Raw genomic sequence first — 55,587 nt, forward strand, 5'->3', positions numbered from 1 at the left:
GGACAGGCGGCGCGACGGGGACAGGCGGCGCGACGGGGGGAGGGACCGGTGGCGCGGGGCCTGTGCAGCTCACGGGAGCCGTCGAGAAGGGGCCGTTCGTGGTCGGCTCATCGGTGGTGATCTCGGTCCTCGGTCATGACCTGTCCCCGACGGGACGGACGTTCATCACGGCGACGGACAACGATCTTGGACATTTCGAAGTGGCTATCGCCCACCCCGGTCCGGTCTCGATCGTGAGCGAAGGGTTCTATTACAACGAGGTCACCGGCCGCCTCTCGGGCGCGCCGCTGACGCTGCGCGCCCTGTTCGACGTTGCCGGCGATGCGCCGGAGCAGACCGCGTACGTCAACCTGATCACGCACCTCGGCTACGAGCGGGCCAGGCGGCTCGCCGAGGGCAGCGGCGATCTCACGGCTGCGGTCGAGCAGGCAGAGGGCGAGCTCCGCGCCGCGCTGGGCATCGGCCCGGCAGGTTTCGACCCCCACGCGGACGGCGTCGAGATGAACGCTCTCGGGGGCGATGGCGACGCCAATGCGTACCTCCTCGCCGTCGGCGCCGTGGTGCTCAAGGCAGCCAGCCGCGAGGCGGGTGAGCACGGCTCCGTCGACGCGACGATGCAGGAGCTCGTGAACCAGCTCTCGCTCGACCTGGCGAGCGACGGCGCGCTCGACCCCGCGCTCGTCGCGGAGCTCGCCGGCGCGGCCTCGGCGCTGGATCGCTACGAAGTGAAGGATCTCCTCGGCGAGCGGCTCGAGGAGCTGGGCTCGACCGCCGAGGTGCCGGATATCGACAGGTTCTTCGACGAGGACGGGGACGGTATCTACGACGCCGAGGATACCTGTCGTCTCGCCCCCAACCCGAGCCAATCGCCGCTGAACGCGATCTGCTCGGTCAAGGAGGTCCGCGTCTCCGAGCCCCTCATGGGCGGCAGCCTGACCGAGATCTTCGTGCGCGACGCCGATCAGGACGGCCGCGCCGACGTCATCCTCGGCAATGTCGGCGGTGGTTCGGGCGAGGGGCTGGGCGTGCTGCGCGGCAAGGGGACGGGGCGGCTGGAAGAGCCCGTATGGGCTCTGCCGCCCAGGGATTACTACGCCGCGGCGGTCGTCGCCGACTTCAACGAGGACGGCGATCCCGACGTTGCGGCGGAGGTGTGGGGGCTGTCGCTCGCCGAAGGGGGGCCGGGAGCGACGTTTCTGCCCGTGGTCGAGATCGATCCGGCGAGCGCGCTCTGTCTGGCGACCGCGGATTTCGACGGGGATGGGCATCAAGATCTCGCCTCCGGCGGCGCTTCCGACGTGACCATTTTCCTGGGGGACGGCGCGGGCGGGTTCGTGGCGGCAGCGACGGTGCCCGCCGACGCTCCGGTCGCGCTCGCCGTGGGGGACTTCGACGCCGACGGCAACGAGGATCTGGCGGCGGCCCACTGGGACCAGGGGAAGGTCAGCGTCTGGCTCGGCGACGGGGCGGGGGGCCTCGGTTCACCGACCTTCTTCGCGATGCCTTCCAAGGCGTCGTCGGTGTCCGTCGGGGACTTCGACGGCAATGGCGACCAGGACCTGGTCGTGGCCATGCTCGACGGGAGGCTGCGCGTGCTCGTCGGCGACGGCGCGGGTGGCTTCACCCAGGGGCCCGAGCACCAGGTGTCGGCGAATCACCATGCCAGGACCGCGATGGCCGACTTCACCGGCGACGGGAGAGACGATGTCGTCGCGAACTGGGCCATGGACGGCGTGATCCACCTCGTCATCAGCGAGGGGACGGCGTTCGGCGAAGATCACACCTTCGACGAGGCGAACAGCCGGGAGGGCCTGTCTCTCGGTGTCGGCGACCTCAACGGGGACGCCAGGCCCGACATCGTGTACGACGACGGCGAAGCCGTGACCACGCTGGTCATCAATCTCTGAGCCCGCAGGCTGGCTGCTTCCATCCGCGAGGCCGGCGAGCTCGTGCTCTCAGCGGGCCGTGTAAGACGCGAAGGCAACGGGGAGCGTCGACCTTGCGCTCGGCGGTGAGCTCGATCCGGCGCCGCGTCACCGGTCGCCCTTGCGATCCGTCCACACTCCGAAAAGCGTGTCCGGTTTGATCGTTCCTTCATCGCCGGGTCGACGGGGCTGTCTTCACGCCGCCGCCGGCGGGGCGTAGCATGTGCCAGGGCGCGTCGACTCCAGGGCAGCCTGCCCTCGAGCGCTGCGCCGCGACGTCACCCAACCCGCATCGAGAGGTCTCATGAGTTCTCCGACCGCCCAGCCCGCCGAGAGCTACAACCCCTACGAAGCACCCAAGGCAGACGCACCCGCGGCGCTGCAACCGGAGGCGCGCTCGCGGTTGCGGCTCGCGAGCGGCGGCCGGCGGTTCGTGAACCTCATCGTCGATTACATGGGATTGATGCTGTTCACGTTCCTCGTGGGCGTGATCTTCGGGCTCCTCGGGGGCGCCGAGGTGTTCGAGCAGGCCAACGATACGTTGCTCGGTCTCGTGATGATGTTCGCGTACTATGTCTCGATGGAGGCGCTCTTCGGCGCCACGCTGGGCAAGCTCGTCACTGGCACGCGGGTCGTGATGGAGGACGGCAGCCGTGCCGGCATCGGTCGGATCGCGATCCGCACCCTGTGCCGGTTCATCCCCTTCGAGGCGTTCACGTTCCTGAAGCGGGGCGACGCGCCCGTGGGCCTGCACGACGGGCTGTCGAAGACCCGCGTCATCCTCGTGCGCGGCGCTGACGACGCACGTTGAGAGGGGGTGCGCCGAGCTCCTGTGGGGACGGACCGTGTCTCCGGGGGGCGGCGGCGTGCATGGTGCCCATCGTAAAAATTCAATCGTCTCGCCATGGCATCATGGCGTTCGCGGCGCGTGCTTTCGTCGCCTCGCGACGGGGCAGGTCAGGGGACGGCCTGCTTGCGAATGCGAGCGAGAGAGCGAGAGCACTGGAGGGCCATGGCGCCGAACCCGAGAAAACAGACACCAACGTCAGACCAGCTCCGGAGGTCGAGGGCTTCGACGCGCACGAGCAAGAGATACGCGAAGGCGAGGTTGGCCAGCGCCCAGGCAACGTTCACCGCCGGCGGCGACAACCCCTTGAATGGCGGTGATGCAAACGGGGTCTGCAACGGTTGGCCGGACACGCCGGCGATCAAGTGGGGGAGCGCATTGGCGAGGAACGCCCCGCCGAAGAAGTACGCGAAATAGACATACCAGGGCATGGTGATCTCCTCGAGCTGTTCGAGCGGAGGCTGCTCTCGTGCCAAGGAAGTGCGTTGTGGTAGGAATCGTTCAATAGTCCGGTCGAGCCCGTCAGGACCAGTTCCGGCTAGCGCGCGAAGCAGGGCCCCGTCGAACCCATTCGCCCGAGCCCTGCCGAGTCCCCCAAGGATAGCCCCGGCGAGCACCGCCGTCCCTGGTGCGCCCGCCCGCCTGTAGCGACGACGCGGCCCGAGCTGCTCGCATGTGGACGATACTACAGGAGCTGCGGCTTCTGTGAGGCCGATCTTCGCGTCTGCCGAACGCGGTCGAGACAGGTGCGCCTCGCGCCGGTGGAGCCTCCTGCCTTGGAGACCGCGCCGCCCTCCCCAGAGCTCCGTCCAAGGGACAAGCAAGTGCTCTCGCGTCCGAAGCTGCTCGCGCTGCGCGACCTCGCGCGGAGGGTGGACGCCGGCGAGATCCCCACGCTCGCCGAGGTCCGCGCACGGACGACGAGGAGCGCATCGAGCGGCCGAGCGGAGCCGCTTGCGGCCGCGCACCTCACGCACGCGGGTCGTGACCCCCCAACCTGGGTCGGATTGCGGCGTGCCCCTGGAAAGCGGGGTAAGAGGAGAGATGCGCGGGGCTGGCGCCCGGACCGGATGGCTTCCGGCGGCCCCGAGGCGTCACCATGGAGCGACGGCGCCGCGGGGGGGACACCGCCTCAGGCGCCGGGCAGGCCGCCTGATGCTGCGGGTGTTGCTAGCTCCTGGAGATCCAGTTGGCGATGGCAAAGCTCACCGGGTGGAGAAAGGTGGCGTCGGTCCTATGGCGCGCGCCGGAGAACCCGCAGATCTTCGGCGCCTTCGAGTGCGACGCGCGTCCGCTCTCGGCGTTCATCGAGGCAGCGCGGGCCGCGGGCCACCATGTCACGCCGACCCACCTCGTCGGGCGCGCCGTGGCGCACGCGCTCCACGAGATGCCCGATCTGAACACCCGCTTCGTCGCGGGCCGCGCGGTGCCACGGAGAACGGTCGACATCTTCTTTATCACGGCAGTCGAGGCCGACAGAGATCTGTCCGGCGTCAAGGTGGAGCGCGCCGACCGCAAGAGCGCTGTCGCGCTTGCGCACGAGCTCGCTGACAGGGCTCGCGGCCTCAAGGAGGGGCGCGATCCGATCTTCACCCGGACGAAGCGGACGGGCAATGCGCTCCCCCGGCCCATCCTCCGCCAGCTGCTCCGGTTCTCGTCGTGGTGGACGGGGAATCTCGACCGGGATTTCCCGGCGCTCGGCCTCGAGCGAAGCCCGTTTGGGAGCGCGATGGTCACGAGCGTCGGGATGTTCGGCATTCCCATGGGCTTCGCCCCGCTCGCCTCGTTCTTCAAGGTGCCCTTGATGGTCCTCGCCGGAGAGATCGCCGACAAGCCGGTTGCGGTCGACGGCCGCGTCGAGGTGCGGCCGTCGATCTCGATCACAGCGACCATCGATCACCGGGTTGCGGACGGCTGGCACATCAGCCAGGTGCTCCGGCATTTCCGGGCCTACATGGCCGATCCGCAGGCGTTCGAGCTCGAGATGCCAGCTCCGGCCGCCGGCGCGGCCGGGCGCGCTGGTCTCGAGAGCTCTGCGCCGGCGCCTGGGTCACCAGACGGCGGCGGCACATCAGGCACATGACGATCGCGTGATGCGCCGCCCGCAGGGTCTTCAGCGGCTTCTCCCGGCCTCTTACCCGACCACGAACAGCCGCTGCGGTCTGCGCGCGTCGAAGCGGTGGAGCCCGGCTTCGCGGCCGAGGCGTCGCGCGGCTAGGGCGTGAGATCGATCATCGATTCGGTGCCCTTCAGGGTCACGGAGATCTCCGCGCCCAGGCCGGCCCCGCCGGCGAACGCCGGCGCATCGACGCGCACAGCGCACGTCCCGTCGGCGATGACCTCCGCGGAGCGGGTCAGCAGATCTCCGCGGGGGATCTCGGTGCTCTCGCAGAACCGGCCATCGACGGCGCAGGCCTCCGGCGTGGAGGACGTCACCTCGAAATCCTCGGTCCTCGCCTCGCTGCACAGCGGAACACCGCCGGACGCGAGCCCGGAGATCACGGCGACCACCCGGTTCCCCGTGCGGTGGAACCCATCGAGCGTCTCGCCATCCACGAGGGCCCTTTCGCCCCCCGCGACGCCCGGAAGCGCGAACGCCACGTCCATGGCGTCGATGCGGGCGGCAGGGATCACCGAGACCTCGCGCGATGCGCCGCCGTCGGCCGCGGTGATCACGACGCTGCCGTCCCCGGTCGCGACGATATCGGAGGGCGCGCCCCCCTCGCGCACCCGGAGGCCCACGCCGGTCCCCACCACGTCGACCGCCGGGTGCTCGACGTTCTGGGGAGAGAAGCGCAGGCCCGCCGCGTCGAACGCCGCCGTGGTGATCGGGAGAGGCCGGTTCGACTGGATGACGGCGCTCGCGCCGCACTCGACCGGTATCTCGATCTGCCAGCGCGGGCGCGCCGCCTGGACGGTCATCAACAGCGTGACGGGGAGCTCGCGGGTGTCGTCGTACGCGGAGCACGCGTCGAGGCCGCCCTCCGGCACCGCGAGCACGCCCGAGACCTCGAAGGTCGATGTCCCCTCCTCGCTCACGCGGACAGAGAACGTCGTGGGCCCCGTCTGCTCGACGGCGATCGCGCCCTGGATGGCGCCTATCTGGTCAATGGTGATCGCGCCCGGGATCGGATTGCAGCAGCAGCGCGGGTCGACGACCGAATCCAGCGCCATCGTCACGGAGCTCGGATAGTCGGGCCCGAGCGCCAGCGCGGCCTGGCCCTCCACGACCATGCGCGTCCGCGTCGAGCGCTGGTCGCTCGCGATGTAAGCGCCGGTCAGCGTCGATATCGTTCGCGCCGGGAGCGAGAGCGCCGCGACCTCGCTGGTCTCCGGTTCGACTGGGTCGGGGCAGAGCGGGTTGGCGTTGTCGCCGTCGTCAGGGAGCGGCTCCTCGACGCCCGTGTCCGACGCGGAGGGGGCTGGCTGGCACGCGAGGCCAGCGCTCATGAACAAGAGAAACTGGAGTAAACCTCTTCGCATGTCGTAGAAGTAACAGACGTAACCTGCGGAGAGAGGCAGTGGCAAGGTTGCGACCGGGCGATCTGTGAACGGAATTCATGAATCTTCGTCGCCACGCGTGGATTGTCCGTCCCGCCGGCGAGGGGCACCTTGCGGCGCGTGACGGGGCCTCTTGCCGGTCCCGCAGAGGAGCAACGCCATGCACGCCGTAGGAGTCCACCGCTACCTTCCCATCGAGCACCCCGAGAGCCTGCTCGACATCCAGCTGCCGGAGCCGGCGCCGAGGCCGCGCGATCTGCGCGTGCGGGTGTGCGCGGTGGCCGTGAACCCGGTCGACGTGAAGGTCCGCGCGCCGAAGCCCCGGGTCGAGAACCCGCCGCGTATCCTCGGCTGGGACGCCGCCGGAATCGTCGAGTCGGTGGGCGCGGACGTCGCCGTGTTTGGGCCGGGAGACAGGGTCTATTATGCCGGCAGCATCGCGCGGCCGGGCAGCAACGCGGAGGTGCACCTCGTCGATGAGCGCCTCGCCGCGCCGATGCCGAGGTCGCTCGGGTTCGCCGACGCGGCCGCGCTGCCGCTCACCTCGCTGACCGCGTGGGAGGGGCTCTTCGAGCGCCTCGGCGTCGACCCCGAGGGGCGCGACGCGGGGAGCACCGTGCTCGTCCTCGGCGGCGCCGGCGGTGTGGGCTCGATGGTGGTGCAGCTCGCCAAGGCCGCGGGGCTGCGGGTCGTCGCCACCGCGTCGCGCGAGGAGAGCCGGGCGTGGGCGCGCTCCCTCGGCGCGGACGTCCTCGTCGACCACCGCGCGCCGCTCCGGCCGCAGCTCGAGGCCGCGGGGATACAGCACGTGGAGCTCATCTTCGATACGCAGAGCACCGAGGCGTGGTGGGACACGATGGCGGACCTCGTGGCGCCGCGCGGGCGCATCGTGGGGATCGTCGAGGCGAAGGCGCCGCTCGATCTCGGGAAGCTCATGTCGAAGAGCGCGACCTTCGCGTGGGAGCTGATGTTCACGCGGTCCCTCTACGAGACCGCGGACATGGCCGCGCAGCGGGCGATCCTCACGCGCGTGGCGGCGTGGGTCGACGAGGGGCGGGTCCGCACGACGCGCCGCGAGCACTTCGGCCGGATCAGCGCGGCGAACCTGCGCGCCGCGCACGCCCGCATCGAGTCGGGGCAGGCGGTGGGCAAGCTGGTGCTGGAGGGGTGGGGCTGACCGCGAGGCGCGCGGGGCACGTCAGCGGGCGAGGAGCGCGATCGCGTCCTGGATCCCGGCGTGGGTCAGCCGTACGCGGACGTCGACGCGGGCCGCGCCGGAGCCGAGCACCTCGGAGGTGACGGCGAGCGGGGTCGCGACCCCGCCCCGCGCCGGCAGCGCCGCGAGCGCGGCGAGGTCCTTGGCGGCCTCGTCCAGCGCCTCCGGCGTGTCGCCGTTCGCCGCGAGCAGCGCCAGGCCAGCCAGCGAGAAGAGCCCGCCGGCCAGCGTCCCGCGCCTCCGCAGCACGTCCATGTCCGGCGCCGCGCCGAGCGTGCCCTCGTCGCGCCCCGGATCCACCGCGACGCGCAGCCGAGCCACCAAGGCGGCGTCGTCCTCGCTGATCCCGAGCCACGTCCGCTGGCCGGCGGGGACGACATAGAGGTGGGTCGTGTGCGCGGGCGGGGCGCCTTTCGTGAGCGGCCTGGAGCGGAGCTCGACGTGGAGCGTCCCCGCAGGCAGCGAGGCGGGCGCGCGGACGATCGCGTGCGTCGTGTGCTGATTGTCCTCGTCGTCCTTGCGAGCGCCGTCCTTCGGCGCGCTCCGCTTGAACTTGTCGAGCTCATCGCCGCGCTGGAGGAGCTCCTTCACCCCGGAGATCCAGGTCTGCGCCGGCTCCTCGACCGAGGCCAGCACCCACCCCTGGAGCGCGAGGCGCGCCGCCTTTCGCGCGCGCGGCGCGCCCTTGTCGCGCTGGTAGGCCGCGAGCGCCTTCTCCGCCGCCGCGCCGTTCGCGCCCGCGCCGACGACGAGGGGGCCGCCCGTGAAGGCCAGCGTACCGAGGCGATCGAGGACCTGATCGAGCCGCGCCTCGTCGTAGCCGTCGTCGATCATGTCGTCGCGCAGCGCCTTGAAGACGGCCTCCCGCAGCGGGGCGAGCTCGGCGCGCGACGCGCCCTGCGTGTGGAACGCGACCGCCGTGTCGGCCGGGAGGCGGAAGAACGCCGGCGGCGGCGCGGCGTCCTGCGCGGCGGCCGGCACGAAGGCCAGCGTGAGGGGCGAGCGCCGGCTCGCGAAGCGCAGCGTGAGGCCGACCTCGACGTCCGCGCGGCCCCACGTGAGGTCGACGTTCAACCGCTCGATGTCGCGCAGGAACCCCGCGGCGAGCTCCTCGCCCAGCGCCCCGGCGCGGCCGTCGTCCTCGTCCGCGTCGCCCGCGGCGCTCGCCTCCTCCACGGCCTGGCGGAGGGTCCGCTCCGAGAGCTCGATCCGGGCGTCCGCGTCGAGCGGCTCCCGGGCCACGACCTGGACGAGGTAGGCCGCGGCGGCCTCGATGTCCTCCATGTCCGTGCCGCAGAGCAGGCGCGCGCCGTCCCGCCGCTCGCCGGGATCGAACGCGCAGGCCCAGGGCGGCGCCTCCTCGTCGGGCTCGGCGTCACGCGCGCGCTCGACGCGCAACAGGCCCGGGTGCTCCTCGATCTCCTTGAGCACGAAGCGATCGGCCAGCCGCGGCACCTCCTGCTCCGCGACCGACAGGGAGGCAACGGCGTGATCGCCCGTGGTGCCCAGGAAGGCGACGTCGATCGGCCTGTCCAGATCGACGATCCCGGCGAGGTCCGGGCCCACCGCTGGCTCGAGCATCTTCGTGGGGTCCGTCGAGCCCATGGTGAACACGAGCGCGCTGCTCGGCAGGAGCTGCGCGGCGTTGGCCCAGGTCCGCTTCGGATGGGCGATCCTCAGCACGAAGGCGAGCTCCGCCGGCGCGCTCGCGGGCTGCGCCGCCGCGACCGCGGGCGCGGCGACGGCGGGGCGCGGCGCCGCGAGCAGCGGCGCGACAGGAGCACGCTGGGGAGCCGGGGCGCCGGCGCACGCGGTGAGGAGGGCGATCGGGAGGAGGGCGGCGCGCTTCATGGAGGCGCCGATCGTCGCGCTCGAGCCGGGCCCCTGGCAAGCGGGGTGTCACTTCGGGAGCTTCATGACCGTGCCTGCGGCGCTGTTCGTCCAGTAGACGCTGGTCGCGTCCACGGTGATGCCCAGGGGATGATCTTGCCCCGTCGCGAGCGTCTCGGGATCGCCGCCTCCGATGGGCACCTTCTTCACGCTGCCGTCGTCGTTCGTCCAGTACACGCTCTCGGCGTCGATCGCGAGCTTCCGCGGGTTGCGCTGCCCCTCCGCGAGCGCGAAGGGGGGGCCGCCCTCGAGCGGAGCCTTCATCACGGTGCCTCCGTCGTTGGTCCAGTAGACGGCGGCGGCGTCCACGGCGATGTCCTGCGGCTTGAGCTGCCCGTCCGCGATCGCGCTGGGGGCGCCGCCCGCGACAGGCGCCTTCATCACCGTGCCTCCTTCGTTCACCCAGTAGACGTGGGTCGCGTCGACGGCGATGCCGAGCGGGGAGTCTTGCCCCTCCGCGAGCGCGACCGGGGCGCCGCCCGCGATGGGCACCTTCATGACGGTGCCCTGGTCGGCGCTCGTCCAGTAGACGTTCGCGGCGTCGACCGCGATGCCCATGGCGTATGTCTGCCCGTCCGCGAGGATCGTGGAATCGCCCTCGTACGACGCCATCATGATGATCTCGAGGCCGGAGTCGGTGAAATAGATCTGGCCGGAGGGGTCGAGCGTGATGCTCTGGGGGGCGAAGGGCGGGTCTCCCTCGAAGAGGAACGCCGCATTGCCGCCGCGGACAGGCACCGTCATCACCTGTCGAGCGACAGGATCGACCCAGTACGCCGTGGTGTCGTCGACCGCGATGTCCGTCGGCTCGACGCCGCCCGACGCCAGGACGAGGGGCTGGCAGCGCGACGCCACGCACGGCGCTCCCAGGCAATAATGGCCGCAAGCGCCGCAGTGATCCGGATCGGACGTCCTGTCGACGCAGGAGCCGTCGCAGAAGGACAGGCCATCCTGGCAGCCGGGCGTGTCGCCCCCGGCCCCCGCCGCGGCCACGGCCACGGCGTCGCCTCCGCCCCCGCCGGAGGTCGCCGAGCTCGTGGCATCGGAGCTCCCAGGAGCGAAGTCCCGAGCTTCGGGGCTACACGCGGACAAAGCAAGCACACTCATCAGCAGGAAGCGGTTCATGGCGCGTAGTGTACACGGAACGCGGGAGCACGTCGGCAAGCCTGCCTCGGAGCGCTCGTGCTGTTCGCTGCTGTCGGGCGCTGTCGTATCAGCGGGCCAGCGCGACGAGCGACTCGGGCATTCCGAGGTCGACAAGGGCCGGCCGCACGAGGGAGAAGAGCTCGATCCAGACGCGATCGAACGCCGCCTCGAGCGGCGTCGCGGCCGTCCTCGATACCGACCGGCGACGTTCGATGAGCCCATCTCCGGTGCGGCACCGGATGTGCCGGACAGGAGCGTCGTCGAGCGCCCACCGCTGGAGCTCCTCGGGGAGCTCGCGGAGCGCGCCACTGAGCCTCTCGAAGGCTTGCGGGGTCAACAAGAGATCGTGGCGGCGCGTCCCGGTCCGCTCCTCGGGGCCCGACGGCCCTATCCAGTGGCACCTCACCGCACCACGGCCGGCCACGCCGAGCGTGGCCTCCCAGCCGGCGAGCGACGCGGAAAAGCCGGGGACGAACGCGAGGTCGATCTTCATGATTTAGCGGGCGGATGCCGCGGGGCGCGCGCCTCAGCGCGCCGGAAGCATGCTCGTGCCGTCGGACGCCGGCCAGGCTGGCCGGAGCGGGAGGACAAGCGCATCGAACGGAGCGGGCAGCGATACAGGGGTCGCCGCGTGCAAGCAGAACTCCCGGCCGGGCCCGAGCACCATCTGGCGCATCCACAGGCCGGCGCTCGCTTGCTCCAGGATCGGCGTGAGCCGGGTGAACAGCTCACCGTAGGACACACCGTCGGGCTTGCCGAACCAGTGGGCGTAGCCGGGCGCGTTCAGCGCAACCCCGCCCCGCAGGCGATACAGGCCCCCGGCCCCGCCGCCGGCGACCGCGGCCGCCGCGTCGTGCGGCGCCGAGCGGCTGGCGGAGACCGCGGCCTCGTTCAAGGCGCCGAGCGCACCGAAATCCTGCACGAGGTACCAGTCCTCGTAGACGTCGCCGCCGCCGGCCGCCCACGGGGCCCCGGAGAGCCCGACGCTGAACGACCGGAGAAAGCCCGGCGCGGGCGCTCGGGCGAGCGCCGCGTGGAAGGCGCGCTGCCGGCGCTCGTACTCGCCCGCGGCGGCCTGCGGTTGCCTCCAGTGCCAGAACACGTAGGCCAGCATCTCAGGCCTTCTCCGACGCCGGGTGCTTCATGTTCATGTAAACACCGCCTGCCTCGAGCTCGTCCAGCATCTGGCGGAGCCGCTTCTCCCTGGTCTCCTGGCGCTTTGCCTGGTTGATCCACCCGATGTAATCGTTCTGCTGGTAGGCAGGGCGCTGCTTGTAAGCGTCCATCAAGCCACGCTCGTTCAGCGCGCTCTCGATGAAATCCGGCATCGGGTACCTGGGCCGCCTCAGGGCTGACGAATCGGCGCTCATGGCCTCCTCGTTATACCGACGCCCGGCGTGGAGGTGAAGCGAATCGGGGGCGCCCGCCGGGCTGGTCGCGCGAGGGGCCGGCCGCGCAGGTCGCGGCCGGGCCCTCCAGGGCGCGGGCTCGAGGGCCGCAGCCCCCGACGCTCACGGCGTGCCGACGTTGATGCTCGTGAGGATCTGATTCTTCGGGAGCGAGCAGGTGACCAGGTACGATACGTACGAGCCCTTCATGGAGTCGGGGACCGTCACGGATTTCCAGTTCGCGCCCTGCGCGATGGTGAAGTTGAGGTTGCCGAGCTCCGTGCCATCCCAGTTGGTGGCCGTCACGGAGCACAGGGTGGCGGGCCGGGTGGTGTCCCTGACGTTGACCTCGACATCATTGATCTTGTTCCCGGTGGTGACGAGCGGGCAGGCCACGTTGACGCCTTGCAGCGCCTCGATGCCCATGGCCGGATAGTACACCCGATTGGCGTGCTCTGGGGCCTGGGCACGGCAGATCCCGCCGTGGTGGTTCTGGACCGCCGCGTCGGCGACGGCGGAAACGCTGATGAGAGCTCCCATGAGTGCGATGCTGGTGATGGTCTTCATGCGGTCTGTCCTTTTCTGTGTGCCGCGCTGGCGTGCGATGCACGGCTCCACGAGCGCTATCGGTCTGCTCGCGCCGTTCCGGGCTCGCCCCGGGCACCTCGCCGTTGTCGATGGAGGTCTATGCGCGGCCACCGCGGTGGCTGACATCCCGCGGAGAACATGGATGCAACTTTCGCCGACCTGGCGCGTCTCAGCTCCCCGGAGGTTCCGCCCGATGCCCAGACGTCGTGGTCTCTTCCTTGCGTTCTCCCTTCTTTGTCCGGCGCTGCTCTCCGCCGGGTGTGCCCAGCCGATCGACGCTCCGGACGCGACCGCGTACGTGCTGCTCGATCCCGCGGCGCGCGCTCGCTGGACCGTGGCCAGCGACGGCTGGCAAGGGGCGCCGATCCTGCCGGTCGCCCTCGACGTGGAAGAGACGGCCGCGCTGCGCGGCCCGGAGGGCGCGGAGCGGATCGCGCTGCGCGGGGGCATGCTCGCGCACGTCCGCGGCGTCGAGGGCGAGATCCGCTGGCTCGCCCGCGGGGCCGCGGACGCTCCTCCTGGACGCGTCCGGGGGCTTCACGCTCGGGGACCGCTGCTCCGGGGAGGTGGTCGCGACCGGCGAGTACTCGGCCGCGGGCGATCGCGTGATGCTGCGATCCGCGGGGGCGGCGCCGATCGTGCTGGGCCGGCATCAGGATGGGCTGGTGCGGCCGGGCTGGGAGGCCTTCGCGCCGCTCACGATCGAGCCCTCGGGGCGCGGCGAGGCGGAGAGCGAGCTGCTCGGGAACGGCGGTGAGGAGTGACCATGAAGCGCAGGCATTTGCTGGGAGCGACTGCAGCAGGGCTCGCGGCCACCGCGTGGCCCGCGTTCATCCGCGACGCGTTCGGCGATGGCGCCGCGTGCGACGAGACGGGCAAGCCGGCGGCCGCCGCGGGGTCGCTGGTCCAGGTCTCGGCCGCGTTCCGCCGCGCCCGGCAGGCGAGCAGGGCGCTGCTCGTCTTCGTCATCCCTGCCGACGACAGCGCCAAGTGGGAGCGCGGCCACGCGTTCGGCGAGCTGCTCAACTTCGGCGCGGACGGGGATCTCGCCCCGCTCGCGGGCGTCGAGGTCGTCTGCGCGACCATGGCCGATCTGAAGAAGCTCGTGCCCGGCGCCGGCAACGGGGAGCCGCTCATGGTGGCTGTCAGGACCGACAAGGTGCCTGTCGTCGCGACGCAGCTCGACGTCGCGCTCCCGAGCTACGACGGAATGCGCCGCATGGCGGGCGGCGGCCGGGAGGAGCAGCTGAAGCACGACGACACGATCGCCGCGCAGCGGATCGGCGCGCTCGGGGCGCTGCTCCGGAAGGGCCTTGGCGCCGACGCGCGCAACGTGGAGGCCCGGGCCGCGAGCGTGCGCGCGCGGCTCGTGAAGGCGCCGCCCGCGGGCGCGCACTGGGCGATCGCCAGCGGCTGCGGGATCGACGTCGAGGGGGCCAAGGACAGCGGGCTCATGGCCTGTGGCATGGGGCACGTGCCCTCCAAGTCACGGCGCTTCCTGTACTTCTTCTCGGTCGACGGGCGCGGGGCATCCACGCGTTGATCCCGGTCGGCCTCACGCTCCAGCCCGACGCGGCGTTCCTCGACCTGCTGGCCGAGGTGATCCTGCGCGACGCCGACTACTACGAGGTGGCGCCCGAGACGCTCTGGCGCGTGCCGGACGCCGCCGAGGCCGATCTCCAGGAGAACGGCTTTCACCGCCGCTTCGCCGAGCTCGCGCGCCGGTCGGACCGGCCGTTCGTCGCCCATGGCGTCGGCTGGTCGCTCGGCGGCGCCTCGGCCGCCGACGCGGGCCGGCGCGCCCGCTGGCTCGCGGCCCTGCGGCGCGACCACGCGATCTTCCGGTTCCGCTGGTACACCGATCACCTCGGGATCAGCGCGCCCGCCGGGCTCTCGACCGGGCTGCCGCTCCCGATGCCCATGAGCGCGCACGGCGCCGCGGTCGCCCGCCGCGCGCTCCGGGCGATGCAGGCCGTCGTGGACGACGTCGGCGTCGAGAACAGCGTCAGCTACTTCGTGCTCGGCGATCCGCTGGACGAGCCGCGCTTCCTCGAGCGCATCCTGAGGGCGCCGCGGACGCACCTGCTGCTCGACCTGCACAACGTCCACACCATGGCGGAGAACTTCGGCTTCGATCCGGCCGAGTACGTGGCGCGGCTCGATCTCGCCCGGGTGATCGAGATCCACCTCTCCGGCGGCGGCCCGAGCGATCCGGGCTGGCTGCCTTCCGGCCGGGTGTTGCGGCTCGACGGCCACGACGACGCCGTGCCGGAGCCGGTGTGGCGCCTCCTGGACGAGGTCGCGCCGCGCTGCCCGAACCTGCGCGGGGTGACGCTGGAGCGCATGGAGGGCACGGTGCACGGCGCGGACGACGCAGCCGCCGTGCGGGAGGAGCTCCGCCGCGCGCGGCGCGCGCTCGGCCGGCGCGGGAGGAGCAGGTGACGCGCGCGGCCGGCGGCAGGTCAGCGGGGCGCGCGGCGCGTGGCAGGGCAGGGGAGGGCCGCGGCGGGGCAGGGGAGGCCCCTGGCGGGGCAGCGGAGGCCCGCGGCGGGGCAGCGGAGGGCGCGGCGGGGCAGCGGAGGGCGCGGCGGCGCGGCCGGCGCGGCTGAGCGGGGCGCAGGCGCACGCGCGTTACGAAGCGCTCGTGGCCCGCGCGATGACCGCCCAGGATCCCGTGGCCGCGCTGCGCGCCGCGGCCGAGGATCCGGCGCTGCCGCCCGCGCTCCGGAAGGCGCTGCTCGGCGCGGACGAGGACGGCGTGAGGATGTCGGCGCTGCTCGTGGCGCGGCTCCGCTTCGAACGGCTCCTGCGCGGCTCGCCCGAGGCGGAGGCGTGGTTCGACCGCGATCCTGCGGAGTTCAGCGCCGCGTTCCGGCGCTACCACGGCGAGGTGCCGCCCACCGCCTTCTTCCCGCCGGGCGAGGCTCGCCTGTTCCGCCGCTGGATGGAGGCGCCCTCCGCGCCTGCGCGCGCCCGATGACCTGTGGGCGTCAGCAGTGCTTCCCCTCACCCCTGCCGGGCGTCAGCAGCGCTTCTTGGCCTCGTCGGCGATGGTGGTGAAGTTGACCCGGTGGATGCCGACGGGGTCAGCCGCCTCGTCGGCGCAGCTCGGCCTCGAGCTCGGCGATGCGCCGCTCCGCCGTCGCGCGGGCGGCCTGCTCGGCCTCGGCGCGGCGTCGCTCCGCCTCCTCAGGGGTCGGGACGAGCTCCGCCCCGTCGGGGGTGTGGGCGAGACGAAGCGCCGCCGGCTGGCCTGCGGCAGGGACGATGACCCAGTGCAGATCGAGCACGGTGCACGGGCTGCGTTCCCCTTCGACGACGCGCTCGATCAGATCGTCGTCGATGCGATCCCAGACCCGCAGCCGCTCTCCTGACGCGGCGTCAGGATCGAACGCGACGAGCTCCAGCACGCCGAGCTCGTGGTACTTGCGGAGCTTGTCGGCCCACGTCTGCGGATCCGAGTCGTGCTCGCTCACGATCTCGACGGCGAGCTCAGGGGCACCACGCTCCCACGTCTTCCAGGAGCCGAACGGTGTGTCAGGGGTGTCGAGCCGGACAAAGGCGTCCGGCGCCAGACCGGCTCGGATCCGACGCGGACCAGTAGACGAACTGGTCGGATCCGATCGCCGCGCGATCCGCGAAGGTCTTGAGCACGACATAGAGCAGGGTCCTGAGCTCGAGGTGGCGCTTGGTCTCCGGCACGAGGGCCGCTTCCGGGAAGTGGAGCGGGGAAGGCGCGCGAACGTGGCGGAGCCGGCGCGCGAGCGCGGCGTGCTGCATGGGGACAGTATCCACACGCCGTGTGGGTACGTCGACCGCGACGCGGCTAGGTTTGCTCGCTTCGTCAAGAACGCTTCGAGATCGTCGCGGCGCGCGCCGGTGTAGCCTGGCAGCGTGCGCCCCCGCCGCCTCCGTCACGCCCTCGCCGCGCTGGTGGCCAGCGCCGGCATCGCCGGGTGCTCGTGGTGGCCATCCGAAGGGCCCTCCGCGGCGCGCCAGGATGTCGGGAGGGCAGGGGGGCAGCCGTCCGCCGCGCCGCCCTCTCCGGCCGCTTCCGGCGGCTTCGCCGCGGGAGCGCCGCAGCCCGCCGCCGCGCCGCAGGGAACCCCGCCGCAAGCGCGGCCTCTCCTGCTCCTCACGGACCCTGCCGTGCTCGCCGAGCTCGAGGCCGCGGGCCTCGACTTCGGCTCGGTGCTCACGGGCGCGCCGCGCGCGCCGGCCTCGCTCTCCGCGCTCTCCCGCACCGCCGAGCTCGCCTCGATCGCGCGCGTGCTCGCCGACGACCTGCGGCTGGTCCAGCGCGCCGATCCGAGGAGCGGGACGAGCATCGCGCGCCACGCGCACCGCCTCTTCGACGAGCGGTGGCTCTCGGCCGAGGGCGCCCGCTTCGAGCTCATCGGCGTGGTGAACCGGATGGATCGCCGCCCGTTCGACGCCTCCGCCTGTGGAGAGACCCGCCTCGTGTACCGGCTGGCCTACGCCGCGAAGACCCCGGGCGGCGCGGCAGGCGCCACGTCCGCTGCGGGCGCCTCCGTCGCCACGCCGGCCCCCGCCGCCGCCTCCCGCCTCCCGATGACCGCATCGTTCGAGCTGCTCGCGCCCGCCGGCGACGCGCGCTCGTGCCGCCGGCTCGCGCAGGCCTGGTCGCGCGCCGGCGCGCTCTCCGGGCCGGACCTCGTCCGCTTTCTCACCTCGCCCGAGGGCCCGCTCGCCCCGGGCGCCGCCGATCGCGCGCACCTCGCGCGGCTCGTCGTGAACCTGCAGAGCGTCCGCTGGCCCTCCACCGTGCGCCCGGACCTCGGCGGGCACGCGGAGTACGTGCTCCGCGCCTTCCGCTGGGACGCCCGCGCCGGGCGCTACGCGCCGCTCGCCCTCGAGAACACCCCCGACGTCGCCCGGCTCTCGCGCGACCCGGCGCGGCGCGAGCGGCTGCGCGCGTGGCTATCGGCCCCCGAGAACCTCGCGCGCCTCGACGAGGGGACCGCGCTCCTGCCCGAGGAGTTCCTCGCCACGAAGGCGCTGTCGGCGACGCCCCACGGGCTCGCGCGCCGCGCCAACAGGCCCTTTCGTGTCCTGTTCGAGCCGCGCGACTTCGCCGGCGTCGACTTCGGCGGCCTCTCGCGCGTCCGCTCGCCGGAGGGGCTGCTCCGGCGGCTCGACCAGATGACCTGCCCCGGGTGCCACCAGAGCGGGTCCGTCGCCGGCTTCCACCTGCTCGGGCAGGAGCCCTCCGGCCGTGTCCACGACGCGCTGTTCACCGTCGAGTCAGCGCACCTCGGGGGCGATCTCCCGCGCCGGCGGGCGGTGGTCGAGGCCATCGCTCGGGGCGCCGCCCCGGACGACGAGGTGCCGTATCCCGAGCGAGGCGACGGCGCGCGCGGCGGGTACGGCGCGCGCTGCGGGCTGGGCGACCCGAGCTTCGCCGGCTGGGCCTGCGCGGAAGGGCTCGTGTGCTCCGCGTACGACGCGCCCCAGGAGGACCGCGCGACCGTCGGCGTCTGCTTGCCGGCGGCGCCGGAGGTCGGCGACCCGTGCCAGGTCGGCGCCGTCGTGCCCCACGCCGACCCGCACCGCGATCGCGCCGCGGCGGCGCAGCCCGGGGCGTGCCCGCTCGCGACGGTGTGCAACACGAGCCCCGTCGGGTTCCCCGGCGGCATGTGCACGAGCAGCTGCGTCGCGCTCCCGGAGGAGGGCGTCTGCGGCGCCATCGCCGTGCTCGACCCGTTCAACCGCTGCCTCGCCCGCGGGACGGTGTTCACCGAGTGCCTGAGCCGCCACGTCACGCCCGCGGGCCTGCGGCGCTGCTCGAGCGAGGCGCCCTGCCGCGAGGACTACGTGTGCGCCCGGACGAGCTCGGGCGAGGGCGCCTGCATCCCGCCGTACTTCCTGTTCCAGCTCCGGGTCGACGGCCACGCGGTGCCGTGACCCGCCCGGCGCCCCGCGGCGTCGGGGTGCGGCAGCATGTATTCGCCGGCCTCTGGATCCCCCTCTGAGCGGCCTTTCGGGTGCCAATCCGCGGTGAGCTGACCCTGACGTGCGGGTGCAGCACGCGATGTGAGGGAGCACGTCAGGGGCAAAACACGATGTCGTAGTCTTCCCCGGCGCAGGCGGCCATCGACTCCTGATCATCGCCCGACCACGAATACGCGTCCTTGCATGCCTCTTCGAAGTACGTGGCCACGGGGCTCGTGGGATCGTCCCGATCGGGGCTCACGCAGGAGATCGTCGCGCCGCTTTCGTCCTTGTAGCGACCCACCTCCGGGCACCCCGCGAGCAGGCTCGTCGGGCACGCCAGCGTCCGGCAGTCTGGCAGGCCGACGGGCACGATCGCCATCGGGAGGTTGTGCGCGTCCACGTGGCTGATGTTGTACCAATCGAAGTCGTTGAAATCGGTGTTGAGGGTCATCTCGGCCAGCGTGTGCCGGCCGCCGCCGGGGTCCGACCCGGCGTATGCCCAGTAGCGCAGCGACGACAGCGGCTCCTCGCTGGTGCCCACGTCGCGGCACGCGAACTGCCCCGGGCCGAGCTCCCCGCCGTCGATGAGGCTCCCCAGGAACTGGAGCGGCTGGTCGCACTTGTTGACGAAGGCCAGGGTAGACTTCCCGTCACCGGGCGTGCGGCAGTCGACCTCGCCCGGATTGACGGGCGGCTGGCCTGTCGACGCGCTGCTGGCGTCGCTCGACGAGGCTCCGCCGGTCGCGCTGGACGCGGAGCTGACCGAGGTGGATCCGCCGCCCGTCGCGCCGGAGGATGTGTCCTGCTCGGGGGACGCGCAGCCGGCATCGAGCAGCGCCATGGCGAGCAGCGCGGCCGCAGCCTTCCTGTGTTGCGACATGATGGTCCTCCTTGCGGACTCGGTGGTGGAAGGAGGATGAGGATACCGAAAGCCTTGTACACCGAGAAGCCGTGTCTCATCGGGCCGAGAGCAACGACCCGCGCGGACTCGGGACCTCGGGCGCCATTCAGGGCGCCTGGCAGGACACGCGGTGGATCGGCTCCTCTTTCCCTTCACCGACCGTCACGTAGTCCCATCCACCGGGCACCCACGCGATCGCCTCGGCCTGCTCCTCGTCGGGCGACGGCAGCACGCAGGGCGGTTCGGCCAGCGCCTGCGCCACCGTCTGATCCGGTGTCATGGGGTAGTAGAGCACGTGGGATGAGGTGCGCAGCAGCACGCCCGTGCCGTCCGGGTGGACGTCGCCGCTGGTGAAGCGCGCGCTCCCGGCGGGCGGCTCGATGGATCCCGTCCGGACGAGCATCGCCGGCGCGCCCGCGGCGGGCAGCGCTGGCAGCTCGTAGACGCTCGAGGTGCCCTTGTTGACCTTCGTCACGACGGTGAGCGCTCCGGTGGCGGGGTGGATGAGCAGCGTCTCCGCGTCGTGGCCTCCGTCGGGGTACGAGAGCACGAACACCTCGGCGGTCGAGGCGAGCGGCCCTCCTCCGAGCGTGTCCGGCTCCGGCACGCCGTAGATCGTGTAGCTGTCGCGCTCGCCGTCGTTGTCGCCGATGTCCGCGAGGAAGAGGCAGCTGCCCCCGCCCGAACGGCAAGGCCCGCGCGCGATGTCCTCCCAGTCGACCGCGGCCGCGCCGGCCACGGTCACCTCGGCCCGCAGCGCGCCGCCGAACCCGATCGCGAAGAACCGGGGGTCATCGCCGTGGTCGTTGTGAACATAGAGCGTGTCCGGGTGCAGCCCGCTGGTGACGACACCGGAGCACTCGTCGATGTCACCCGGCGGGAGCGCGCCGATTCGCGCGGCCCCGGTGCAACGAGGGCAGCCCGTCTCCCGCACCTGCGGCGGATCCGAAGCCCCGCAAGCCGACAGGAGCAGCGAGAGCGCGAGCGCCGGCGCCGCAGAGCGCCGTGCAGAGGCGCCTGGCGCAGGCCCTCCCTCCGGACGGGGCGCCCGGAGGCGGCGCGGTGGCAGCAGCGGAGCGCGAAGGATCTCGAGTGCAGACGTCGGTGACATGAGCATCGCGGTTCGGTGACGTTTTCGCACGCTTCGCTCTGCTCGGCACGGCCGCTCGGCATGGCGCGATAGCCATCGACGGCCAACGGGGCCCGGGAGGAGCCGCGGCCCGGCCGGAGCGCCAGGGCGGCGCGGCTCGGCCGGAGCGCCAGGGCGGCGCGGCTCGGCCGGAGCGCCAGGGCGCCGCGGCTCCGCTGGGCGTCAGGGCGCCGCGTTCTCCGCCCCGGGGGTCGGCGCCGTGGCGGCGCCTTCGCCGGTCAGGTCGGGCAGCCTGCCCCACGTCTGCCCATCTGCTGCCGCCTCGATCGGGTACTCGAGCCGGGCGAGCACCTCGTCGCTCTCGGAGATGAGGTAGACGGTCTCGCCCCTGGAGGCGCTCACCTTCCAGGTCGCATAGAAGCAGCTGCTCGGTCCGCCGTCCGGCAGGCACGCGGTGTGGGGCCCAGCGCCGTCCTCGGGCAGCTGGTCGCCGAGGATGAGCAGGTACGCGCCCGGGGCGAGCTGCGTGCCTTCGGGGAACCGGAGCGCGTCGACCGTGTTGCACTCCCCGCTCTCGTCGGAGTCGCACAGACCGAGCCCGCCGAGGTCGGCCGAGCCCGGGCCCGGGTTGCCGAGCTCGATCCAGTCGCCGCCCTTGGCCGAGATCTCGTTCACCACGACGGTCGTCGTCGCGGTCCCGCCGCCCGTCCCCCCTTGGCCGTCGCCGCCTGCGCCGCTCGAGCTCGAGCTCTGGGAGGTGGTGGTCGCGCCCGTGCCGCCCGTGCCCGGCGTGCCCGTGTCCCCGGGCTCGTCGCTCGAACCGCAGCCGCCCGCGCAGAGCGCAGCGAGGCAGAGCGCGGCATATCGAAATTGTGCCATCACGATGTTCTCCTCGGCCCCAGCACACGGCGATCCCGGCGGTGTGTCAACGGTGTGTCGACGGGCGGCGCGCGCGGGCTCCCGTTCGCGACCGCCCCCGCCGTGGACGCGCGCGTCTGCAAAGCGCGCGGCCGCGTCCCTCAGCGCGCCCGCGCCGCGTGGTCCGCGATCACGCTCGCCACGCAGCAGGTCAGCTTCTTCCCCATGCCGAGGTGCAGGAACTCGTTCGGACCGTGCGCGTTCGATTGCGGCCCGAGCACGCCGGTGATCAGGAACTGCGCCTCCGGGAACTTCTCTCCCAGCATCGCCATGAACGGGATCGTCCCGCCCTCGCCGATCCCCATCGCCGGCCGGTCGAAGAACGTCTTCGACGCCTTGCGCACAGCCGCCTCGAGCCAGGGCGCCGTCGCCGGCGCGTCCCATCCGGACGACGGCTCGCTCACGTGGAACCGGACCTCCGCGCCGTACGGCGGGTCCTTCTCCAGGGCCTCCTTCAGGGCCGCCGCCGCCTTCCTCGGGTCGAGGCGCGGCGGCAGGCGCATCGAGAGCTTCGCCCTCGTGAACGGGCGCAGCACGTTGCCCGCGCCCGCGATGGGCGGCAGGCCGTCGGCGCCCGTCACGGAGAGCGCGGGGCGCCAGGTGCGGTTCAGGAGGAGCTCCGCCGTGTCGCCGGTCACCGGGCACGCGCCCTTCACCCACGGCAGCTCGCACACGACCGACGCGCCCAGCACGTCGGCCGCGGCCCGCGCCTGCGCCGCGCGCTCCTCCGGGATCTGCACGTGCAGCGCGTCCACGAGGACGCGCCCGGTCCGCTCGTCCTCGATGCGCGACAGGAGCTGCCGCAGGATCCGGAAGCTCGAGGGCACCACGCCGCTGCCCACGCCCGAGTGGACGCCCTCGCGCAGGATGTTCACGTCGAGCGTGCCCTGGAGCAGCCCGCGGAGCGACGTCGTGGTCCAGAGCTGGTCGTAGTTGCCGCAGCCGGAGTCGAGGCACACGACGAGGCTCGGCTTGCCGATGCGCCCCGCGAGCGCGTCGATGTAGGCCGGCAGGTCCGGGCTGCCGCTCTCCTCGCAGCCCTCGATGAGCACCACGCAGCGCGCGTACGGGATCCCCTGCTCGTGCAGCAGGCGCAGCGCCGCGAGCGACGCGAAGGCCGAGTAGCCGTCGTCGGCGCCGCCGCGGCCATAGAGCTTGTCGCCCTCGCGCACCGGCTCCCAGGGGCCGAGCCCCTCGCGCCACCCCGTCATCTCGGGCTGCTTGTCGAGGTGCCCGTAGAGGAGCACCGTGTCGTCGCGCGTGCCCGGCACCTCCATCAGGATCACCGGCGTGCGGTTCCCGATGCGCACCACCTCCACCGTGAGCCCGGGGATCGGCTGCGCCTCGCACCAGGCCGCGATGAGCGACGCCGCCCTGTCCATGTGGCCGTTCTCGCGCCAGGCAGGGTCGAAGGCGGGCGACTTGTTGGGGATGCGGATGTAGTCGTGCAGCGCGGGGACGATCTCCTGCTCCCAGCAGCGCTCGCAGGACGCGACGGCTTCACGCTCGTTGAGCTTCGTCAGCATGAACCTCTCCAGGGGCTTGAGGACGGCGGCGATCTCCGGGGACCGACTCTACAGCGCCCACGACGTGGGTGTACCGCGGACATGGGGGGTTGACATCTTCGACGTTCCAGAGCGCCGAGGCGAGGAGCGCGGGGCTGGCGGGCGGGCGCGGCGCTTGGGCGGGCGGGCGCGGCGCTTGGGCGGGCGGGCTCATCGGGCCCTCCCGGCGTCAGGGCCGCTTCTCGAAGGTCACTTCCGGGTACTCCGGCGAGGGGCCGTCGAGCAGCGGCGCCGCTTCGCCGCGCACGTGCGCCTGGACGAAGGCGCGTGTGTACGCGTTCGTGATCTCGACCGCGCGGGTCGGATCGAGCGTGCCGAGCAGCTCCGGGAGGACGCCCTCGCCAAGGAAGTGCTCGACGACGATCGGCAGGTCCGAGAACGTGAGGTGGGCGGTGTCTTCGACCCGCGCCCGGTAGCCCTGGCCGTTCAGCGCGCCGTAGGTCTCGTCGATGCTCGGATCGTCGGGGTGGTCCGCCGCGAGCAGGATGAAGAAGGGCTGCGCGAGGCCCCTGCCGCCGGCGCCGTCCTGCGGACCGAAGAGCCTGCCGTCGATGTCGAGGCCGGCGTCGAAGCGGTCGTCGCGGGCGCACGCCTCGGCGGCCATCGCGCCGCCGTAGGAGTGGCCGAGCACGCCGACCCGCTCGAGGTCGAGCCGGCCCGTGAGCAGGCCGCCCGGGTCGTCCTGCGCGGCGGCCGTGAGCTCGTCGAGCACGAAGCGCGCGTCGTCGACCCAGACCGCGACGTGCTCGCCCATTGCCTGAGAAAAGGCCTCGATCTCCTCCTCCGACGCGTCCATCGCCGGCGTCAGGACGACCGAGCCGAAGGGCACGGCGCGGCCGTCGGGGAACACCGCGAGCTCGGTGTCGTAGGTGTGGCTGATGGCGGCCACCACGAAGCCGTGGCTCGCCAGGTCCTCGAGGAGGCTCGTGTAGTCGGCGCGGAGCATCCCGAACCCGTGCGAGAAGAGGAGCACCGGGTGGGGCGCGCCGTCTTCAGCGTCAGCGAGCGGCACGCCCACGCGCGCGTGCGTGAGGATGCTCGCCTCGAAGCCGTCCTCGGCCGGGAGGCCGCCCGTCGTGCGGCGGCTGTCGCCTTCCTCCGGCGACAGGTACGGCGCGAGCTGCCCTGTGCCGCAAGGATCGGCCGGGTAGAAGAGCTGCGCCATGAGCTCACGGCGGTCGTCGGGATCTTCCGTCGCCTCTTCCCCACGCGCGCTGTCGGTGAGGGCGCGGATCTGCGTGCCGACCGGGTGCGGGCCGGTCGGGCGGGGCAGCTCGAGGACGCCGTCGGCAGGCGCCTCGTCGCCCCAGCCCGCGCAGACCGGATCGCCTTCGTGCGGCGGCACGGCGTCGTGATCGCTGCACCCGGCGAGGAGCGTGGAGGCGGAGAAGGCTGCGAGCAGGCAGAGAGCGTGTCGAGAGACGTCGCTGTGGAACATGCGCGCATCGTTCTCACGCCCTGGCCGAGCCCGGCGCGGCGAGCACGATCGTGGCGCGGAAGGGGCGAAGACGCGGAGGCGCGAGGGCCCTGAGGGGCTGTTCTCCCGGCCATCCCGCCTTCCTGTTCGATACGATGCTGGCGGCAACCGTCCAGCGTGGCCGTGGCAGCGCTCCTCTGGAGAGTCAGGCGGGGGCGCCCCGACCCCTTTGGGGTTCGCGGCTGCGCCGGCCGGACCCGCCTCGGCCGCGCTCGGCAGACGCGAAGGTCGGCCTGACAGCGGCCGCAGGCCCATGTAGTATCGGTTACATGCGTGCGCAGCCGACGCGGGAAACCCGCGCGGCCGAGGCGCGGCGCCGTGTGGACCAAGACAGCGGAGCGGGTGAACGAACATGGAAGAGCCCGAAGAAATAGCGCTCGCCAGGAGTGAAGACGCGCACGACATCCTTCCGTTGATGGTCGCCTTCAACGAGGCCGAGGGCATTCTCTGGAGGCCGGAGGCCATGGTTCCCGCTCTGCACCGTGTGCTCAACGACAAGGATCTCGGGCTGATCTTGGTTGCGCGTGTCGGCGCGCGTCGCCCCCTCGTCGGCTATAGCCTGGCCACGTTCGGGTATGATCTTGAGTTCGCGGGGCGTGATGCTTTCGTGACAGAAATCTTCGTGGAGCCTGGGTCCCGACGACGGGGCCTCGGGAGTACCCTGCTGGAATCGACCGTACAACACCTGCGGGAGCGCGACGTGAACGCCGTCCATCTCATGGTGCGACCGGACAATCAGCGAGCGCTCACTCTGTATGAGGGGCAGGGGTTCAAGGTCTCGCCGCGGATCATGATGACCAAGGAGCTGACCCCCCCGACCGAAGACGCGGTCGAGCGAGGTGTTCAATCGGGCAGCGCTTCGCGCCGCCGCTGAGCGCCAGATCGTTCGCCAGGGATCGTCGGATAGTCCCCCTCAGGACTGCGTCCTGGAAACACGAATGGCATACCATCGCGGGGCGACCCAGGTTAGGCTCGCGGCGGCGGCGCGACGCCGCAACGCCGCAACCGTGAGGAGACATCCCAGATGCTCGAGCACAGCGCCGGATGGCCGCATGGCGAGGTTCAGGACGCATTCCCAGAGGTCTTTTACGTCGTGGGTACGAACAGGACTCACCACGCTGGGATCGATCTCCAGACGAGCCGCACGATGACCGTGCTCCGACAGGACGGAGAGCTCACGCTCGTGAACACCGTGCGCCTGACCGAGGAAGGGTTGCGCCAGCTCGACGCCCTCGGCCAGGTCCGCCACATCGTGCGGCTCGGCGCATTCCACGGCCGAGATGATCCCTTCTATCGCGACCGTTACGGCGCCACCCTGTGGGCGCTCCCCGAGGCAGCGGCGGCCGACGGCCGACCTGCCGACCGAGCGCTCGCGGCAGGGGGCCCGTTTCCGGCTCACGGAGGCATCGTATTCGTGTTCACGACCGCGCGGTTCCCTGAAGCCGCCGTTTTACTTCCGAGGGAGGGCGGGATCCTCATTACCTGTGACGCCGTCCAGAACTGGTCACACGTCGATCCCTTCTTTTCCGATGAGACGGGCGCGCTGTTCCTCGCTCAAGGGTTGATCGGTGCGGCGAACATCCCCGCGACCTGGCGAGAGGCGTGTACCCCCGACATTTCAGATTTTCGCCGCCTCGCCGACCTGCCGTTTCGCCATCTTATCAGCGCTCATGGTGAGCCGCTTCGTGACGACGCCAAGAGGCTACTCCAAGCCCGCATAGACGAAGTATTTCGCCCGCGAGAACAGGAGCCTACGTGAGGCCGGTGACGCTGCCAACAAGCCGTCGCGGATGACGCCCTCCCTCGCCACGCTCGGCCTGGCACCCGCAGCTGAACGACAGTATCGTCAGGGGCATCGGGGAACGCAATGCACAGCGCACAAGCATGCTACCGTGAGCTCTATGACTCGCTCCTCGAGTACGACGAGGGATCGCTCTATCCGGATGTACTCGCGCCCTGGCTCAAGGCGAATGCCGACGAGCGGATCTGGCTCCGCTCCTTCGCTTCCCGGCGCGGAAGCCCCATTCCGTCCGCGGACGTCGAGGACCTGTGGCGGCTGTATGCCTTGAGTCGCGTCAATGATACATTGCTGTTGCGGTTTCAGCGCGGGACGGCGGACGGATCGGACTGGCCGGGGCCATTGATCTCGCAGGCCGAGTACCTGGCGTTCGCGGAGGCGCTAGGGCTCACCATCGCCGAGACGTCCTCGTTCTCGCCGTTCTATCATGAGATCGTCGAGATCGAGTACGCCGATGACCGCCGTCAGCCAGTGTCGATCGTAAGTTACGCCTGGCCGTGCCTGATGTTCGGCGACCTGCTCTTCTCTCGGGCCGGAGTGCGCGTGCGCGGCGGCAGCGAGATCATCCGCAAGGACATCGCCGAATCATCTACCATGTACTGGACGTACCGGCGGAAGAACCGCCCCGGGCAGGACCTATCCCATGGCTGGGGCAGCAACTCGCAGTGGCGTACCGCCTTCCGCAGGGACTATCGAGTGGGCCAAACATTGTGCTACAACGTCGACGGTAAGCGCGATCTAGGCACGCTGGAGTCAACGGCCGAAGATGACGATGGCCTGACGCGGGAGGAGCGCGTCGAGCTGCTCACCAACCGCTGTTTCATCTTCACGATGAAGCCGCACGATGATCTGTGGCCCTATGATGACAGGCTACAGCTCGAGGGGTGATGAGAGCTTGTTCGCATGTCGGGCATCTGGATTGAGCTGTCGGACAGGGTGGTGGCCAGCGACGGCGTCGCTGATGCGCGCTCTCAGTGTTCGTTCTGTCGACGCGGGCTGGCCCGTCTCGAGCGCCTCATCGCTGCCGCAGATGTCAGCATTTGCAGCGCTTGTGTTCAGGAATGTGCCCGCCGGCTTCGCCGCCGCAACGTCCTCGGATGGCGCCGTTGGTGGCGATTCTGGGAGGACGGCGAGCCAAGCAAGACGCGGACGGGGCTCAGCTATCGGGACCCGCATCTCGCGTGCTCGTTCTGCAAGCGCTCGCTGGTCGAAGTGCCCGCGCTGTTAGGGGACGGCCGGGTCAATATCTGCAGTCCCTGCGTGGGGCTTTGCATGGAGATCCTCCGCGAGGAACCTCGGTGAACCGATCCGTCTGGACTGTGCGCCGAGGACCCGGAATAGCTGGTCGCCGTGGATGGTTGACGTTGCCCGACTCATGACCTCCCCGACCCCTGGCCACCGCGCGCGAGAAGCGCTCCTCCTGTGCTTGGCGGTGCCGTTCGTCGGAATCGTGTTCGGCGGGATCTACTCCATGCCCGCGATCCTGCTCAGTCGCGGGCGGGATCCCTGGCTCAGCGTGCTCCTGCTGTCCGGCCTCGCCCTCACCGTGTTCGGCGCCGGGTCTCTCCTGCGAATCCCGGCCGGCCTCCTCGGAGGCGTCTACGTGGTAGCAGCGGTCGCCCTGTTCGTGGTCCGGAGGGCCTACGGCGGGCTCGATGGGAATCTGGAGCGCTTTGGAATCGTGCACCTGTTCGCGCTGGCGCTGGTTTCCTTCGCGCACGCCGCGATGCTGGTGGAGAGACATCCGTGATCGGTTAGCCAAGCGAAGCGTCATGGCGCTATTCGACATCGTCATCGCCCGAGCGGCCTGCCCCGGCTGCGGACATTTTCACGAGTGGCGCGTCCAGTACCAGTACGGCTACTGCCGGCAGCACGAGTACAAGCTCGGTGACCGAATCTGCTGGTTCGATCCGCCGGGCCGCCCGGCGCCGCTCGGCGATCATGGCGAGAACGTGGGCGGACTCGTCACAGTGCCCGGGCTCGTCGAAAGCGGCTGCTCGAAATGCGGCCTCGGCGAGGGCGCAGCTGTCTGGTTCCGGGACAATGTTGTTCACGCGATAGAGATCACGCTCTCGGAAGTTGGCGGCGAGCCCGAGCGGCTCGAACCTTCCTCTGGCTGGATGCGCTTCTGGTCACGCCGCGTGGCAGGGTGCGCGAACGAGGATCGTCTCGAGCTGAGCTGCCGTGGCGATCGGTGGACCGTGGCTGTTGCCGACGGGACGGGGGGGCTCTCGGGCGGTGCGGCCGCCGCCCGCTCGGCGACGAGCGTGATGGCGGCGCTCGGCGCCGAGATGGAGCTCGACCCGGACAGCTGGTGCGAGCGCCTCAGCCTTCTCGACCGTGAGCTGGAAGCGGAGCCCAGATGTGGCGAGACGACGCTCGTTGTGGTCCAGGTGAGCCGAGGCGAGCTCTGGGGCGCCAGCGTGGGGGACTCGGGCGCGCTCCTCGTCGCGCCCGACGGACTGATCGAGCTGACGGCGGCGCAGCGTCGCAAGCCACTGGTCGGCAGCGGCGCGTGCAGGCCCGCGAGCATTCCCCGCCAGCCGCTCTCGGGGCGCCTCTTGGTCGCCACCGACGGCCTGCTGAAGTACACGTCGCTCGCGACCATCAACGCTCTCGCACGCACGGGCGACGTGCATACGGTGGTCGAGACGTTGATCCAGGCGGTGACTCTTCCGTCCGGCAACCTGCAGGACGATGTTGCGGTGGTGCTCGGCGAACGCGTCGGCTAATCCTGCGCCGCTTCGCGGCGCAGCAGATTGGCAACTCGTTACGCGGGCTGGCCCGATCCGCGGAAGAAGCCACGACGGGCCAGGGCGCGCAGAGAGCAGCAATCCGGCGGTGACCATCGCGAAAGAGCGTTGAACGGGCGGGCGCGATCCGGGCACGAACGGGGAGCCACCGCCCGCGGCTTCTCACCAAGCGCCCGGACCCTTCGCTCGTGAAGGATCCGGCTGCCCGGAGGTCTCATGCTCGTTTCATCGCGTTCGCGTTCCGCCGCCCGAGCCTCGCTGTCCGCCGTCACCTTCGCCCTCGCCCTGCCAGGCGCCGCCTCGTTCACCGGCTGCTCCGGGAGCGACGAGCCCGAGGAGCCCCAGGCCGCCGGGAGTAGCCCCACGTTTCACAAGGACGTCGAGCCCATCCTGCAGAGGAGCTGCATGGGCTGCCACTCCGCGGGCAATATCGCGCCCTTCAGCATTACCTCGTACGACGACGCCAAGGCTGTCGCGGCGCTCATGGTCCAGACGACCAAGGCGGGCACGATGCCGCCCTTCGCCGTGCGTGACACGGACGAGTGCTCGACCCGCCACGCGTGGAAGGGCGACATCCGCCTCTCCGACGAGGAGATCAGCACCCTGGAGGCCTGGAGCAAGGCCGGCAGCCCCAAGGGTGATCCCAAGGACGCGCCCGCCGCGTTCGTGCCGAAGAGCCCCGACCTGCCGGGCACGACCCTCGAGGTTCACCCGAAAGAGCCCTACGTCACCTCCGGTGAGCAGGACGAGTTCCGCTGCTTCGTCATCGATCCCGGGCTCACGGAGGACCAGTACCTGAACGGTCTACAGATGGTGCCCGGTAACGACAAGGTCGTTCATCACGGGCTGATCGCCATCGATCCGGAGCGGTCGATCGCGAACCTGGCCGGCCCCGACGGGAGCTTTCCGTGCGGCGATGGCGAGGAGCCGGCGGGCTCGGACCTAGGCGCGCTCCCGCTGCTCACCGCCTGGGCTCCCGGCACGGACCCGGTCGATCTGCCCGAGGGGGTGGGTCAGCTGATCCCGAAGGGGTCGCTCATCATGATGCAGATCCACTACCACCCTGCCGGCACCACGGCCGACCCGGACCTGACGCGCATCCAGCTCAGGCTCACCAAAGAGAAGCCGAAGTACGGCTTCCTGTACCACCTGATCGGCAACTTCGAAGACCCGGTCAACGAGTTTGGCTTCGGGCTGCTACCGGGTCCGGGCGACAAGAACGGCGTCGAGTTCCTGGTCCCCGCGGACAGCAAGGACCACGTGGAGACGGAGCAGTTCACGATCCCGGCCGCGGACTCGCCCGTGGCGCAAGAGATACCGTTCCCGCCGGGCATGCGCATCTATGGCGAATTCCTGCACATGCACTACCTGGGCTTCGACCAGAAGGTGACGGTCACGCGGGCGAACGGCTCGCCCGATCAGCCGAAGGAGGAGTGCCTGGCACACGCGCCGAAGTGGGAGTTCGCCTGGCAGCGCTCGTACTCGTACGACGCGCCCATCGAGTCGCTCCCGACGCTCGAGCCGGGCGATGTGCTCCAGATCCGGTGCACGTACAACAACTCGACGGAGAACCCGTACGTGGTCAAGGCGCTCAAGGAGGCTCATATGAGCGCGACGATCGACGTGGCTTACGGCGAGGGGAGCACGTTCGACGAGATGTGCATCGCCGGGCTCTCGCTCGTGTACCCGATGCCTTGACGGGAGCGGGAGCGGCGGCGGAGGTGGGTGCGGGAACGGAGGCGCTCCCTCCTTTCGCGGGGCTTCATCCGCTCCCGCCCGCCCGGTGTCCGGCCGGCGCTCAGCCCTGCTTGCGGGGCGCCTTGAGCGAGAGCTTCAGCAGCACGTCGTCGCGGATCAGATCGTCCTGCTTGCCCGGATAGACGATGCCGAAGTCCTTGCGGTTGATCACGAACTCGGCGCTGCCCGAGACGGCATCGGCGCCCTCGGTGATGGTCGCCGGGAAGGTGATGGTCTTCTTCACGCCGTGCAGATCGAGCTCGCCGGTGATTGTGTGCGTCGCGCCTTTCTCGCCGCCGGCCTTGATCTCGGTCGAGGTGAACGTCGCCTTCGGGTACTTCTCGACGTCGAAGAAGTCCGGCGACTTGAGGTGGCCGTCGAGCTTCTCGGCGTCGGTCTTCACCGACGACGCGTCGGCCTCGATGGTGAGCTTGCCGCCCGCGGCCTTGCCGCCGGCGAGCGTGATCGAGCCCGAGACCTTCTCGAATTTGCCCTCGTGTTTGCCCGTGACCTTCGAGCCGACGAAGCCGATGGTCGAGGCCGCCACGTCGATCGGCAGCGTCTCGGCGGGGCCCGAGGGCGCGGCGGCGGCCTGGGTCTGCGCGGGCGCGGCGGTCGAGATGGTCGCCTTGGGCTTGTCCTTGGTCGGGTCCTCGCACCCCGCGAGCGAGAGCAAGAGGGCGGCGGGGAGGGCGATGCGAGCGAAACGAGCGGTGAACATGAGAGACAATCTCCTTATTGGTCAGCCAAACTGCACAGAACGTCTCGTGAACGAGCCATAGGTGAGCCCCGTGATGGGGAACTGCACCGGCTCGCTCACGTCGATCGACGCCCCCATGGCGGCGACGACCGGCACGAAATGCTCGTGGGTCGGGAGCGCCATCCGCACGCCCGGCGCGCGGGCGCGGTACTCGATGAGCGCGCCCACGTCGCGCTGCGAGAGGACCTCGGCGCACCATGCGTCGAACTCCGTGGCCCAGGGCTGCGCGACCGCATCTCCGCGCCAGTCTGCCGCGCGGAGGTTATGGGTCAAGAAACCGCTGCCGACGATCAACACCCCCTCGTCGCGGAGCGGCGCGAGCGCTCGCCCCATCTCCAGGAGCGGAGCTGGAGAGAGCGTCGGCAAAGAGATCTGGAGCACCGGGACGTCCGCGCCGGGGTACATGCAGAGGAGCGGCACGTAGGCGCCGTGATCGAGCCCGCGGCGAGGCGCCTCGGCGACCGGCCCCAGCGGGCCGAGCAGCTCCCGGACGCGCCGCGCGAGCGCGGGGGCGCCGGGCGCGGGGTACTCCACCTGATAGTACTTCTCGGGGAAGTTGTAGAAGTCGTAGACGAGGGGCACGGCCTCGGTCGCGCCGAGCGTGACCGGCGCGTCCACCCAGTGGGCCGAGATCATGAGAATCGCCGTGGGGCGCGGCACCGCCTGCGCCCAGGCGGCGAGCTCGGCGACCCACGCGCGATCGTCGAGCAGGAAGGGAGAGCCGTGCGCGAGGAACAGGGCCGGCATGCGCCCCTCGCGCGCCTTGTGCTGAGTGTCGGACATCGAACCTCTCTCGGCCGCGGTGGACGTGGAGCTCGACGCCGGAGCCGGACCGGGCGCGGTCGACGTCGAGCGCCCGCAGGCGCCGGCGATCGGTGCGGCCCCGCCTGCGGCAAGGAGGAGCCTCAATGCAGCCCGGCGATCCATGATGAGCCCACCCTAGGTCGTTTCCGATAGTGGTACAATGACCCTGCAATGAAACACCAGGTTGCCAAAACGGAAACGATCGACGCGGATCTGACCGATTTGCGGGCCTTCTGCCTGGTGGTCGACCTCGGATCGATCACGGCGGCCGCGAAGACGCTGGGCGAGACGAAGGGAAGCGTCAGCCGCCGCATCACGCGCCTGGAGCACGCGCTCGGGGTGGAGCTGCTCCGCCGCAGCCCGCGGCTCGTGCAGGCGACGGAGGACGGCCTCGCCTACCGGGAGCGCGTCGGCCGGGCGCTGGAGCTGCTGGAGGACGCGAACGTGGCGGTGCAGCAGGCGCGCTCGAGGCCGCGCGGGCACCTGCGCGTGACGGCGCCGTTCGATCTCGGGCTGAGCATCCTGGCGCCGCTCTCGGCCGGCTTCGCGGAGCGCTTCCCCGAGATCTCGCTGGAGCTGCTGCTCACCGAGGCGCTCCTCGACTTCGACGCCCACCAGGTCGACGTGGCCCTGCGCGCGACCTCGAGCCTCCCGGACTCGTCGCTCATCGCCCACAAGCTGCAGCACATCGAGGTCGGCCTGTTCGCGGCGCCCTCCTACCTCCGCAAGCACGGGGCCGCGCGCCGGCCCGAGGACCTCGCGGGGCACCGGCTGCTGCTCGCCCAGACCGCGCGCGGCCACGCGACGATCGCGCTCTCGGCGCGCGACGGCCGCGATCGCGCGGAGCTCCGGGTGCGCGCGGCGATCTCGGCCTCCGATTTCTCGTTCTGCCGCGAGGTCGCGCTGGCCGGGGGCGGGATCGCGCTGGTCCCCGCGATCAACGTGCGGGGCGACCTCGACGCGAAGCGGCTCGTGCCCGTGCTCAAGGACTACGCGATCCACGGCGCCGCCTCCCTGTACCTCGTCCACCCGGGGACGCGCTTCCTGCCGTCCAAGATCCGCGCCTTCCGCGACTACCTGCTCGACGCGTTCGGCGTCCAGGGACGGCGCGAGGCCCCCGCCGCGGCGCGGTAGCGGGCCGCCCCCTCCGCGCCTGCTCCCGCCGGAGGGAGGCGGGCCGTGCTCGCGCCGGAGCAGCGGATCACCACCGGCTGTTGCTGAGGAAGCAGCGCGGCCTTGGCCCGGCCGTCCCGCGGCCGGCGGGCGCCGCGCGACGGCGGGCGCGGGCCGCTGGACGGCGCCGTCCACGGGCGAGCGGCGCGGCGGCATGGGCGTTGCTGGTCATGGCGAGACGATCCCGAGGACGGGCCGCGAGCCATCGGCTCCGCGAGGCCCATCCCGGCGTCTCCCGAGCGCTCCTCTCCCCTGCCGGCTGGGCGGCGGGCGGGGCGGCGCCTGGGCAGCAGCAAAACGGCACCGCTTCCAGCCGCGCACCGAGGTCCATCTGCGCTCGTTCATCGACAGGATTCGCTCACTCGCGACGTTCGCGGCGCTCTCTGCGCTGATTGCCTCGTCCGGGTGCAAGCGCGACGGCGAGGCGAGCGCCGCTGCCACGCTGGCCCCGGACGCCCCGATCCCGGCCGAGATCCCGCGCGAGACGCGGCTCAGCATCGGTGATCCGACGGTGCAGAAGCAACTCCAGCTCTCCGGCGACATCGACAGGCTGCCGTTCCGCGTCGACTGGCAGAACATCAGCGGAGGACCGCAGACCATCGAGGCGTTCCGCGCCGGGGTGCTCGACGCGGGCGCGGTCGGCGACACGCCGCCCATCCACGCCACCTTCACCGGGGTCGACGTGAAGATCCTCACCGTGCAGGTGCGGGAGAAGCCCATCTACGAGCTGGCCACCGCGCCGGGCGCGCAGGTAGCGTCCATCGGCGATCTCCGCGGCAAGAAGATCGCCTATTCACCGGGGCAGGCGCAGGGCGCGCTCGTCCTGCGCGCGCTGAAGAAGGCCGGGCTGTCGCAGAAGGACGTGACGCTCGTCCAGCTCGGGAGCACCGAGTTCAAGGAGGCGCTCACCAGCCGCCAGGTCGACGTCGCGCCGCTGTCCGGCGTCACCCTGCTGCGTTATCTCAACGAGTACCGCGCCGAGGGCGCCTCGTCGATCGCGCACGGCGTCCGCGACAACCTGGGCTTCCTTCATGTGCGCGCCGAGGTGCTCAAGGACGCTCACAAGGCGGCCGCGCTGGTCGACTACGCGAAGTGGCGGGCCAGGGCCCAGCTGTGGGCCTACGCGCACCAGGAGGCCTGGATCGAGGCGTATTACGTCAAGGATCAGGGCCTCTCGGCCAGGGAAGGGCGCTTCCTCATCGAGGCCGCCGGCAAGCCGCAGTATCCGGGCGACTGGTCCGAGGCGATCGCGCTGACCCAGGAGACCGCCGATCTGCTCGCCGAGGCCTCCGGCCAGAAGCGGTTCGAGGCCAGGACGATCTTCGACCTCCGGTTCCAGACGATCGGAGCGGAGGTGGCTGGCGCCGCCGAGGGCGCCGGACCGACGGACCGGCCGGCGACGGCCGACAGGAGCACTCCATGACGACCGCACTGCCCACGAGCGCCGCCTCGCCGCGCCTCGCCAGCTTCCCGGATCTCACCGCGACCGCGGACGTCTCCGCGCCGCCGTCCGGCGCCCCGACCGGCCGCCGCGTGTCCAGCCGCCGCTTGCGGCGCCGCCTGGGCCCGGGGCGGCGCATCCCGTACGGCCTCGCGCTCGGCCCGGCGCTGCTGCTCGCGCTCTGGGCCGCCGCCTCGGCGACGGGCGCGCTCGACGCGCGCGTGCTCTCCGCGCCGTGGACCGTGGTGACCACGGCCCACGAGCTGATCGCCGACGGGCGGCTCCTGTCCAACCTGCTCACGTCGGCGCAGCGGGCCTTCCTGGGGCTCGCGCTCGGGGCCGGTCTGGGCACGGTGCTGGCGCTCCTCGCCGGGCTGACGCGCGTCGGGGAGGCGCTGCTCGACGGGCCGGTGCAGATCAAGCGCGCGATTCCGACGCTGGCGCTCATCCCGCTGCTGATCCTCTGGTTCGGCATCGGCGAGCAGATGAAGGTGCTCACCATCGCCCTCGGCGTCGTCATCCCGGTCTACGTCCACACCCACGCGGCGCTGCGCACCATCGACGCGCGCTACGTGGAGCTGGCCGAGACGGTCCGCCTGACGAGGTGGCAGTTCATCCGGAAGGTGGCGTTGCCGGGGGCGCTTCCGGGCTTCCTGATGGGCCTGCGGCTGGCGGTGACCGGCGCGTGGCTGGCGCTCGTTGTGGTCGAGCAGATCAACGCCACGAGCGGCATCGGCTACATGATGTCGCTGGCGCGCTCGTACGGGCAGACGGAGATCATCCTCCTCGGCCTCGTCGTGTACGGGCTGTTCGGCCTGGCCTCCGACTCGGCCGTGCGGCTCATCGAGCGAAAGGCCCTGTCATGGCGCCGCATCCTGGCCGGCTGACGGCGGCCCCGCCCGCGGTGCGGATCCGCGGCCTGGTCCGCCGCTTCGGCGCCCGCGTGGTGCTCGACGGGATCGACCTCACGATCGAGCGGGGCGAGTTCGTCGCGCTGCTCGGCCGCAGCGGATCGGGCAAGAGCACCCTGCTGCGGGCGATCGCCGAGCTGGACGACGAGGTGACCGGCTCGGGCGAGCTGCACGTGCCGGACAACCGGGCGGTCGTGTTCCAGGACACGCGGCTCTTGCCGTGGGCGCGGGTGCTCGACAACGTGATCCTCGGGCTCGACGTGCCGCAGGCCCGGGAGCGCGGCCTGGACGCGCTCGCGGAGGTGGGGCTCGCCGGGCGGGAGCGCGCGTGGCCCGTCGAGCTGTCCGGCGGCGAGCAGCAGCGGGTGGCGCTGGCGCGGTCGCTGGTGCGCGATCCGGAGCTCGTGCTGGCCGACGAGCCGTTCGGCGCGCTCGACGCGCTGACCCGCGCGCGCATGCACGACCTCCTGCGCGAGCTGTGCGCGCGGCACCGGCCGGCCGTGCTGCTGGTGACCCACGACGTCGACGAGGCGATCGCGCTCGCCGATCGGGTGCTGGTGCTCGAGGGCGGCCGCATCACCGAGGAGCGGCGGATCGATCTGCCGGCGCCGCGGCCGCTGCGCGATCCGCGGTTCCTCGCCCACCGCGAGTCGCTGCTTTCGGCGCTGGGGGTCGCGCCGGGCGCGGCCGCTGCCGGAGATCCTGACGCGAACCCTGAACTGGAACGGAGTGCCCCGTGACCCAACGACCCGGACAGCTGCATCTCAACGCGTTTCTCATGAGCGTCGGCCACCACGAGGCCTCGTGGCGCTTGCCGGAGAGCGATCCGTTCGCGAACACGAGCGTCGCGCACTTCAAGAAACTGGCCCGCATCGCGGAGCGGGGGAAGCTCGACTCGGTGTTCCTCGCCGACAGCCCGGTGCTGTGGAACAACGTCGGCCGCAGGCCGGCCGGGACGCTCGAGCCGACGGTGCTCCTCGCGGCGCTCGCCGGGGTGACCGAGCACATCGGGCTGATCGCGACCGCCTCGACGACGTACAACGAGCCGTTCAACCTGGCCCGGAGGTTCGCCTCGCTGGACCACCTCAGCGGGGGGCGGGCGGGCTGGAACATCGTCACGACGGCGGGCGTGGACGCGGCGCGCAACTTCAACCTGGACGAGCTGCCGGCGCACAGCGACCGGTACGCGCGGGCGGCGGAGTTCATCGATGTGTCGCTGAAGCTGTGGGACAGCTGGGGCGACGACGCGCCGCTCGGCGACAAGGAGAACGGCGTCTGGGGCGATGACCGCAAGATTTACCCGCCGCGGCACGTGGGGCGGTACTTCAAGGTCGAGGGGGCGCTCAACGTGCCTCGCTCGCCGCAGGGGTATCCGCTGCTCGTGCAGGCCGGCTCGTCGGACGACGGCAAGGAGCTGGCGGCGCGGTACGCGGAGGCGGTGTTCACGGCGCAGCAGACGCTGGAGGACGCGCAGCGGTTCTATGTCGATCTGAAGGGGCGCGCGCGCGCGCTGGGGCGCGATCCGGGGTCGATCAAGATCTTGCCGGGGATCGTGCCGGTCATCGGCGCCACGGAGGCCGAGGCGCACGCGCTCGACGCCGAGCTCGATCGGCTCATCAAGCCGGAGTATGCCAAGCGCCAGCTCGCGCAGACGCTGCGGGTGAAGCCGGAGGAGCTCGACCTCGACGCGGAGCTGCCGCGGGATCTTCCGAGCGAGGATCAGATCGAGGGGGCGAAGAGCCGGTACACGCTGATCGTGAGCCTGGCGCGGCGGGAGCGGCTGACGGTGCGCCAGCTGATCGGGCGGCTGGGCGGCGGCCGCGGCCACCGGACGTTCGCCGGCGCGCCCGAGCAGGTGGCGGACGCGATCCAGCACTGGTGGGAGCAGGGGGCAGCCGATGGCTTCAACGTGATGCCGCCGGTGCTGCCGTCGGGGCTCGAGGCGTTCGTCGAGCACGTGGTCCCGATCCTGCAGAGACGCGGGCTGTTCCGGACGGAATATGCGGGGAAGACGTTGCGGGACAACTATGGGCTGCCGAGGCCGGCGAACCTCAACCCGGCAAACCTCAACCTCGGTCGGGATTTGGTCGCGGCGGCAGAGTGATGTGAATTACAATAAACCTCAACCTCGGTCGGGGAATGGACCAGGGAAACCTCAACCCCGGTCGGGATCTGGTCGCGGCAACAAAGTGAGATAAGTCACATTGGACCGCAACCCCGGTCGGGGAATGAACCGCGGCCGCTGAAGCCAACCCCGGTCAGGCAAACCTCAACCCCGGTCGGGATCTGGTCGCGGCAGCAAAGTGAGATAAGTCACATTGGACCGCAACCCCGGTCGGGGGATGAACCGCGGCCGCTGAAGCCAACCCCGGTCGGGGATCGACCAGCAACTCCGGTCGGCGCTGAGCCCAACCCCGGTCGGGGATCGACCCGCAACCCCGCTCGGGCTGCCGGCAAACCCAACCCCGGTCGGGTCGAACCGCCAACCCAACCCCGTTGCTCGCCCTTTCCGTTTCGTGGTGTGCTGAGGCGCATGGTCGCCTCGAAGCTCGTCGCGGTCCTCTCCACATGCACCCTCGCCCTGGCCGCCGCCGCGACGGGAGGCTGCACCGCCTCGGACGGTGATGCGGAGCCAAAGGCAGACTGCTCGCTGCAGGGACAGAACCAGTTCCTGTTCGAGCTGATGAAGGACGCCTATCTCTGGTACGACGGCGTACCCGACCTGGACTATCGGGCGTACCCCTCGCCCGAGGCGCTGCTCGTGGATCTCGTCACCGAGCCGCGAGACCGCTGGAGCTACATCTCGACCAAGAGCGTCGACGACGCCTTCTTCCGGGAAGGGCAGACCCTCGGGTTCGGCATGCGGTGGAGCTTCGACCAGGAGGACAGCCTCCGGCTCGCGCTGGTCCAGCCGGGCTCGCCTGCCGGAGCGGCCGACCTCCGGCGGGGCGACGCGGTTGTGGCGATCAACGGGATCGACGTCGAGCAGGTCGTGAGCGACGACCTCTGGGAGGAGCTCGCGGGCCCCGACGAGGAAGGGCACGAGATGTCGCTGACGATCGAGCGCGCGGACGCCGAGGCCTTCACGGTCGCGCTCCGGAAGGCGTGGTATGGGATCACCACGGTCGTGAGCCCGCGTGTCCTGCAAACAGGGTCCGCGACCGTCGGATATCTCATGCTCACCACCTTCATCGAGCCTTCGGTGAGCGAACTCGACAGCGCCTTCGCGCTGTTCAGGGAGAGCCAGGTCGACGAGCTGGTGCTCGACCTGCGCTACAACGGCGGTGGGCGCCTCTCCGTCGAGAGGCACCTCGCGAGCCTGATCCACCGGCCGGCGGAGGCCGGCGCGCTGCTCGACATCACCGCGCACAACGACAGGCACGTCGACTGGGACAAGCGGGAGACGTTCGACGACCTCGACCAGCCGCCGCTCCCCCTGTCCCGGCTGGTCGTCATCACGTCCGGCGGGACGGCCTCCGCGAGCGAGTCGCTGATCAACAGCCTGCGCGCCTACATGGACGTGAAGATCGTCGGCTCGACCACGCACGGCAAACCCGTCGGCATGTACGGATGGGACAACTGCGACATGGTCGTGCACCCGATCGCGTTCCGGGTGCTCAACGCGAAGGAAGAGGGCGATTTCTACGATGGTCTCCCCCCCGACTGCGCCGCCGACGACACGCTCGGAGCAGAGCTCGGCGACGCGGGCGAGACGTGCCTCGCCGAGGCCCTGCACCTGCTGGAGCACGGCGAGTGCTCGACCGCGGCGCAGCCGGACGGGGCGGGCGAGCGCCGCGCCTCGCCGCCGCGGGAGATCCCGTGGCGCGGCCTTCGCCGCGAGGTCGGCGCGCTCTGAGGCGCCGCCGCGCCGGCCAAGCGCGGCGCGGCGCGGTGCGGTCGAGCGCGCGCCGGCGGCGTCCCGGCGCGAAACACCGCCGCTCCCGGCTTGACACCCTGAGCGGCTTGACGGAGATTCCTCCGCCATAGCGGAGACTGGGCCGCGGCCAGGAGGGAATGTCATGAGCCTGCAACTCGGAAGCATCGCGCCTGATTTCGAGCAAGAGTCCACGCACGGGACCATCCGATTCCACGAGTGGGCCGGGAGCTCGTGGGTGATCCTGTTCTCGCATCCGAAGGATTTCACCCCGGTTTGCACGACCGAGCTCGGCGCGGTCGCCAACCTCAAGGCGGAGTTCGACAAGCGCGGCGTGAAGCCCATCGCGCTCAGCGTCGACGACGTCGACTCGCACAAGCGCTGGTCCGTGGATATCGAGGAGACGCAGCGCACGAAGCTGAACTACCCGATCCTCGCCGACGTGGACCGGAAGGTGTCGGGCCTTTACGGGATGATCCACCCGCAGGCGAGCGACACGCTCACGGTGCGCTCGGTGTTCGTCATCGATCCGAACAAGAAGATCCGCGCGACGTTCACGTACCCGGCGAGCACGGGGCGCAACTTCGACGAGATCCTGCGCCTCATCGACTCGCTCCAGCTCACGGACAGCCACTCCGTGGCGACGCCCGCGAACTGGAAGGACGGCGATGATGTGGTGATCGTCCCCTCGCTCCAGGACCCCGCCGTCCTCGCGCAGAAGTTCCCCAAGGGGTACAACGCCGTCCGCCCGTACCTGCGCCTCACCCCTCAGCCCAACCGCTGATGCGGCGTGGCGCCGCCCGCGCGCGCGAGGCGTCGACGCGACGCCTCGCCGCGCTCGCCCTCGTGTTGCCGGCGGCGTGCTCGCGCGCTCCCGCGCCCGAGGCGCTCGGGGCGAGCGGCGGCGGGCCGAAGCCGGCGGCGCGGGCCGCCGGCGCCGGCTGGAAGCTCGTCCACCACGAGACCTTCGATGCGCCGTTCCAGGAGCCCTCCGCGTGGACCGAGGATCGGTATGGCGAGGAGAGCCCCTATCACGTCGATGTCTTCGACGAAGATGGCGAGTTCTTCTCCGCGCGGGGCGGCGAGGTGTTCCGGGAAGGGCTGCGGAGGTTCCGATCGTTCCGGAAGTCCTTCACGTATGGCGAGGGCGGCTGGCTCACGGTCGAGCTGTATGGCCGCGACAGCGACCGCGACGGCGTCCCCGAGACAGGCGGCCGCTTCGAGGCGGCGGGTGGCAAGGCGAGGCTCGTCTCCACCCGCCATTACGACGGCGCGATCCTCCGCTCGACCGCGCCGCTGCCCGCGCGGTACCGCGTGGAGGTGACGGTCTCGAACATCGACTTCGGCGGCCTGCGCGAGGGCAGCTGGACGCACGGGGGCAAGACCAACGGCTACGACGGGGACGAGCTGGCCGACCCGTGGCGGTTCAGCGATCGCAGCGCCGCGCCGCGGTCGGCGACGTTCGATAACGGTATTTACTTTCTCTGCATCACCGATTATCCGCGGCCGGCCCCTCACAACAACGTCTTCATCCATCACCACCGGAAGGTCGTGATGGATACGGGCAGCAACTTCGGCGAGGACGGCCCCTGGTCGCAGGTCTGGAACCCCTCGACCGGCCGGGCCGAGCAGGACGGATCACGTTATGTGAGCATGATCTGGCTCCGCGGCGATGCGTTCGGGAGCCCGTGGACCGGAAATGGGTTCACGTCGTACACCGCCGGCGGGTGGAAGGACGGCCCCATCTTCGTGGACAAGTACCTCGACAGGGAGGCTTACGTGGTCACCGTCGAGCGCGACGGCCGGGGTTATGCGATGTCCGCGGAGGGCAGGTTCCACCACGGCGGCAGCACGACGTACGCCGCGCGGAGGGGTTTCCGCGAGCCGCCGGTCACGTGGCACTACAACCAGCGCCCCGACGAGATCGAGGCGGAACACCCCAAGGAGACCGTCGATTTCGGCAAGACCTTCGAGACCTGGCCGGCGGGGTCGGCCTACCCGGATCACTTCTTCTTCGGTGATCCGCACATCAACTATTACGAGGGCACCGCCGAGTTCGACGAAGTGAAGCTCTACCTGCCGGACGACGGGTAGCGCCCGCTCCGGCGGGCGGCGCTGGCCGGGCGCGGCTCCTGCGGCGGCGGTCTCACCCAGACGAGTCGACCCGGAGCCTCCGGTCGAGCGCGTTCACTTGGGCGTGCACCCCGACGAGAGCTTCAGGAGCGGGCCCGGTGTGCAGGAGTCCAGGCCGAGCCGGAGGTCGGCCACCAGGTGATCGAGCGCCAGGAGGGGCGCCGGCGCCCCGGCGTACTCGTAGAGGTGCGACGTCTCGAGACCATCGCGGCGCAGGCGCACCGACGTTGCGCCGCCGTCGGCGCAGTCAGGGCAGCCGTAGCGGCGGTCGAGGGCGACGCCCGAGAGCGCGTCCTCGATCTCATCGAGCTTTCGCGTGCCTTCGTCCGTCAGCGTCGCCAGGTTCGAGCGGGGACAGCTCTTGGCGTGCGTGCAGGCCGTGAGCGAGAGCTCTGCGCCATCGCGGGACACCGTCGTGATGCACTCGCCGGCGCAGAGACCGAAGGAGTATCTCGTGGAGAGCCAGATCCCCTCGGCCGCGGACGAAGCGCCGAGCGACTGTTGCTCAGGCGCTGCCTCCCCCTCGGAGCCGAGAGCGCAGCCGGCGGAGAACGGGAAGCTAGCGACCAGCGCAAGGACCTTGAAGAGCGTGTTCGGTTTCATGCCAGCGCCAGATGGCAACCGCTGTGCCACGAGCCAGGACACCGCGTGTGGCTCCGGTGCAGGCAGCGTGCTGCGGACGGGCAGAACAAGACTGCACGCCCGCCCGGTTGCGCGAGGCAGGCGAGCTCGCCGGAACGCGGCGTGCGGCCTGGCTCAGCCTGCGCAGCGGCATGAAGGTCAGATCTCGCACTTTTCGCGAGCGAAGCGGTGCTGATCCCACGGCAGCTCGATGCGCTCGCCAGCAGGCGTCTCCACGGTGACCGGCGCTGCGCCGAGCGCGGCGACGACGTGCATCTCTTCCTCACCCGTGTTCGCGATCTGGTGCGGGACGCCCGCCGGCACGATGAGCGTCGAGCCCGGGCCGAACGTGAGGGCCACTCCATCGATCTCGCATGTCCCGGAGCCGCGGAGGACGACGATCACCTCCTCACATGCGTGCCGGTGACGCGGCGTTTGCGCGCCCGGCGCAATGGTCTGCATCCACACCTCGAGCGTCCGGAGGCCGTCGCGAGGGCCGGCGAGGGTCTGGTGGGCGAGCCCGGGCAGGCTGAGCTTCTCGATCGAGGCGATGTTCAGGACAGTCATGGCTTGATCCTCCACGGCAGCATCGGGCGCGGGTCCGCCCATCGCGACAGGCCGTCGCGACAGGCCGCCCTGCTCGCTGGATACGGCAGCTCTCCGTCGCCGTTTCGCTGGTCGAGCCGAAATGTCGATGCGGCTCCGGGGGCCAGGCGCGGGCGATGGCCGCCCCGACGTCGCCGCGCCGCGCGCCGGCGTCAGCTCAGCCGGCCGCGGCCGCGACGATGTCGCGCACGAGCGCGGCCAGCTCGTCCGGCTGCGACAGGAACGGAGAGTGGCCCGCGTCGAGTCGCCGCACGTCCCTCGCGCGCCGCGACATCGCCTCCTGCGCGAACACCGGGATGGCGTTGTCGCGCTCGCAGATCACGTAGGTGGAGGGCAGCTCCTGCCAGGCCGCGGCCCCCAGCGGCTCCGTGAAGGACGCCTTGGACTGAGGCCGCAGCGCCGCTGCCGCGGCGGCTGCGACCTCGTCGCTGCAGTCGTTGTAGAAGATGTCGCGCGCGCGGTCGGGCATCATCGTCCGGCCATCCGTGGAGGTGATCCACCACGGCGGCTCCTGGCCTCCGATCGCCGAGAGCAGGGATTCCCCCGGGCCGAGCATGAACGCGCACAGGTAAACGAGGTGCGCGACGTTGCCCGCGCGGGCCGCCACCTCCGTGACCGGCAATCCCCCGTAGGAGTGCGCGACCACGACGGCCTCGCCGGGCGCCTCGGCCAGCGCCGCCCGCACCGCCTCCGCGTCCGCCGCGAGGCCGCTTGCGGCGGGCCCGGCGCTCCGCAGCTCTGGCACCCGGACGTCGAGCCCGCTGCCGAGCAGCCGACACGCGACCTGGGACCAGCAGGACGGGCTGTGCCAGGCGCCGTGGACGAGTACGACCGATGAGATCTTGCGCATGTGCTCCTCTCCTCCGCAGCTCACGGCGGGACCGAAGACGCTATCCGACCCCCTCGAGCGACACCAGCGCGCGTCGCCCGCAGCGCTGAGCCTGCTCCCCCCGCGCCTCCGCCGGCCGCCGCGCGCCGACGCCCGCCATCCCGCGGGGAGCCCGCCGCGCCGCGACGCGCCGCGCCCTCGACCGGGGCGCGGGATGGAGCTATACCAATAGTCGGAACGTCATTCCGAATAGTGGAACTGGCATGGAGCGATCCGGGACGGTCGACAAGGCGGTGCGCGCCCTCGAGGCGCTGGGCGAGGGCGGCGGCAGCGCTTCGCTCTCGGAGCTCGCGGAGCGGCTCCGCATGCCGAAGGCGACGCTGCACCGGCTGCTCGCGTCGCTCGCCGCGCACGCGCTGGTGGAGCAGGACGGGGAGGGGCGCTACCGGCTCGGCGTCGGCCTGATCCGGCTCGGGCTCGGGGCGCAGGGGCTCGACGCGGTCGCGCGCGTCGCGAGGCCCGAGCTGGAGCGGGCGGCGCGCGCCTTCGGCGAGACGTTCTTCCTCGTCGCCGCGCGCGCTGGCAGGCTCGTCGTGCTCGACAAGGCGGAGGGCACGGGCCTCCTGCGCGCGGCGCCCACCGTCGGGGCCGAGGTGCCGGTCGACGTCACCGCGAGCGGCCGGCTCTACCTCGCGCACGCGCCGGAGCTCGTGGGCGCCTCGGGCGCGGACCCGGCCATGCTCCGCGCCGCGCGGCGCGCCGCGAAGCGCGGCTACGACGTCAACGAGGGCGCGTGGATCGACGGGCTCACCGTCATCGCGGCCCCGGTGCTCGCGCGCGGCGGCCTGCACGGCTGCGTCGCCTGCGCCGCGGCCGCCCAGAGCCTGCGCGGCGATCGTCGTGACGCCGCGGTGAATCACACGCGCGACGCCGCCGAGCGGGTCGCGCGCGCCCTCCAGGGCGAGGGCAGGAGGTGAACGGCATGAAGACATGGATCGATGGGCGGATCGTCGACGCTGCGGACGCGACCGTGAACGTGACCGATCACGGGTTGCTCTACGGCGACGGCGTGTTCGAGGGCATGCGCGTCGCGGCGGGGCGCGTCTTCCGGATCGAGCGCCACCTCGCGCGGCTCGAGATCGGCGCGAGGGCGCTCGGCATCGCGCTCCCGCGCTCGCTCGACGGGCTCCGCGCCATCGTCGAGGAGACGGCGCGCGCGCACGGCCAGCCCGAGGCCTACGTGCGCCTCGTGGTGACGCGCGGCGTGGGCCCGCTCGGCGTCGACCCGACGACCTGCGAGCGGCCGGGGCTGTTCTGCATCGTGGGGGCCATCCGCCTCTTCGACGACGAGCAGCGGCGGCGCGGCCTCGAGCTCATCACGTCGAGCCACAGGAGGCCCAACGCGGACGCGCTCGACATGCGGATCAAGAGCCTGAACTACCTCGGCTCCGCGCTCGCGAAGCTCGAGGCGAGGCAGCGCGGCGCCGACGACGCGCTGCTCCTGAACGCGCGGGGCCACGTGGCCGAGGCCTCCGTGGCCAACGTGTTCGCGCTCCGCGGCGACGTGCTCGCGACGCCGCCGGCCACCGACGGGTGCCTCGAGGGCATCAACCGCGCGGCCGTCATGGAGCTCGCGCGCGGCATCGGGCTCACCGTCGTGGAGCGCTCGATCGGGCGGCTCGACCTCTTCGCCGCCGACGAGGCGTTCCTGACGGGCACCGGCGCCGGCGTGATCGCCGTCAGGAGCCTCGACGGGCGCACGATCGGCCGCGGCGAGCGCGGCCCCGTCACGGCCCGCCTGACCTCGCTCCACCGGCAGCTCGCCGAGACCGAGGGCGCCCCGTTCATCGCCGCGCCCGTCGGCCCGGGTTGAACAGAAGCTCGGACTGACCGGTTCACTTTCGCGTTACTCGGCACGTCGGCTCGCCCCTGCTCCCGCGAGACCTGGCCGCCGCGCGGGAGAGCGCGTCAGCTGTCGCGGGCGATCTCCGCGAAGACGCCGCGCAGCCAGGTGTGCGCCGGGTCCTTCGCGTGCCGCTCGTGCCACACCTGATCCACCGAGAACCCGCCGAGCTCCACGGGCGGCTTCATGACGTGCAGCTCCTCCATCTCCGCGAACACGCGCGCGATGCGCGCCGGCACGGTCAGCACGAGATCGGTCTGGGCCACGATGTGGGCCGCCACGAGAAAATGCGGGATCTGCAGCGCCACGCGGCGAGAGAGCCCCCGTTCGGCGAGGACCTCGTCCACCCGGCCTCCGCCCTCGCCGCGCGGGCTGATGAGCGCGTGCGGCAAGCTCGTGTACGTCTTGAGCGTGAGCTTGCCCCGGACCGCGGGGTGGCTCCTCCGCACGACGCACATGTAGCGCTCCTCGATGAGCCTTTGCCGGTAAAACCCCGCGGGCAAGGTGGGGAGCAGGCCGATCGCGAGATCGACCTTGCCGGTCTCCATGGCGCTCCACATCTCGCTGTCGTAGGGGCGCGCGACGAGGTCGATGAAGGGCGCCTCGGAGACGAGCTTCTGCACGAGCCGCGGCAGCAGGATGAGCTCCACGTAATCGACCGTGGCGACGGTGAACGAGCGGCGCGCCGTCGCGGGCTCGAAGCGAGGGCTGCGCGCGACCGTCGCCTCGATCTTGGCGAGGGCCTCGCGGATGGGGCCGATGAGCTCCTGCGCGCGCGGCGTCGGGATCATCCCCCGCGGCGTGCGCACCAGGACGGGATCGTCGATCAACACGCGGAGGCGCCCGAGGGCGTGGCTCATCGCCGACTGGCTCAGCCCGACGCGCGCCGCCGCGCGCGTGACGCTCCCCTCCGCCAGCAGGGCGTCGAGGACGACGAGCAGGTTCAGGTCGATGGAAGCAAGATGCACGGGATGCATGGGGCCCATGCTACTAATGAGTTGGAAGCGCGCCATCGGCCGACCTAAACGTTGGCCATTGAACCGGCACGGTCACTGACCTCACCGAAAGAGGTGAGGGGATGCCGCCGGTCTTCGCACCCATGTCCCGCTTCGATCTCCCGAGCACGCCCGCGGAGCCGGGCTCACGGCTCCTCCTCGCGCCCGCTTCGCCCGCCGTCATGGCGATACGCGGCGATGCCGCAGGCCGATCAGCCGGGGAATGTCGTCTCGTGATCCTGCTTGTAAAGGTTCGTTAAGAAGTCAGATTTGTGCTGCGAACGTTTGTGAACGTTGCCATGTCTGGTCCGGTCAGCTAAGTAGTCGCCGCCTGAGATCGCCTGTGGCGCGATCCCCGTAGGGGGTCGTATCGAGGCGGAGCGGCCCGAGCGCGCTCGTCGCATGGAGCGCGCGAGGACCGGACCTCGGGCCTCCGGCGTGCCTCCAAAGCCACGCGGATGGCCTGGATCGGCCATCTCGCCCCGGCTCTCGCCCGCAGCGCCGGCGCCGCGTCGGCCGTCTGCGTAGCGCCAGGTCGGTTTCACCTGTGTTTCCCCGGCGCTGCCGCCGAACGTCGCGCCGCATCCATGAACGCCGTGGTTCGAAATCGGTGTCGAACAACCGTAACAAGAAGAGAGAGCGTCATGCCAAGTCCGAGATTGAGTTCCCTGATCCTCGCTCCCATCGTCTCTGTTTCTCTCCTCGCCTCGTGCGCCCCCGCCGCGCCGGAGGGCGAGGGCGAGGTAGAAACCCTCGGCGTCGCGTCGAGCGCGCTCACGGCTCAGCAGCGGCTCGCGGCGTGCGACCAGGATCCTCGCGTGGTCGCCGGGCTCGTCACGAGGGAGATCTGCGCGGGCGCCGACATCTTCTTTCGCGAGACCTTCGAGGGCAACGGTCGCTCCTGCGGGACGTGCCATCCTGTCGGAAACAACTTCACGATTGACATCCCCTTCATCGACGCTCTGCTCGACGATAACCCCCTCGACCCGCTGTTCGTCTTCGAGCAGGACCCGGGGCTGACCGAGCTCGAGACGCCCGAGCTGAAGACGCTCGGCCTGATCCGCGAGAACATCGACGGCTTCGACGATCTCGACAACAAGTTCTCGATGCGCGCGGTCCCCCACACGCTCTCGCTGGCGACGAGCATCACGCCCGACCCGGTGGACGGGATAACGAGCCCGCCGGTCCATCGCACGGGCTGGTCGGGCGACGGCGCCCCGGGCACCGGCTCGCTGCGCGAGTTCCTCACCGGGGCGATCACGCAGCACTACCCGACGGATCTCGGCCGCGAGCCGGGGGTGGCCTTCCGGCTCCCGACGGAGCAGGAGCTCGATCTGACGCTCGCCTACCAGATGAGCCTGGGCCGGACGAACGAGCTCGACATCACGCAGGTGAACCTCGCCGATCCCGAGGCGAACGAGGGGAGGCAGGCGTTCCTCGACCCGGCGCGGGGCCGCTGCAACGTGTGCCACGCGAACGCGGGCGCGAACCACCTGGACACGGGGCGCAACCGCAACCTCGACACGGGCACCCGGAAGGCCCCCGCGACCGGCACCATCGGCGCGTTCGACGGCGGCTTCGGCGGCTCCGGGCTGGCCTCGCCCAACATCGATGTCCTGGACATCGGCTTTCTCAACGGGTTCGGCGACGGCACGTTCAGCACCCCGCCCCTCATCGAGGCCGTGGACACGCCGCCGTTCTTCCATACCAACGCCTTCGGGAACCAGATCGAGGGCGCTGTGGCGTTCTATCTGTCGAACTTCTTCAGGGATTCGCCGGCCGGCCTGGAGCTCGAGGCGCGGTTCGGGAGCCCCGTCCAGTTCCCCGACTCCGACATCAACAAGATCGGCCGCTTCCTTCGTGTCCTGAACGCCGCCTTCAACCTCGACATCGCAAGACAGCGCCTGAACGCCGCCCAGGTGCTCGTCCAGCAGTTCCACGACACGCGCGCCGACGTCCAGCGGCGCCTGATGGAGCTGGCCGAGGCCGAGATCGACGACGCGCTGGAGGTCCTCGACGCCGGCGGCACGCCGCTGCACCCCGTCTCCACGGATCGCCTCCAGCTGGCGAAGACCGAGATCGCGGCGGGCCTCTCGGCGGCGACCTACACGCAGCGCCAGGGCCGGATCTCGAACGCGATCTCGCGCGTCCAGAACGCGCGCGATCAGTTCGGATCGAACATCAACTTCCAGCTCGGCAAGGGCAACCTGATGTACTAGCGGAGCGCCAGGAGCCCTGTCAGGGCGCTGGTCCAGCGGTCCAGGCGACACGCGGGCCGCGCCCCGGGGTTCGTGTCCCCGCCGCTGGCGAACGCCGCACAAATCGGTAGCTTACGGGCCCCGGCATGGCCGGAATGCCAGGTGCCCTGCGCTGATGTTGTCCGGTTCACGTCCTGATGTCGGTTCCCTCGCTTCGCCTGAAACAGGGCGCTCCCGCGAGGGGGGCTCGCTCCTGCTGCGGCTCCTCGGGCTGAGCTGGGCGTACCGGGGGCGCGTCCTCCGTGTCCTCGGCTACCAGATCGTCCTGCTCTCGCTGGGGCTCGCTGGGCTCGGCCTGACCGGGCTCGCCATCGACATCCTCCGCCATCGGCTCGATCCGTCGATCCACCTCCCCGAGCTGCCGGCCGGCCTCGGCACGCTGGTCGACGCCGAGCGTGAGCCCATGCGCGCGGTCCTCTCGATCGGCGCCGCCATCCTCGCGATGGCGGCCGCGCGCGCGGTGATCAACTACGGTTACGCGCTCTCGGTGGGCTACCTCGTCCACATGGAGATCGTCCCGGATCTCCGGGCGCGGGTGTACGACAAGCTCCAGCGGCTGAGCTTCCGGTTCTTCGACGCCAACAAGAGCGGCTCGCTCATCAACCGCGTCACAGGCGACGTGCAGCTCGTGCGCTCCTTCGTGGACGGGGTGCTGCTCCCGAGCGTCATCATGGTCCTGTCGCTCGGCGTGTACGTCGCGTACATGCTCCGCGCGCACGTCCTGCTGACGCTCGCGTGCCTCGCCCCGACGCCGCTCCTCTGGATCGCGAGCACGCTCTTCGCCCGGTGGGCGCAGCCCGCCTACCTGCGCAACCGGGAGCTCGTGGACCGCATGGTCCTGAGCTTCACGGAGGGGCTGCAGGGCATCCAGGTCATCAAGGGGCTCGGGCGAGAGCGCGAGGTCCATCGCCGCTTCGACGAGCGCAGCCGCGCGGTGCGCGAGCAGCAGCAGGAGACGTTCCGGACCGTCAGCGTGCTCAGCCCGACCATCGATCTGCTCGGGCAGATCAACCTCGTGATCCTGCTCGGCATGGGCGGGCTGCTCGTCACGCGCGACCGGCTGACGCTCGGGCAGCTCGTCGTGTTCGCCGGCATCCTGCAGCAATTCTCGGGGCAGATCGCGAGCATGGCGACGATCGTCAACACCGCGCAGCAGAGCTTCATCGGGGCGAAGCGCGTCTTCGAGGTGCTCGACACCCCCGTCGAGATCACGAGCCCCGAGGCGCCGGCGCGCCCCGCGCGGGTGGAGGGGCGCCTCGTGTTCGAGCGCGTCACGTTCGGGTACGATCCCGAGAGGCCCGTCCTCCACGACGTCCACCTCGACGTCGCGCCCGGGCAGTTCGTCGCCGTGATCGGCCCGACCGGCGCGGGCAAGAGCACGCTGCTCAGCCTGATCCCGCGCTTCTACGATCCGACGTCGGGGCGCGTCCTCCTCGACGGGATCGACCTCCGGCGCCACGATCTCGACCAGATCCGCCGGCGCATGGGGGTCGTCTTTCAGGACAACTTCCTCTTCAGCAACACGGTGGCGGCGAACATCGCGTTCGGCGCCCCGAGCGCGACGCGCGAGCAGATCGAGCGCGCCGCGGTCATCGCCTGCGCCCACGAGTTCATCCGGGAGCTGCCCGAGGGCTACGACACCGAGCTCGGCGAGGCGGCGGCCAACCTCTCGGGCGGCCAGCGGCAGCGGCTCGCCATCGCGCGCGCGGTGCTGCTCGACCCGCCGCTGCTCCTGCTCGACGACCCGACCGCGGCGGTGGACGCGAGCACCGAGCGCGAGATCCTCGACGCGATCCTCAGCGCGACGCGGGGGCGGACGACGATCATGGCGACGCACAGGGCGCACCTGCTCCGCCGCGCGCACCAGGTGATCGTGCTCGACCGGGGCCGCGTCGTCGAGCGGGGGACCCACGAGGAGCTGCTCCGGCGGCGCGGCCACTACGCGAGCGCCCTCGCGCTGCACGACGCCCACGCCTTCGGGGCGCGGGCGGACGACACCCCCTCGCGCCGCGCCGCCGCGGGCGCGCGCCCTGCCGAGGACCCGGCGTGAGCCGCGGGGTCGACGCGCCGAGCCGCCCCGCGACGGCGTCGGGGGCGGCCCGCTCCGCGGCCCAGGCGGCGCCGATCGACGCGCGCCTCGGCCTCGCGCGCGTGGCGCTCGAGGACGAGGCGGACCAGCACCACCGCACGCTCGATCTCGGGCTCGCGCGGCGGGTGTTCGCCTTCACCCGCCCGTACGCGCGCAAGCGGAACGCGCTCTTCGCCCTCGTGGTGGTCAGGTCGATCCAGCTCCCGATCCTGACCTGGGCGGTCGGCGCCATCATCAGCGGCCCGGTGGCCCGGCGCGACGCGCGCGCCACGCTGCTCGCCGTCCTCGGCTTCGCGGCGCTCGTGCTCTTCACCGAGATCGTCTTCCACTACCGCGCGCGGCTCGCGCTCGAGCTCGGCGAGGCGGTGGTGTTCGACATGCGCGATCGGCTGGAGAGCCACCTCCTGCGCATGCCGATGCGCTTCTTCGTGAAGACGAAGGTGGGGCGCCTCATCGGCCGCATGACGTCCGACATCGACGCGATCCGGGTGGCGGTGCAGGACGTCGTGTTCGTGAGCACGGTGAACCTCGGCACCATGGCGGTCGCGATGGCGCTGATGGCCCACGCGCACTGGCAGCTCTTCCTCGTGGTGGTCGCGATGGTCCCTGTCTTCTGGGGGCTGATCGTCTATTTCCACAAGCGCCTCGGGGCCGCCCACCAGCGCGCGCAGGAGAGCTTCACCCGCGTGACCGCGACGCTCGCCGAGTCGGTCACGGGGGTGCGCGTGACGCAGGGCTTCGTGCGGCAGGACATCAACGGCGGGCTGTTCCGCGCGCTGATCTTCGACCACTCCCGCTACAACATGGATGCGGCGCGCCACTCGGCGACCTTCCTCCCGCTCCTCGAGTTCAACGGGCAGCTGTTCCTGGCCGTCCTCGTGGTCGTCGGCGGCTATCAGGCGCTCCACGGCGCGATCGAGCTGCGCGTGCTCGTGGAGTTCTTCTTCCTCGCGAACCTCCTGTTCAACCCGATCCCCGTGCTGGGCAACCAGTACAACCAGGCCCTCGCGGCGATGGCGGGCGCCGAACGGCTCTTCCGCGTGCTCGACACGGCGCCCGACTGGCCCGACGAGCGCGGCCTCCCGGCGCTGCCGCCCGCGCGCGGCCGGGTCGTGTTCGAGCGGGTCCACTTCGCCTACGATCCGGGCAAGCCGGTGCTCCACGGCGTCGATCTCGTCGCCGAGCCGGGGCAGATGATCGCGCTGGTCGGGCACACGGGCAGCGGCAAGACGTCGATCCTGAACCTGCTCGCGAAGCTCTACCTGCCGACGGCGGGGTCGATCACCGTCGACGGGCACGATCTCGCGGCGACCTCGTCCGCCTCGCTGCGCGCGCAGCTCGGGCTGGTGCTGCAGAGCAACTTCCTCTTCAGCGGGACGGTGCTCGACAACGTGCGCCTGGGCAACCCCGCCGCGACCGACGCAGAGATCCGCGACGCGGCGCGGGGCCTCGACGTGCTCGACATGCTCGACGCGCTGCCGGACGGCCTCGCCACCGAGGTCGGCGAGCGCGGGACGGCGCTGTCGCTCGGGCAGCGGCAGATCGTGTGCTTCCTGCGCGCCATGGTCGCCGATCCGCGCATCGTGCTGCTCGACGAGGCGACGAGCGCCGTGGACGCCCTCACCGAGGCCCGGCTGCAGGCGGCGCTCGGGAGGCTCTTGCGAGGGCGGACGAGCTTCGTTGTGGCCCACCGGCTGAGCACGATCCGGCACGCCGATCGCGTCGTCGTGCTCGACCACGGGCGGGTCGTCGAGCAGGGGACGCACGCGGAGCTGCTCGCGCGGGGGGGAGCGTTCGCGGCGCTCCACCGGGAGCTCATGAATGATGGGCCGGCCCCCGTGGAGGGAGCGCGCGGCGTCAGAAGGTCAGGCGACCTCTAGGCGGACGGGGACGTTGTTGCGGGTGGCGTTCGAGTAGGGGCAAACCTGGTGCGCCTTCTCGACCAGCTGCTCGGCTTGCGACCGCTCCAGGCCCGGCAGCGCGATCCGCAGGCCGATGTCGAGGCCAAACCCCCCCTCGGAGCGCGGGCCGATGCCGACGGTCGCCGTCACGGTGGCCTCGGCCGGAATGCGGGCCTTCTCCTGCGCGGCCACGAACTTGAGGGCGCCCAGGAAGCAGGCCGCGTAACCCGCCGCGAACAGCTGCTCCGGGTTGTTCCCCTCGCCGCCAGCGCCGCCGAGCTCCTTCGGTGTCGAGAGCTTGACCTTGAGAGCACCGTCGGCAGTGGCAGCGTGGCCATCGCGGCCGCCATTGGCCGTGGCTTGCGTCGTGTACTTCACGTCAACAGGCATTGGAGCGTTCCTTTCGTGGCGATGAGCCCGGTCACGGGCAGCTCGTCCCCGCCGGGCACGGCCCGACCGGGCAGCGCCGTTCGGGTACGCTCCCATAGTGCCCGCGCTCCTCCCGGGCAACCGCGGGAGCAGACGCCACCCGGAAATCACGCCCGGCATCGACCGCGCGGCGTCATCAGCCTGTCATCAGCTTGCATTCAGCTTGCAGTCAGCTTGCAGTGAGCTGGCACCTCACGGGCCAGCCCAGGTGTAGCTCAGCGCGGAGACGTCGGGCGCCCCGACCGGTATCTCCCCGGTGAAGCCGAGCGTGACGAGCTCGAGGCGGTTGCCGAATGGATCGTTGAAATAGAGCGACGCCTGGCCCGGTGGACCGAGCCGCGTCGGGCCGTACGTCGGCACCGAAGCGGCATTCAAGCGCTCCTTCCACGCGAGCAGCTTCCCAGGCGCGACCCAGAGCGCGCAGTGCGGATGATCCGCCTCGCGGGGCGGCTGCCCGATCGGCGACTCGAAGAGGTCGAACCGCGGGCCCCCGGCGAACACGACCGAGAGGTGGACCCCCCGCGCGATCTCGTCCGCAGGGCGCCCCATCCGCTCGAGGAACGGGACGTCGACCCGCATCACCACGCGCGCGCCGAGCAGTCCGACATAGAACCGCTCCGCCACCCGGAGATCCGAGCACGGCACGGTGAGGTGATCGACAGCGCGCAGCTTGCCGCCCCACGGCGGAAGCAGGCGATACGCAAGGTGCGACCAGGCGAAGAATAGACGCATCCCCACGCCGATCACCTTTCGCTGGACCCGGGCGGCGAGCGGCGCGGTGGCGAGCTCCAAGGACATCATGCATTTCCTCCATGCGATGGTAGTCAATCAATCAGTTGATTGACAATACGCGACGGCGGCCGGACGGTCAAGGCGCGCGCCGCGGGCGCTTGCTGGGACCGGAGAAAACCTGTAGCTTTGCGTGGGCTTGGCGAAGATGAGAAGCGCCGTCGCGGGCGGCAAGACCTCGTCCACGGAGCTCGGTGCAGCGCGGCGGCGCGACCTGCTCGAGGCGGCGTATACGCTCATCGCCGAGAAGGGCCTCGAGGGGCTGCGGACGCGCGACATCGCGGCGCGCGCAGGGGTCAATATCTCGACGCTGCACTACTATTTCGGGACGAAGGACGAGCTCCTCGCGGCCATCGTCACGCATGTGACGGACAAATTCGTGGAGGCGCAGCGCCGCCCGGCAGGCCAGGGCGCCGCAGGCCCGGCTCACGCGCGCGCGATCCTGAGAGCGCACCTCGAGAGCGCATGGCGCACCTTCCAGGACAATCCGCACCTCGCGGCCGTGCTGCAAGAGCTCTCCGTGCGCGCGCAGCGCGACCCGGCGGCGCGGACCGCGCTCTGCGCCGTCCACAGGGAGTGGAACCTCGCTGTCGAGCACCTCGTGCGGCTAGGCGTGCGCGGCGGACAGCTGCGCTCCGATCTGGATCCTCGCGCCGCGGCCCGCGTGGTCACGTCCTTCATCATCGGCGCCATGACCCAGCTCGGGATCAACGCCGAAGCGTTCGACTTTCACCTCGTCTCGGACGAGCTCGATCGATGGCTCGCCCCCGCGGAGGGCAAGCGGGCGCGCAGCCGCGGGTGAGCGGCCCGACAGCCGTCGAGCGACGCAGAGGCGCTCCCCGCCACCTCACGTCAGCTGAAGCGCGCGTCGATGCGCGCGCCCGGGCGGCTCACCGCGGGCTTTCGGCGCTGCAGCGGGAGAGCGCGTAACGCAAGGCGCTCTGGAGCACGCCGAAGGTCTTGAACCCGCCATCCGCCGCGCCGAGCTCCGTCATCGTCCGCGCGATCTCGGGCGAGATCCCGGAGACGAGGCAGCTGCTGCCGAGGAGGTTCGCCGCGCGCACCACGGCGAGGAGGTGCGCCACGGTCGCGGCGTCCACCGCGTTCACGCCGGTCAGGTCGAGGACGGCGAAGCGCGCGCTCGTCCGCACGATCTCGGTGAGCAGCCGCTCCATGATGTGATTTGCCCGCCCGGTCTCCACGGTCCCGATGATCGGCAGCACGAGGACCCCCTCCCACGCCTGGATGATGGGCGTGGACATGGCGCGCATCGTCTCCTGCTGTTGCCGCATCAGCGCCTCGGCGCGCTCGCGCTCGGCGTTCTCCGCCGCGAGCAGGCGGTTCTTCTCCTCGAGCTCCTCCGCGTGGATCGCCCG

The 55,587-nt window shown here is 71.3% G+C and carries 54 protein-coding genes (2 of these 54 only partly in view); 30 read left to right on the forward strand and 24 right to left on the reverse strand.

Going from position 1 to position 55,587, the window contains the following annotated elements:
• On the forward strand, positions 1-1,907 hold the 3' portion of the coding sequence (locus tag WME82_RS00660) for an FG-GAP repeat domain-containing protein (RefSeq protein WP_438041240.1). It extends 235 nt beyond the left edge of the window; 1,907 of the gene's 2,142 nt are visible here — the last part of the coding sequence; the start codon falls outside the window, past its left edge; it ends in the stop codon at positions 1,905-1,907.
• A 322-nt stretch (positions 1,908-2,229) separates the two neighbouring features.
• On the forward strand, positions 2,230-2,736 hold the full coding sequence (locus WME82_RS00665; RefSeq protein WP_438041241.1) for an RDD family protein: 507 nt from the start codon (positions 2,230-2,232) through the stop codon (positions 2,734-2,736).
• 146 nt (positions 2,737-2,882) lie between these two features.
• On the opposite strand, the gene WME82_RS00670 is transcribed toward WME82_RS00665, so the two are convergent.
• Positions 2,883-3,203, reverse strand: coding sequence for a hypothetical protein (locus tag WME82_RS00670; protein ID WP_437548633.1), 321 nt, complete (start codon positions 3,201-3,203; stop codon positions 2,883-2,885).
• 764 nt (positions 3,204-3,967) lie between these two features.
• Between WME82_RS00670 and WME82_RS00675 the strand changes: the two genes are divergently transcribed.
• Positions 3,968-4,855 carry a 2-oxo acid dehydrogenase subunit E2 gene (locus tag WME82_RS00675; protein WP_438041242.1) on the forward strand — a complete coding sequence of 296 codons (888 nt, stop codon included), beginning with the start codon at positions 3,968-3,970 and terminating at the stop codon, positions 4,853-4,855.
• Between the two features lie 131 nt (positions 4,856-4,986).
• Here the strand turns inward: WME82_RS00675 and WME82_RS00680 are convergent, their stop codons facing one another.
• Positions 4,987-6,222: a hypothetical protein gene (locus WME82_RS00680; protein WP_438041243.1), complete on the reverse strand. Its 1,236-nt coding sequence runs from the start codon at positions 6,220-6,222 to the stop codon at positions 4,987-4,989.
• A gap of 211 nt (positions 6,223-6,433) precedes the next feature.
• On the opposite strand from WME82_RS00680, the gene WME82_RS00685 reads away from it, so the two are divergent.
• On the forward strand, positions 6,434-7,450 hold the full coding sequence (locus WME82_RS00685; protein WP_438041244.1) for a zinc-binding alcohol dehydrogenase family protein: 1,017 nt from the start codon (positions 6,434-6,436) through the stop codon (positions 7,448-7,450).
• A gap of 21 nt (positions 7,451-7,471) precedes the next feature.
• Here the strand turns inward: WME82_RS00685 and WME82_RS00690 are convergent, their stop codons facing one another.
• From WME82_RS00690 to WME82_RS00715, 6 genes are all read right to left on the reverse strand, one after another.
• On the reverse strand, positions 7,472-9,340 hold the full coding sequence (locus WME82_RS00690; protein ID WP_438041245.1) for a hypothetical protein: 1,869 nt from the start codon (positions 9,338-9,340) through the stop codon (positions 7,472-7,474).
• Between the two features lie 48 nt (positions 9,341-9,388).
• The gene (locus WME82_RS00695; protein WP_438041246.1) at positions 9,389-10,504 is read right to left on the reverse strand and encodes a hypothetical protein; all 1,116 of its coding nucleotides are present in this window, start codon (positions 10,502-10,504) and stop codon (positions 9,389-9,391) included.
• An 88-nt stretch (positions 10,505-10,592) separates the two neighbouring features.
• Positions 10,593-11,018, reverse strand: coding sequence for a hypothetical protein (locus tag WME82_RS00700; protein WP_438041247.1), 426 nt, complete (start codon positions 11,016-11,018; stop codon positions 10,593-10,595).
• Positions 11,019-11,051: 33 nt separating this feature from the next.
• A complete protein-coding gene (locus WME82_RS00705) occupies positions 11,052-11,639 on the reverse strand; it encodes a hypothetical protein (RefSeq protein WP_438041248.1) in 588 nt (195 codons plus the stop codon).
• Position 11,640: 1 nt separating this feature from the next.
• A complete protein-coding gene (locus WME82_RS00710) occupies positions 11,641-11,895 on the reverse strand; it encodes a YdeI/OmpD-associated family protein (protein ID WP_437914437.1) in 255 nt (84 codons plus the stop codon).
• Between the two features lie 141 nt (positions 11,896-12,036).
• Positions 12,037-12,480 (reverse strand): hypothetical protein, encoded by a 444-nt coding sequence (locus tag WME82_RS00715; protein ID WP_438041249.1) that lies wholly within the window; start codon positions 12,478-12,480, stop codon positions 12,037-12,039.
• A 587-nt stretch (positions 12,481-13,067) separates the two neighbouring features.
• Here WME82_RS00715 and WME82_RS00720 point away from each other — a divergent pair.
• The 4 genes from WME82_RS00720 (at position 13,068) to WME82_RS00735 (ending at position 15,481) form a co-directional block, all read left to right on the forward strand.
• A complete protein-coding gene (locus tag WME82_RS00720; protein WP_438041250.1) occupies positions 13,068-13,265 on the forward strand; it encodes a hypothetical protein in 198 nt (65 codons plus the stop codon).
• A gap of 2 nt (positions 13,266-13,267) precedes the next feature.
• Complete coding sequence (locus tag WME82_RS00725) at positions 13,268-14,044, forward strand: hypothetical protein (RefSeq protein ID WP_438041251.1); 777 nt, start codon at positions 13,268-13,270, stop codon at positions 14,042-14,044.
• Positions 14,041-14,943, forward strand: a complete 903-nt coding sequence (locus tag WME82_RS00730; protein WP_438041252.1) for a DUF692 domain-containing protein — start codon at positions 14,041-14,043, stop codon at positions 14,941-14,943. Before WME82_RS00725 ends, WME82_RS00730 begins: the two co-directional genes overlap by 4 nt.
• Positions 14,944-15,145: 202 nt before the next feature.
• Entirely contained in the window at positions 15,146-15,481 is a 336-nt protein-coding gene (locus tag WME82_RS00735; RefSeq protein WP_438041253.1) for a hypothetical protein, read from the forward strand.
• Between the two features lie 106 nt (positions 15,482-15,587).
• On the opposite strand, the gene WME82_RS00740 is transcribed toward WME82_RS00735, so the two are convergent.
• Positions 15,588-16,136: a Uma2 family endonuclease gene (locus WME82_RS00740; RefSeq protein WP_438045018.1), complete on the reverse strand. Its 549-nt coding sequence runs from the start codon at positions 16,134-16,136 to the stop codon at positions 15,588-15,590.
• A complete protein-coding gene (locus tag WME82_RS00745) occupies positions 16,039-16,281 on the reverse strand; it encodes a hypothetical protein (protein ID WP_438045034.1) in 243 nt (80 codons plus the stop codon). Before WME82_RS00745 ends, WME82_RS00740 begins: the two co-directional genes overlap by 98 nt.
• 114 nt (positions 16,282-16,395) lie before the next feature.
• Here WME82_RS00745 and WME82_RS00750 point away from each other — a divergent pair, with 114 nt between their 5' ends.
• Positions 16,396-18,426, forward strand: coding sequence for a hypothetical protein (locus tag WME82_RS00750; RefSeq protein WP_438041254.1), 2,031 nt, complete (start codon positions 16,396-16,398; stop codon positions 18,424-18,426).
• 142 nt (positions 18,427-18,568) lie between these two features.
• Here WME82_RS00750 and WME82_RS00755 read toward each other — a convergent pair whose 3' ends face one another.
• From WME82_RS00755 to WME82_RS00775, 5 genes are all read right to left on the reverse strand, one after another.
• A complete protein-coding gene (locus WME82_RS00755; protein WP_438041255.1) occupies positions 18,569-19,336 on the reverse strand; it encodes a thaumatin family protein in 768 nt (255 codons plus the stop codon).
• Positions 19,337-19,463: 127 nt separating this feature from the next.
• The gene (locus WME82_RS00760) at positions 19,464-20,291 is read right to left on the reverse strand and encodes a hypothetical protein (RefSeq protein WP_438041256.1); all 828 of its coding nucleotides are present in this window, start codon (positions 20,289-20,291) and stop codon (positions 19,464-19,466) included.
• Between the two features lie 378 nt (positions 20,292-20,669).
• Entirely contained in the window at positions 20,670-21,326 is a 657-nt protein-coding gene (locus WME82_RS00765) for a lamin tail domain-containing protein (protein ID WP_438041257.1), read from the reverse strand.
• Between the two features lie 140 nt (positions 21,327-21,466).
• The gene (locus WME82_RS00770; RefSeq protein WP_438041258.1) at positions 21,467-22,891 is read right to left on the reverse strand and encodes a M20 family metallopeptidase; all 1,425 of its coding nucleotides are present in this window, start codon (positions 22,889-22,891) and stop codon (positions 21,467-21,469) included.
• Between the two features lie 208 nt (positions 22,892-23,099).
• On the reverse strand, positions 23,100-24,368 hold the full coding sequence (locus tag WME82_RS00775) for an alpha/beta hydrolase family protein (protein ID WP_438041259.1): 1,269 nt from the start codon (positions 24,366-24,368) through the stop codon (positions 23,100-23,102).
• A 391-nt stretch (positions 24,369-24,759) separates the two neighbouring features.
• Here WME82_RS00775 and WME82_RS00780 point away from each other — a divergent pair, with 391 nt between their 5' ends.
• The 7 genes from WME82_RS00780 (at position 24,760) to WME82_RS00810 (ending at position 30,656) form a co-directional block, all read left to right on the forward strand.
• Positions 24,760-25,281, forward strand: coding sequence for a GNAT family N-acetyltransferase (locus WME82_RS00780; RefSeq protein WP_438041260.1), 522 nt, complete (start codon positions 24,760-24,762; stop codon positions 25,279-25,281).
• Between the two features lie 150 nt (positions 25,282-25,431).
• A complete protein-coding gene (locus tag WME82_RS00785; RefSeq protein WP_438041261.1) occupies positions 25,432-26,166 on the forward strand; it encodes a hypothetical protein in 735 nt (244 codons plus the stop codon).
• 108 nt (positions 26,167-26,274) lie between these two features.
• A complete protein-coding gene (locus WME82_RS00790; protein WP_438041262.1) occupies positions 26,275-27,093 on the forward strand; it encodes a hypothetical protein in 819 nt (272 codons plus the stop codon).
• A 15-nt stretch (positions 27,094-27,108) separates the two neighbouring features.
• The gene (locus WME82_RS00795; protein WP_438041263.1) at positions 27,109-27,507 is read left to right on the forward strand and encodes a ClpX C4-type zinc finger protein; all 399 of its coding nucleotides are present in this window, start codon (positions 27,109-27,111) and stop codon (positions 27,505-27,507) included.
• Between the two features lie 124 nt (positions 27,508-27,631).
• A complete protein-coding gene (locus WME82_RS00800; RefSeq protein ID WP_438041264.1) occupies positions 27,632-27,955 on the forward strand; it encodes a hypothetical protein in 324 nt (107 codons plus the stop codon).
• Positions 27,861-28,937: a SpoIIE family protein phosphatase gene (locus WME82_RS00805; RefSeq protein WP_438041265.1), complete on the forward strand. Its 1,077-nt coding sequence runs from the start codon at positions 27,861-27,863 to the stop codon at positions 28,935-28,937. The genes WME82_RS00800 and WME82_RS00805 overlap by 95 nt, the downstream gene beginning before the upstream one ends.
• 237 nt (positions 28,938-29,174) lie before the next feature.
• Positions 29,175-30,656 (forward strand): hypothetical protein, encoded by a 1,482-nt coding sequence (locus WME82_RS00810; protein ID WP_438041266.1) that lies wholly within the window; start codon positions 29,175-29,177, stop codon positions 30,654-30,656.
• A gap of 100 nt (positions 30,657-30,756) precedes the next feature.
• Here the strand turns inward: WME82_RS00810 and WME82_RS00815 are convergent, their stop codons facing one another.
• Together WME82_RS00815 and WME82_RS00820 are read right to left on the reverse strand one after the other, a co-directional pair.
• On the reverse strand, positions 30,757-31,416 hold the full coding sequence (locus tag WME82_RS00815) for a YceI family protein (RefSeq protein WP_438041267.1): 660 nt from the start codon (positions 31,414-31,416) through the stop codon (positions 30,757-30,759).
• 21 nt (positions 31,417-31,437) lie between these two features.
• On the reverse strand, positions 31,438-32,238 hold the full coding sequence (locus tag WME82_RS00820) for a dioxygenase family protein (RefSeq protein WP_438041268.1): 801 nt from the start codon (positions 32,236-32,238) through the stop codon (positions 31,438-31,440).
• A gap of 192 nt (positions 32,239-32,430) precedes the next feature.
• Here WME82_RS00820 and WME82_RS00825 point away from each other — a divergent pair, with 192 nt between their 5' ends.
• From WME82_RS00825 to WME82_RS00860, 8 genes are all read left to right on the forward strand, one after another.
• Complete coding sequence (locus WME82_RS00825; protein ID WP_438041269.1) at positions 32,431-33,393, forward strand: LysR family transcriptional regulator; 963 nt, start codon at positions 32,431-32,433, stop codon at positions 33,391-33,393.
• A 298-nt stretch (positions 33,394-33,691) separates the two neighbouring features.
• On the forward strand, positions 33,692-34,855 hold the full coding sequence (locus tag WME82_RS00830; RefSeq protein WP_438045019.1) for an ABC transporter substrate-binding protein: 1,164 nt from the start codon (positions 33,692-33,694) through the stop codon (positions 34,853-34,855).
• Entirely contained in the window at positions 34,852-35,760 is a 909-nt protein-coding gene (locus WME82_RS00835) for an ABC transporter permease (RefSeq protein ID WP_437743667.1), read from the forward strand. Before WME82_RS00830 ends, WME82_RS00835 begins: the two co-directional genes overlap by 4 nt.
• Positions 35,736-36,524 (forward strand): ABC transporter ATP-binding protein, encoded by a 789-nt coding sequence (locus WME82_RS00840; protein WP_438041270.1) that lies wholly within the window; start codon positions 35,736-35,738, stop codon positions 36,522-36,524. The genes WME82_RS00835 and WME82_RS00840 overlap by 25 nt, the downstream gene beginning before the upstream one ends.
• Positions 36,521-37,888: an LLM class flavin-dependent oxidoreductase gene (locus WME82_RS00845; RefSeq protein WP_437859745.1), complete on the forward strand. Its 1,368-nt coding sequence runs from the start codon at positions 36,521-36,523 to the stop codon at positions 37,886-37,888. Before WME82_RS00840 ends, WME82_RS00845 begins: the two co-directional genes overlap by 4 nt.
• 429 nt (positions 37,889-38,317) lie before the next feature.
• Positions 38,318-39,640, forward strand: coding sequence for a S41 family peptidase (locus WME82_RS00850; RefSeq protein ID WP_437743670.1), 1,323 nt, complete (start codon positions 38,318-38,320; stop codon positions 39,638-39,640).
• A gap of 163 nt (positions 39,641-39,803) precedes the next feature.
• On the forward strand, positions 39,804-40,442 hold the full coding sequence (locus WME82_RS00855) for a peroxiredoxin (RefSeq protein ID WP_437590251.1): 639 nt from the start codon (positions 39,804-39,806) through the stop codon (positions 40,440-40,442).
• Complete coding sequence (locus WME82_RS00860) at positions 40,442-41,752, forward strand: hypothetical protein (protein ID WP_438041271.1); 1,311 nt, start codon at positions 40,442-40,444, stop codon at positions 41,750-41,752. The genes WME82_RS00855 and WME82_RS00860 overlap by 1 nt, the downstream gene beginning before the upstream one ends.
• Positions 41,753-41,845: 93 nt before the next feature.
• Here WME82_RS00860 and WME82_RS00865 read toward each other — a convergent pair whose 3' ends face one another.
• The 3 genes from WME82_RS00865 to WME82_RS00875 all read right to left on the reverse strand — a co-directional run bounded on the left by WME82_RS00865 (position 41,846) and on the right by WME82_RS00875 (position 43,868).
• The gene (locus tag WME82_RS00865; RefSeq protein WP_438041272.1) at positions 41,846-42,394 is read right to left on the reverse strand and encodes a hypothetical protein; all 549 of its coding nucleotides are present in this window, start codon (positions 42,392-42,394) and stop codon (positions 41,846-41,848) included.
• A 177-nt stretch (positions 42,395-42,571) separates the two neighbouring features.
• Positions 42,572-42,979 (reverse strand): cupin domain-containing protein, encoded by a 408-nt coding sequence (locus tag WME82_RS00870; protein WP_438041273.1) that lies wholly within the window; start codon positions 42,977-42,979, stop codon positions 42,572-42,574.
• A 196-nt stretch (positions 42,980-43,175) separates the two neighbouring features.
• Complete coding sequence (locus WME82_RS00875) at positions 43,176-43,868, reverse strand: alpha/beta hydrolase (protein ID WP_438041274.1); 693 nt, start codon at positions 43,866-43,868, stop codon at positions 43,176-43,178.
• Positions 43,869-44,110: 242 nt separating this feature from the next.
• Here WME82_RS00875 and WME82_RS00880 point away from each other — a divergent pair, with 242 nt between their 5' ends.
• Complete coding sequence (locus WME82_RS00880) at positions 44,111-44,824, forward strand: IclR family transcriptional regulator (RefSeq protein WP_012232810.1); 714 nt, start codon at positions 44,111-44,113, stop codon at positions 44,822-44,824.
• Between the two features lie 5 nt (positions 44,825-44,829).
• Positions 44,830-45,720, forward strand: a complete 891-nt coding sequence (gene ilvE / locus WME82_RS00885; protein ID WP_438041275.1) for a branched-chain-amino-acid transaminase — start codon at positions 44,830-44,832, stop codon at positions 45,718-45,720.
• 95 nt (positions 45,721-45,815) lie between these two features.
• Here the strand turns inward: ilvE and WME82_RS00890 are convergent, their stop codons facing one another.
• Complete coding sequence (locus WME82_RS00890) at positions 45,816-46,727, reverse strand: LysR family transcriptional regulator (protein ID WP_438041276.1); 912 nt, start codon at positions 46,725-46,727, stop codon at positions 45,816-45,818.
• Between the two features lie 677 nt (positions 46,728-47,404).
• Here WME82_RS00890 and WME82_RS00895 point away from each other — a divergent pair.
• The 3 genes from WME82_RS00895 to WME82_RS00905 all read left to right on the forward strand — a co-directional run bounded on the left by WME82_RS00895 (position 47,405) and on the right by WME82_RS00905 (position 52,972).
• A complete protein-coding gene (locus WME82_RS00895) occupies positions 47,405-48,964 on the forward strand; it encodes a hypothetical protein (protein ID WP_438041277.1) in 1,560 nt (519 codons plus the stop codon).
• Between the two features lie 154 nt (positions 48,965-49,118).
• Positions 49,119-51,053: an ABC transporter ATP-binding protein gene (locus WME82_RS00900; RefSeq protein ID WP_438041278.1), complete on the forward strand. Its 1,935-nt coding sequence runs from the start codon at positions 49,119-49,121 to the stop codon at positions 51,051-51,053.
• Positions 51,050-52,972 (forward strand): ABC transporter ATP-binding protein, encoded by a 1,923-nt coding sequence (locus WME82_RS00905; protein ID WP_438041279.1) that lies wholly within the window; start codon positions 51,050-51,052, stop codon positions 52,970-52,972. The genes WME82_RS00900 and WME82_RS00905 overlap by 4 nt, the downstream gene beginning before the upstream one ends.
• On the opposite strand, the gene WME82_RS00910 is transcribed toward WME82_RS00905, so the two are convergent.
• Both WME82_RS00910 and WME82_RS00915 read right to left on the reverse strand, forming a co-directional pair.
• On the reverse strand, positions 52,958-53,383 hold the full coding sequence (locus tag WME82_RS00910) for an organic hydroperoxide resistance protein (RefSeq protein WP_437548723.1): 426 nt from the start codon (positions 53,381-53,383) through the stop codon (positions 52,958-52,960). The genes WME82_RS00905 and WME82_RS00910 overlap by 15 nt on opposite strands.
• A gap of 231 nt (positions 53,384-53,614) precedes the next feature.
• A complete protein-coding gene (locus WME82_RS00915) occupies positions 53,615-54,223 on the reverse strand; it encodes a VOC family protein (protein WP_438041280.1) in 609 nt (202 codons plus the stop codon).
• A gap of 136 nt (positions 54,224-54,359) precedes the next feature.
• Here WME82_RS00915 and WME82_RS00920 point away from each other — a divergent pair, with 136 nt between their 5' ends.
• Positions 54,360-55,013, forward strand: coding sequence for a TetR/AcrR family transcriptional regulator (locus WME82_RS00920; protein WP_438045020.1), 654 nt, complete (start codon positions 54,360-54,362; stop codon positions 55,011-55,013).
• Positions 55,014-55,101: 88 nt separating this feature from the next.
• Here the strand turns inward: WME82_RS00920 and WME82_RS00925 are convergent, their stop codons facing one another.
• Positions 55,102-55,587, reverse strand: the 3' portion of a protein-coding gene (locus tag WME82_RS00925) for a PAS domain S-box protein (RefSeq protein WP_438041281.1). 780 nt of this gene lie beyond the right edge of the window; only the last 486 of its 1,266 coding nucleotides appear in the window; its start codon lies beyond the right edge, outside the window — the gene reads right to left on this strand; it ends in the stop codon at positions 55,102-55,104.

The organism is Sorangium sp. So ce128, from assembly GCF_051525245.1.
GTDB classification, from domain to species: Bacteria; Myxococcota_A; Polyangia; order Polyangiales; family Polyangiaceae; genus Sorangium; species Sorangium cellulosum_B.

Bases quoted from the DNA above. Each gene is read 5' to 3' on its own strand.
- WME82_RS00855 (WP_437590251.1), top strand. From the start codon at position 39,804: ATGAGCCTGCAACTCGGAAGCATCGCGCCTGATTTCGAGCAAGAGTCC.
- WME82_RS00745 (WP_438045034.1), bottom strand. From the start codon at position 16,281: ATGCAGCACGCCGCGCTCGCGCGCCGGCTCCGCCACGTTCGCGCGCCT.
- WME82_RS00860 (WP_438041271.1), top strand. From the start codon at position 40,442: ATGCGGCGTGGCGCCGCCCGCGCGCGCGAGGCGTCGACGCGACGCCTC.
- WME82_RS00795 (WP_438041263.1), top strand. From the start codon at position 27,109: ATGTCGGGCATCTGGATTGAGCTGTCGGACAGGGTGGTGGCCAGCGAC.
- WME82_RS00875 (WP_438041274.1), bottom strand. From the start codon at position 43,868: ATGCGCAAGATCTCATCGGTCGTACTCGTCCACGGCGCCTGGCACAGC.
- WME82_RS00805 (WP_438041265.1), top strand. From the start codon at position 27,861: ATGGGAATCTGGAGCGCTTTGGAATCGTGCACCTGTTCGCGCTGGCGC.
- WME82_RS00725 (WP_438041251.1), top strand. From the start codon at position 13,268: ATGAAGCGCAGGCATTTGCTGGGAGCGACTGCAGCAGGGCTCGCGGCC.
- WME82_RS00670 (WP_437548633.1), bottom strand. From the start codon at position 3,203: ATGCCCTGGTATGTCTATTTCGCGTACTTCTTCGGCGGGGCGTTCCTC.
- WME82_RS00690 (WP_438041245.1), bottom strand. From the start codon at position 9,340: ATGAAGCGCGCCGCCCTCCTCCCGATCGCCCTCCTCACCGCGTGCGCC.
- WME82_RS00790 (WP_438041262.1), top strand. From the start codon at position 26,275: ATGCACAGCGCACAAGCATGCTACCGTGAGCTCTATGACTCGCTCCTC.
- WME82_RS00685 (WP_438041244.1), top strand. From the start codon at position 6,434: ATGCACGCCGTAGGAGTCCACCGCTACCTTCCCATCGAGCACCCCGAG.
- WME82_RS00865 (WP_438041272.1), bottom strand. From the start codon at position 42,394: ATGAAACCGAACACGCTCTTCAAGGTCCTTGCGCTGGTCGCTAGCTTC.
- WME82_RS00880 (WP_012232810.1), top strand. From the start codon at position 44,111: ATGGAGCGATCCGGGACGGTCGACAAGGCGGTGCGCGCCCTCGAGGCG.
- WME82_RS00870 (WP_438041273.1), bottom strand. From the start codon at position 42,979: ATGACTGTCCTGAACATCGCCTCGATCGAGAAGCTCAGCCTGCCCGGG.
- WME82_RS00770 (WP_438041258.1), bottom strand. From the start codon at position 22,891: ATGCTGACGAAGCTCAACGAGCGTGAAGCCGTCGCGTCCTGCGAGCGC.
- WME82_RS00920 (WP_438045020.1), top strand. From the start codon at position 54,360: ATGAGAAGCGCCGTCGCGGGCGGCAAGACCTCGTCCACGGAGCTCGGT.
- WME82_RS00915 (WP_438041280.1), bottom strand. From the start codon at position 54,223: ATGATGTCCTTGGAGCTCGCCACCGCGCCGCTCGCCGCCCGGGTCCAG.
- WME82_RS00715 (WP_438041249.1), bottom strand. From the start codon at position 12,480: ATGAAGACCATCACCAGCATCGCACTCATGGGAGCTCTCATCAGCGTT.
- WME82_RS00835 (WP_437743667.1), top strand. From the start codon at position 34,852: ATGACGACCGCACTGCCCACGAGCGCCGCCTCGCCGCGCCTCGCCAGC.
- WME82_RS00775 (WP_438041259.1), bottom strand. From the start codon at position 24,368: ATGTTCCACAGCGACGTCTCTCGACACGCTCTCTGCCTGCTCGCAGCC.
- WME82_RS00680 (WP_438041243.1), bottom strand. From the start codon at position 6,222: ATGAGCGCTGGCCTCGCGTGCCAGCCAGCCCCCTCCGCGTCGGACACG.
- WME82_RS00910 (WP_437548723.1), bottom strand. From the start codon at position 53,383: ATGCCTGTTGACGTGAAGTACACGACGCAAGCCACGGCCAATGGCGGC.
- WME82_RS00675 (WP_438041242.1), top strand. From the start codon at position 3,968: ATGGCAAAGCTCACCGGGTGGAGAAAGGTGGCGTCGGTCCTATGGCGC.
- WME82_RS00765 (WP_438041257.1), bottom strand. From the start codon at position 21,326: ATGGCACAATTTCGATATGCCGCGCTCTGCCTCGCTGCGCTCTGCGCG.
- WME82_RS00710 (WP_437914437.1), bottom strand. From the start codon at position 11,895: ATGAGCGCCGATTCGTCAGCCCTGAGGCGGCCCAGGTACCCGATGCCG.
- WME82_RS00900 (WP_438041278.1), top strand. From the start codon at position 49,119: ATGTTGTCCGGTTCACGTCCTGATGTCGGTTCCCTCGCTTCGCCTGAA.
- ilvE (WP_438041275.1), top strand. From the start codon at position 44,830: ATGAAGACATGGATCGATGGGCGGATCGTCGACGCTGCGGACGCGACC.
- WME82_RS00890 (WP_438041276.1), bottom strand. From the start codon at position 46,727: ATGCATCCCGTGCATCTTGCTTCCATCGACCTGAACCTGCTCGTCGTC.
- WME82_RS00850 (WP_437743670.1), top strand. From the start codon at position 38,318: ATGGTCGCCTCGAAGCTCGTCGCGGTCCTCTCCACATGCACCCTCGCC.
- WME82_RS00700 (WP_438041247.1), bottom strand. From the start codon at position 11,018: ATGAAGATCGACCTCGCGTTCGTCCCCGGCTTTTCCGCGTCGCTCGCC.
- WME82_RS00815 (WP_438041267.1), bottom strand. From the start codon at position 31,416: ATGTTCACCGCTCGTTTCGCTCGCATCGCCCTCCCCGCCGCCCTCTTG.
- WME82_RS00840 (WP_438041270.1), top strand. From the start codon at position 35,736: ATGGCGCCGCATCCTGGCCGGCTGACGGCGGCCCCGCCCGCGGTGCGG.
- WME82_RS00820 (WP_438041268.1), bottom strand. From the start codon at position 32,238: ATGTCCGACACTCAGCACAAGGCGCGCGAGGGGCGCATGCCGGCCCTG.
- WME82_RS00780 (WP_438041260.1), top strand. From the start codon at position 24,760: ATGGAAGAGCCCGAAGAAATAGCGCTCGCCAGGAGTGAAGACGCGCAC.
- WME82_RS00695 (WP_438041246.1), bottom strand. From the start codon at position 10,504: ATGAACCGCTTCCTGCTGATGAGTGTGCTTGCTTTGTCCGCGTGTAGC.
- WME82_RS00825 (WP_438041269.1), top strand. From the start codon at position 32,431: ATGAAACACCAGGTTGCCAAAACGGAAACGATCGACGCGGATCTGACC.
- WME82_RS00785 (WP_438041261.1), top strand. From the start codon at position 25,432: ATGCTCGAGCACAGCGCCGGATGGCCGCATGGCGAGGTTCAGGACGCA.
- WME82_RS00810 (WP_438041266.1), top strand. From the start codon at position 29,175: ATGCTCGTTTCATCGCGTTCGCGTTCCGCCGCCCGAGCCTCGCTGTCC.
- WME82_RS00705 (WP_438041248.1), bottom strand. From the start codon at position 11,639: ATGCTGGCCTACGTGTTCTGGCACTGGAGGCAACCGCAGGCCGCCGCG.
- WME82_RS00755 (WP_438041255.1), bottom strand. From the start codon at position 19,336: ATGTCGCAACACAGGAAGGCTGCGGCCGCGCTGCTCGCCATGGCGCTG.
- WME82_RS00665 (WP_438041241.1), top strand. From the start codon at position 2,230: ATGAGTTCTCCGACCGCCCAGCCCGCCGAGAGCTACAACCCCTACGAA.